The sequence below is a fragment of the Siccirubricoccus phaeus genome, assembly GCF_008360935.1.
GTDB lineage: Bacteria > Pseudomonadota > Alphaproteobacteria > Acetobacterales > Acetobacteraceae > Siccirubricoccus > Siccirubricoccus phaeus.
On the sequence record NZ_SRXO01000022.1, the window covers coordinates 1 to 55395 of the forward strand.

Below are 55395 nucleotides of genomic sequence, written 5' to 3' on the forward strand. Positions count from 1 at the left end.
GCAAGCTGAAGGACTTCAAGCGCATCGCCATGCGCAGCGAAAAGACCGACCAGAGCTTCGCCGCGATGATCTACCTCGCCACCACCGTGATCCACTCACGCTAAATCTCAACAGACCCTAGAGCGGGATCGGTCGAGCTACGCTCACCCGCCCCGCTCTAGCTCATTGTTCGGTCGCGTGATTCACGGTTTCGGTCGATTCGACCTCAACCGATCACGCTCCAGCGTCCTGCCTGCGACCTTCGCCGCAAATCCGGCCAGCTTCGCAGGATACCCAACTTCGCAGGATACTAGGCGTCCTCGGCCGCCAGCAGCTCATCGCGCAGCAAGGTGATCTTGTGGCGCAGCGCGGCCACCTCCTCCTTGTTGCCGCCGAAGGCGCGTTCCAGCCATTCCGGCTTGATGCCCCTCGCCACCTCGCGCAGCGCGCGGCCCTGCTCGGTCAGGTGGATGCGCACCTGGCGCTCATCCTCCGTGCAGCGGCAGCGGGTGATGATCCCGGCGGCCTGCAGCCGCTTCAGCAGCGGGGTCAGCGTGTTGCTTTCGAGGAAGAGCCGGTCGCCGATCTGCCCGACCGTCAGCCCGTCCTCCGTCCAGAGGACCAGCATGACGAGGAATTGCGGGTAGGTGAGACCAAGCTTGTCCAACAGCTTCTTGTTCGCCCTGCCCACCGCCTGGGCGGCGGAATGGATGGCGAAGCAGAGATACTGATCCAGCTCCAACGTGGCCTCGGTCATGGCGATCTCCCTGACGCCAGCGGCTGCGGTGAAGAATGGCGGGGAGCGGCAAGCGGTCGCCCGACCGAGACTATAAGTCGCAGGCGACGTGATCGTCCATGCCAAATCCGCATGACGAAGGTCAGAAAAATATCAAGGCGTCGGAGATTTGGGAAAGGAACCCTTCTCCGGCCGGCGCACCCCCCACCCCGGCCCCCGCCGCGAGGCGGGCGGAGGCCCGCGCCCATGGGGCGCGAGAGGGTGGGGGCGAAGGATGGGGCAGGCCTTCCCCGCCCCTTACTTCACCGGCAGATACTGGGAGACGAAATCGCAGGCCGGGGTGGAGCGGCCGTCATGCGCCGCGGTGCGGCGATAGAAGGGCTCCAGCTTGGCCGGGCAGAAATGGGTGACGAGGCTCTGCCGCGTCCGGGCCGCCTGGGTCACCGCCGCGGCGCCGTTGGCGAGATCGGCGTGCCAGATCAGCACATCGCCCTTCTTCGCCAGGAATTTGCCGCGGGTCTGGTTATAGGTCTTCGCGTCGGCGAGCAGGCTGTCGAGATAGGCCTGATGCTCCTCGGTGAAATTCTCCATCCACTTGCTGAAGCCGCCGAACAGGAAATCCGGCGCGCGGTGGCTGCCGATGAAGTACTCCGGCTCGCCCGTCCCGGCCTCGATATCCTCCAGCGCGGTCCAGCTCGCCGCCATGGCCAGCGGGTTGCCGTCCACCTTCACATAGGCGGTGTCCTTGTGCATCGCCTGCTGCAGGCCGCGGTGGAAGTTCAGGCTCTGGAAGGCCTTCGGCTTGTCCTCGAACAGGGCGGTGAGGAATTCCATCACCGCCGGGGCGGCGATCACCTGGCGCGCCGCCTCGGAACGGGCATAGGCGTCGAGCAATTTGCTGCGGCCATCGCGCCAGCGGCTGTCGGGCGGGATGTAGCGCATCATCCCGTCCGGCTCGAAGGTCTCGATCAGCAGCCCGGCCGGCGGGGTGTGCCACAGCTCATCCAGCTCGCCGCGCAGCCGGTCGATGAGCTTCGGCGCCACCGCCTTCTCGATGACGGTGTAGCCGTCCCGCGCGAATTGGAAGAGCCGGGTCGCCAGCGCGTCGCTCAGCGTGCCGGCGCGGTGCTTGGCGCCGACCTGGTCGATAAAGTCGGAGCGGTCGATCCAGAGGCCGCCGACGCGGCTGACGGTGGCGCGCACCGTCTCTTCCTTCTTCGTCGCGCCCGGCAGGGTGACGAAGATGTTGCTGTCCGCGAAGCGCAGCTTCAGGTTGGCCAGATCCTGCTGGCCGAAGAATTGCGGCATCTGGAAGCTGAAGGCGCATTCGCCATCGGCGATGTCCGCATCCTTCAGGTCCTGGCGGAACAGATCCGCCACGAAGCGGCCGATGACCTTGTCATTCACCAGGACATCGAAGGCAAGTTTTGACTCCGGGTGGTCGTCATTCAGCACCCAACCCTCCAGCAGCAATTCGTCGAGCCTGTCGATGCTCCCGCGAATGGGCATGTGTTCGTCTCCACTCTTGCGCCGGAACCGGACCCCGGGCGGGTAGCTTTCTACCCGAGGTTGTGATGGTGCGTCGCACAAAATACTCACGTCGGCGTGAGACGAGCAATATGAATCCCCGTCTCAGCTTGTAAAAGCAAGCGAAGGTGAGCGTGCTTGCACGCTTCGTTGCAGGTCTCGTCGATTTTTATCTACCCGCTGACGTAACCAGGACGGCACTCGGCAGCGATAAATATCACTCGGGTCGTGCACCGCCGGTACAGGCAGAAGTTGAGCCAATCGGCGATTCTAAACCAAAAATAATACGCCTCTTCAAAAACCATCCAGGCTGGAGGCCAGCCCCCAACGGCGCCGCGGCCGGGCATCGCCACGGCCGGGGGCAATGAAGACAGGCTTTTGCCCCCAGCCGGCATGTCTCCGGATGCCGAGGGCCTGGTCAGGCGGCGCAGCCCTCCTCCCGCAGCAGCGCCTCGACCAGCGCCGGGGAAATATCGCCGGCGGTGAAGGCCTCGCCCGGGCCGCGCAGCAGCACGAAGCGCAGCGCCCCGTCCCGCGCCTTCTTGTCCTTGCGCATCCGCGCCAGCAGCGCGGCGGCGGAGAATTCCCGGCCCAGATCGCGGATCCGCGCCGGCAGGCCACAGGCCTCGAGGTGGGAAATCACCCGCCCCGGCAATTCCTGGCTGCACTCGCCCAGCCGGGCGGAGAGCGCGGCGGCAAGGCCGAGCCCGACCGCCACCGCCTCGCCATGCAGCAGCGCCCCACCATAGCCGCTTTCGGCTTCCAGGGCGTGGCCGAAAGTGTGGCCGAGATTGAGCAGGGCGCGGCCGCCTTCCGGGCTCTCCTCCCGCTCATCCGCCGCCACCACGGCGGATTTCAGCCGGCAGCTCTCCAGCACGGCATGGGCCAGGGCGGCGGGGTCGCCGGCGACCAGCGCCTCCCCCTCCGCCTCGCACCAGCGCCACAGCGCCTCGCCGGAGAGCAGCCCGTGCTTCGCCACCTCGGCATAGCCCGCCCGCAGCTCCCGCACCGGCAGCGTCGCCAGCGTCCCGGTATCGGCCAGCACCATCCGCGGCTGGTGGAAGGCGCCGACCAGGTTCTTGCCCAGCGCCAGATTCACCCCCGTCTTGCCGCCGACGCTGCTGTCCACCTGCGCCAGCAGCGTCGTCGGCACCTGCACGAAAGGCAGGCCGCGCAGCGCGATGGCGGCGGCGAAGCCGGCGAGGTCGCCCACCACCCCGCCGCCCAGCGCCAGCACCGCCGTGCGGCGATCGACGCCGGCGCCCAGCATCTCCTCCAGGACCCGCTGCACCACGGGGAATTGCTTGCTCGCCTCGCCCGGCGGCACGGTGCATTCCACGGCGATGGCGAAGCCCGCCTCCGCCAGCCCACGGCGCAGCGTGGGCAGGTGCAGCGGGCCGACGGTCTCGTCCGTCACGATGGCCACGCGCTTCGCCGGCAGCACCGGCGCCAGCAGCGCCCCGGCCCGGGCCAGCAGCCCCTCGCCGATCGCCACCTCATAGCTGCGCTCGGCAAGCTGCACCGGCAGGCGGAGCGGCGGCTGCCAGGCGGCGATCGCCTCCTGCACCCGCCTTGTGGTGGCTTCCGGGCTTTCGTCGCTGCAGGGAATCACCAGATCGGCCTCGGCATACAGGGGGTGGCGGTTGCGCATCAGCCGGTCCAGCACCTCGGCGGGATCGGCGTTGAGGAACATCGGCCGGTGCTCCCGCCCCGCCACGCGGCGCAGCAGCACGGGCAGCGGGCAGCGCAGCCAGACGCTCAGCGCGCCGGAGCGGCGGATGGCGGCGCGGGTCCGCGCCTCGGCGAAGGCGCCACCGCCGGTGGCCAGCACGATGGGCCCGCCGGAGAGCAGCCGGGCGATCACCCGCTTCTCGCCGTCGCGGAAATGCGCCTCGCCGTAGCGGGCGAAGATCTCGGTGATGGGCAGGCCGGCGGCGGCCTCGATCTCGGCATCCGCGTCGCGGAAGGGCAGGCCGAGCTTCGCCGCCAGCCGCCGGCCGATGGCGGATTTCCCCGCCCCCGGCATGCCGACGAGCACGATGCTCCGCCCCTCCGGCATGGCGGGGGTGGGCTCGACCGGCGCCGGGGCCCAAGCGGGGGGGGCGGTCGATTCGATGGCGTTGGCGATGTTGCGCGACACGATGGCCAAGGGTAGCACAGCGCCGCCGCGGCGCGATGGGGCGGCTGACCGCAACGCGTCACCGAATTGCCGCTGAAGAGCCGCGAGGAGCCCTGCCGTAATGTTTCGCCGACCTGTCCTGTTGCTGGTCCTGCTGCTGCTTGGGCTGCTGGCGGTGGGGCTGGTGGCGATCGGCGCCTTCCCGCCCGGGATCTCTCCGGCGCCGGTGGAGCGGGTGCTGCCGAACGACCGGTTCCAGACGCGCTAAGGAGTATCGGGGGCTTTGCCCCCGAACCCCACCAGGGGCTCTGCCCCTGGACCCCGCCGGGGCCAGGACCTGGCCCCGGACGCCAGTCTGAGTTCTCCAACCCGACGGTTCGACCTGCCGACTCTGGGCCCCTCCCCGGCGGGGTGCAGGCCGCGACGGGCCTCCTGCTGGGGGCATGGGGGCGAAGCCCCCAACTCTGCTAGTCTGCCCCCAGATGGACCGCCACCTCGAAGCCTTCCTGGAGATGCTCGCCGCCGAGCGCGGCGCCGCGCGCAACACGCTCAGCGCCTATCGCACCGACCTCGAGGACGCCGCCGCCTTCGCTGCCCGCCGCCGCCACCCCCTGCAGGAAGCGACGCCGGAACTGCTCCGCGCCTGGCTCCGCCATCTTGCCGACCAGGGCTTCTCCCCCCGCACCGCCGCCCGCCGCCTCTCCGCCCTGCGGCAGTATTTCGGCTTCCTGGCCCGCGAAGGGCTGCGGCCGGACGACCCCACCGCCATCCTCGACAGCCCCCGCCTGCCCCCCGGCCTGCCCAAGCCCATCGCCGAGGCGGAGGTCGAAGCCCTGCTCGCCGGCGCCGCGAGGCTGGAAGGCCGCCGCGGCGCCCTGGCCGTCGCGGCGGTGGAGCTGCTCTACGCCTCCGGCCTCCGCGCCAGCGAGCTGGTGGCGCTGCCCGCCGCCGCGCTGCGCGAGGACGCCCCGCTCATCGCCATCCGCGGCAAGGGCGGGCGGGAGAGGCTGGTGCCGATCTCCACCCGTGCGCGGGAGGCGGCGCTGGCCGCCCGCGCCGAAGCGCCCGACGCCCCAGGCCGGCAGCGCTGGCTGTTCCCCTCCCGCGGCGCTTCCGGCCACCTCACCCGCCAGGCGCTCGGCCTGCTGCTGAAGGAGGCGGCGCTGGCCGGCGGGCTGGACCCCGCCCGGGTCTCCCCGCATGTGCTGCGGCATTCCTTCGCCAGCCATCTGCTGGCCCGCGGCGCTGATCTGCGCAGCCTGCAGCTCCTGCTCGGCCATGCCGACATCGCCACCACCCAGATCTACACCAAGGTGCTGGAGGAAAGGCTGCGCCAGGTGGTGCGGGAGCATCACCCGCTGGCGCAGGGCCAGAGCGCGATCGGTTGAGGTCGGATCGACCGGAACCGTGAATCACGCGACCGGACAAACAGCCAGGGCGGGTGTGTGAGCCTGGGCGAACGCACCGCGCCCTGGTGTCCTGCCCGCTGCGTTCGCTGGATTTCCGGCGAACGCCGCGGACAAGCAGGTCACCGAAAACAAAAGCCAGTGGCCCGAGAACGAAGTCCGCAGGACTTCGGAATCCGGACACTGGAGCAAACTCCGGTCAGGCGGCATCGCCTGATCGGATTTCTTGTTCCAGAAAATATAATGTCTAGAGCAGTTTATCTCCGATCTGACGGATCACGACGTGATCCGTCAGATCGGAGGCTGCTCTAACCCGCGCAGCGGCCGATAGCCGCGCCGGGCGCGTCCGGCCGAGGCGCGTCCCGAGAGCCTGTCCCGCGAAAGCGGCCCGCGGCGCGGTCCGGCGATCCTGGCGCCCCCCGGGCCTGCCGTTGCCATCGGCAGCGGCGGGCCCACGTCCTGGTGAGGACGCATGCCAGGACCCTGCCGGAACAGGCCCTGACACCGAGGAGACATCCAATGCCGAAGGCCCTCATCATCGGCGTCGGGGACGGGCTTTCCGCCTCCCTCGCCCGCAGGCTGGCCGGGGAAGGCTACGCCCTGGCGCTGGCCGCCCGGAACACCGCCAAGCTCGGCGCCCTGGCGGCCGAGACCGGCGCCAGCCTGCATGCCGCGGATGCCGCGGACCCGGCCGCCATCGCCGCCCTCTTCGCCGCCGCCGGGGAGGTGGAGGTGGTGGTCTACAACCCCAGCTACCGGGTGCGCGGCCCGATCGCCGAGCTGGACCCGGCGGAGGTGCAGAAGACCCTGCAGGTCACCGCCTTCGGCGCCTTCCTCGCGGTGCGGGAGGCAGCGCGGCAGATGCTGCCGCGCGGCCACGGCACCATCCTGCTGACCGGCGCCAGCGCCGGGGTAAAGGGCTTTGCGGAGAGCGCCCCCTTCGCCATGGGCAAATTCGCGCTGCGCGGCCTGGCGCAATCCGCGGCGCGGGAGCTGCATCCGAAGGGCATCCATGTCGCGCATATCGTCATCGATGGCGGCATCAGCAGCGCCCGCCGGCCGGAGCGCGGCGAGGCGACGCTGCTGGACCCCGACGCCATCGCCGAAGCCTACTGGCAATTGGTCCGCCAGCCGCGCAGCACCTGGAGCGCGGAGCTTGAGCTTCGCCCTTGGGTTGAACGCTTCTGAACAATGTTTGCGCAGGATGTAGAAAGGGCGGAACTGCTGGTCGAATGCCAGGAACGACCCTGCCGTCCTGCGACACAAAGGGTCGAGCAGGGATCGCGGGCAAAGCGCGAATAGGGCCGAATTTCCGGGCCTTGCACCGTGTCTTTCGCATGGACGAAACGACATGCGCCTTGATCCCTGCCTATTCTCAATAGTAAGTGTGCATACCATTCACGCATGCCGGAGCCGCTGAATGTGCGCCGTGCCGAAAGCCAATGACCCCGATAATGAGAGCGTGGATCGTGCCGCCTTGCGGTTGATGCTCAACTACGTGGAAGCCGAATGCCTACGGATCGGCGCGACGGAAGCCGCCCGTCACGCTGCCCTTGCCGCGGCGATGATGCCGCCGCCGGTACCCCCGGCGCCGCTGCCCCTGCCGCGGCGCAGCCGCATGCACTGAGACCCCCTTGAAGGGGTCCCTGGGCCCTGCGCAGCTTGCCATACAGGCTGCCCTGGCTCGCTCCGGAGATGTCTTCCGCCATGGTGCGGCGCGCCTCCAATCCCTGCCGGCGCAGCCAGCGCCGGCGCCGTTGCGGCAGGGCCGCGGCCCTGAGCTGCGCACCGGCCCCGTCTCCCGGTCCCGTGCCCGATGGCCGCCGGGACGTGATTTCGCAGGCCGGCCGGGCACGAGGCGCCCGGCCCGCTTATGCCCTCCGCCCGGCCGCGCTTTCGGTGGCTGGACCATGCGCCGTACCTGTCCTGGGCTTCCGCCCCGCGTCTGGCCTAGCGCTTTCCGCCCTTCGGTGACCTCCGGATGATCGCCATGGCGGAGGCCCCGCCACTCCGACGGATCGCCGGGCGACTTGGAAAATGCGACCAGACGAAGGGCCGGCGTCCTGCCCGCCAAGTTCGCTGGATTTCCAGCGAACGCAGCGGACAAGCAGGCCCCTGAAAACACAAGCCGGTGACCCGAGAACGAAGTCCGCAGGACTTCGGAGCGGGACACTAGAGCGGGTTCCCCGGGCACAGGCGGGGTGAAGCCGCTCCAGGCGGCCCGGCCGGGCAATTCCCGCGCGTCCCGTCACCGCTCGCCGTCGCCGCACGGGCCGCTTCCCGCAGCCTGCGCCTTCCTGCACCCCGGGCTTTCGACGCTCGCCCGCGGCCGTCTGTCAGGACCGCGCCTTCGGATCATGCGTGTGGTGCCGGTCCCGCTCCCCGCCGCCGCCGGAGACGCGGCTGCGGGTCGGGTTGGTCGGGCTGTTCGGCTGCGGCCCCTGGTCGTCGCGCGGGCGATGCGCTGCGCCATGGGTGCCGCCCTGGTGGCTGCTGCCCGGGCCGCCCTTGTCCCGTTCGGTATCGTGCTCGCCGCGCTGCTGCGTTGCCATGCTAGCGGTCCTGGCTGTAGCCCTGATGGGTGGTGTTCTGCCGCAGATTCCCCTGCCGCCCCTGCTGGGCGAGGTTGCGGTCGCGCGCGTCGCTCGGCAGCGCCTCGCTTTCCTGCGTCCCGTCGCGCACCTGGTCGTCCTGCGGACCGGGCCCCTTCGGGCTGCGATTGGCCGGCGGCACCGGCGGCAGATGGGCTTTGGACATGAAGCGTCTCCCCTGAAGCCTGGTCATCCGGCCCGGGCGGCGGCAATGCCCTCCGCCCCGGCCATGAGCCTGACCCAACGCCCGCCCGCCCGCCGTTGTTCCTTGCCTCAGCGCACCCACCAGCCCGGGGCCAGCACCCAATAGCCATCCGCCTGGCGCAGCAGATCCCGCTCCGGGCGGTGGGAGGCCTCGGCCAGCGCCAGGCTCGCCGCATCCCGCAGCACGTAGAGCGTGCCCGGCTCATAGGCGCCGCTCGCCAGTACCTCCGCCATGCGGGCGCGCAGCGCGGCGGCGGCGGCGCCATCCACCCGGGCCATGTAGATGCTGTCGGTCGGCAGCCGGGCCTCGGCGGCGAAGCGGGCGATGCTTTCCCAGCCCTCGCCCATATTCGCCGCCGGCACGGCGCGGACCCTGGCGTAGCGCGGCGCCGCCTCGGCCCAGAAGGGGTCGAACAGGCGCTGCGGCACGCCGGCGGGGGCGCCGGCCACCAGCCCGTGGCGCGCGGCGAGGCCCGGGGCCAGATCCGCCCATTGCAGCGCCAGCACCCCGGCCAGCACCCAGCCCAACCGCCGCCCGCCCCAGCGCCGCGCCGCCAGCGCCACCGCGGCGGCCAGCAGCGTATAGCCGGCTGGCCAGGCCATGCGCTCGGCATTCCGCAGGGCGGAGAGGCGGCGAACCAGCGCCTCCGGCAGGGGCAGCTCCAGCAAGGTGCCGCCGCCCAGAGTGACATGCTGGGTCACGGCGAAACCCAGCAGCGCCAGCAGCACGGCGACCAGCGGCCAGAGGCGGCGCGGCGGGGCTTCAGGCGCCCGGGCGAAGGCGTAGGCGCCGAGCAGCAGCAGCGCCAGCCCGCCGGCGCCGAGATAGAGGCTGCCGGCCTCCCAATGGTCCGGGCCGGGCAGGTCCGGTAGCAGGGCGGACCACATGCCGCCATCCAGCCAGGCCAGCAGATCGGCATTCCAGGTGCCGTAGCCGCCCATCTCGCTGCCCGGGCCGCTGTCCAGCCCGCCCTGCAGCAGGAAGAAGCCGGCGAGCCAGAGGGCGCCGGCGATGGCGGCCGGCACCAGCAGCGCCTCCACGACGCTGCGGGGGGCGAGGCGGCGCAGCGCATCCGCCACCCAGAGCGGCACGGCCATGGCGAGCAGGTAGGAATGCACCAGCGCCGTCACCCCCAGCAGCGCCGCCCAGGCCAGGGCGCGCCAGGCGCCGCGCCCGGGGGAGGTGGCGAGCCACAGCGCCAGCAGCAGCAGGAACTGCCCCGCGAGCGGGGTATGGCCCAGCATGCGGTTGAGGAGCATGGGCTGCAGCGCCAGCAGCCCGGCGCCCATGGCGCGGGCCAGCGGCGCCCGGGTGGCGCGGCCCAGCAGCGCCCAGGCAGCCAGGCCCTGCAGGGCGCCGCAGAGGAACAGCCAGGGGCCGACATATTGCGGCAGCACCACCAGCCCGCGCAGCGCCTTGCCCAGCAGGGCGAGCAGCGGAATGGCATCGGCGAAGAAGATCGCCGTGCCCAGCTCCACGCCGTAATCCGGGTTGGCGCCGGGGGGCCAGGCCCAGGGGGAATGGACGAAATAGGTCCAGCCGAGCCAGAGCTGCACCGGATCCGGGCCCATGGGTCCGGCCAGGAGCCAGCCCTGGTTCCAGGGGTTCAGCGGCGCGAGGTGGAACACCAGCAGCACCGGCAAGGTGCCAAGAAGTGCGGCCAGGGCCGCGGAGGCAAGAGTGGGACGATCCGGCATCGGCGGGCAGGAAGCCGGCCGGGAGCGCGATGCGCAATGGGGGAGGGGCTGACAGTCGCGTGGGATGGGGGCTTCGCCCCCTGGCCCCCCCAGCAGGGGGCGTTGCCCCCTGCACCCCCGCCGGGGGGAAGAGCTTCTCCCCGGACCCCGCCCAAAGTTTTGCGCCTCGGCCAACGGGTCCAAGACGCGTGGTTTCCGAAGACCCTTCGGCCTTGGCGAGGGGGGTCGGACGTACTGCGTCCAACGAGGAGGGCAGCGCCCTCCCTCAGCCCTACCGCTCCTCGATCGCCGCCCCGATCTCCGCCCGCAGCTCTTCCTCGAGCGTCGGCTCCTCCTCGCGGACGATCTCCTCGCCGCGCGCCTGGCGCTCCGCTTCCTCGACGGAGCGGGCGACGTTCACCTGGATGGGCAGCAGCACCTCCGGGTGCAGCTCGATATTCACCGTGGTGACGCCGAGCGTCTTGATCGGCTGCGGCAGCAGCACCTGGCTGCGCGCCACCGAAAGCCCCGCCTCCTTCGCCGCATCGGCGATGTCCCGCGGCGAGACGCTGCCGTACAGCCCGCCGCTCTCGCCCGCCTGGCGGATGAGCATGACGGAAAGCCCGGCGACGCGCTCGGCGATGCGCTCCGCCTCCTCGCGGCGCTTCAGGTTCTCGGCTTCCAGATGCGCCCGCTGCGCCTCGAAGGCCGCGATGTTCTCCTTCGTCGCGCGGATCGCCTTGCCGAGCGGGAGCAGGTAGTTGCGCGCATAGCCCGGGCGGACCTTCACCAGCTCGCCCATCTGGCCGAGCTTGTCGACGCGCTGCTTCAGGATGAGTTCGATCATTGGCTTTCGCCTTTCGTCAACTGTTGCGCGGCGCCGCGCGCCGCCGGAATTGGTCGTAGAGGCCGAGGCCGATCAGGCCGGGGCCCATCACCTGCAGGAACATCGCCAGCAGCAGATAGAAGGCGGCGAGCATCAACGGCCGGGACTGCCGCCCTTCCAGCCGCCGATGCACCCCCGCCACCCCCTGCAGGAAGAGCGGGATGAGCAGCAGCAGCAGGGCGGAAAGCGGCAGCACCGCCTCCGGCGCCGCCAGATAGGCGAGCGCCGCGACGGGCGGCAGCAGCGGGTACCAGCCCGGCAGCCGCACCGCGGACCAGGCGGGCATCCCGGCTACCGGCAGGCCGCAGCGCGCCAGCAGCCGCAGCGCCGCCGCGGCCTGGCCGAGCAGCGCGAGCGCCGCCCAGAAGCCCAACGCCCCCGCCTTCAGCCGCACCAGCGTGGTCACCAGCCCTTCCGAGGCCGGCACGCCGAGCCGGTCCAGCACCACCTCCACCACCGCGCGCAGCGTCGCGTCCACCCCGCCATCATCGGCGAGGAAGAGGGCGGTGAGCAGCAATACGGCCAGCGGCCAGAGGCCGAGCAGCGCGAGCGGCAGGCCAAGGGCGTAGCCACCCCGCCGCTGCCCCGCGAGAAGCAGCAGCGGCACCGGCGCCGCGGCGGTGGCCAGCAGGATGAACGCCGGGGCGAGGCCCGCCGTGACGCCCACCAGCAGCACCGCCAGCGCCCCGCCCAGCACGGCGGCCGTGACGCCGAAGCCGAAGCCCGCGGCGAACAGCGGCAGGCCGGCCAGCCAGAAGCTGAGCGTGCCGCCCGGCAGGCCGCGCAGCGCCCAGACCAGCAGGAAGGCGGCGGCGAATCCCGCCGCCCCCGCGGCCAGAAGCCGCGGGCTGCCGGTATTGCCTGCCTGTTGCTGCGGCCCGGTCGCCGTCACCGCGCGCATCCCCTGTGCTGCCTGGTGGCGCCGCCCTGCCTAGTCGTTGATGACGTAGGGCAGGAGGGCGAGGAAGCGGGCGCGCTTGATGGCATTCGCCAGCTCCCGCTGCTTCTTCGCGCTGACGGCCGTGATGCGGCTCGGCACGATCTTCCCGCGCTCCGACAGGAAGCGGGAGAGCAGGCGGACATCCTTGTAGTCGATCTTCGGCGCATTGGGGCCGGAGAAGGGGCAGGATTTCCGGCGCCGGTAGAAGGGCCGGCGGGCGCCGACGGCAGGGCGGCGGGCGGCCGGGTTCAGGTCGGCGGGCGGGGTCAGGTCGGACATGCTGGCTTACTCCGCTTCGCCCATGGAGGGTTCGATCTCGTCGCGCGGGCGGGCGCGGAATTCCTCGCGCTCATCGCCCCGGTCGCGGCGGCCGCTGCTGAACCGGCCCGGCGGGCGCGGGCCGCGGAAGCCGCGCTCGCGCTCCCGGTCGTCGCCGCGGCGGGCGAGGATGGCGGAGGGTGCCTCGTCGATCGCCTCGATGCGGAGCGTCATCTCGCGCAGCACGTCCTCGTTCAGGCCGAGCTGGCGTTCCGCTTCCTGCATCGCCGCCGGCGTGGCGTCGATGCCGAGGAGCATGTAATGCCCCTTGCGGTTCTTCTTGATCTTGTAGGCGAGGCCACGGAGGCCCCAGTACTCACGCTTCTTCACCTCCCCGCCCTGTTCGGCGAGGACCGCGGTGATCTGGTCGGCGATGGCGTCGACCTGCTGTTGCGTGACGTCGTTGCGTGCGATGAACACGCATTCGTAGAGCGGCATATGTGACCCCCTCTGGCTGTCTCAGCCCCCGGGACCGGGCGGGATGCCACGGGCACGAATTGGGGCATAGCCGCGCGCGATGCCTCCGCGGGCGGCAGGGAAGCGCGGCGTAAAGCACGGGCGGGGGGTGGGGTGCAAGGGAGCGGAATTTATTCCTTGACTATAAGGAACAAAATGGGTACATGGCGGCGCAGGAGGTACCGCGCATGGCCCTGGTCCCGATCTCCGAACGAAGCCTCCGGGAGGCGATGCGCGAGCCGCGCTACTGGCAGGCCGGGCATCCCGAACGCGAAGCCTTTGGCCGCTGGGTAAGCCAGGGGTGGCAGGCGCTGTACGGCAAGGATGGGCCTGGGACTTCGGGCGGCGTGGTTTTCGTTCGCGCTTACAGCCGCGTGCGGAACGGCAAGGTCGAGGAGGTTGGGGCGCATCTGCGTTCCGCGGCGGAGCGAGACGGCGCCGCCGGTGATGCCAAGGAGCCGTCCGTCGATGGGGACATAATCCCGGTCATGGGGAGGCGGGGAGCCGCATGGGGGATTGCCAGGGAGTATTTGGAGCGGCTGAGGCGGCAGGGTTCCGGTCTGCCCGGTTCGAGGCCAGCAGCACCTCCTGCGCCGCCGCGCGCTGGCGCCGCCATCGCACCGCGGCCGAACCATCAGGATTTGCTGCGGCAGTTGCGCGATGATGCGCGCTTCGAAAACACCACGAAGGGCAACACCACGATCTGGGGGTTGAACGGGGGACGGGCACGTTTGGAACGCGAATTCGACCGTTTTCAACCTGGCAACGTGCAGTCTGGAGCAAGTGGGAGTGGTCCGTATCGCGTGGGCGAACTCCCTGACGGCCTGCGCATCGTTGCTCGAGGCAGTCGCGACGGCCGGCCCACGCTCCAGGTGCAGCGTGTCTCCCCCAACGGCTCGATCCGCACCTTGGAAGAATTCCGCTTTGCCGAATAGGAGGTTGAGTATGTCGTCGACCAGCCAGGATCCAATTCTCATCGGACTTCCCGACGATCTGAAGGCGCCTCGCTTCGAGCCTGCCGGGGACGCCGCAGCCCAGATCGCGCTCAACGGACAAGCCGGCGAAATGGTGGAAGTCTACGATAACCCGTATGGGCAAAGGGATGTGCGGTTCGCCGCCAGGTGGCTCAAGGAGCGCGATTGGGCCGTCATCCTTCTGCCCCGCGATGTACTGAACGTCAGCGAAGACATCGACCGGATCGCCGGGGCGGTCACCGGTGCCGGCGTTGGCACGATGATCGGGCTTGGGCTGGACGCGGCATTGCCTGGCCCCTTCGCGGCATGGCGCCTCAAGCCGGATGGAACGACCCTCAACATCTTCTTCATGGCACATGTGGCGGCTGCCAGCCTGGTCTTCGCCCCGGACCGACGGCTGGCCATTCTGGACGATGGCGAGTGCCTCGTCCTTGCCGGACCCGCAGGATTCGTCCGCCGTGCGGTCGGCGAGGTGGGCGCAGCATGGCATTACTTCGAAACGGAACGACGCGCGGAAGAACGCTTCGGTCGTCCGGGCTGGCTGCTCGATGTCCTGGCGCACTACCAGCCCTTCGCCCTGGCGGCATGAGTGCGGTTCGGTCCTGACGCACCGGGAGCCGACGGATCGCGCCTGCCCGGCAGGTCTCACCTTCGAATGTCTGGGGGAGGCTGCTCCCGCCTACCGCCGCCGCAGCACCAGCGTCGTCCAGGGCCCGACATCCAGCCGGCGGTCCAGCACCAGCCCCTGGCGCCGATGCGCCGCCAGCACCATCCGCGCCTGGGTGCCGAGCAGCCCGGCGAGGATCGCCGTGCCCCCCGGCGCCAGGTGCAGCGCCAGCGGCCGGGCCATGGCGCAGAGCGGGCGGGCCAGGATATTGGCGAAGACCAGGTCGAATTGCCGGCCGCGCAGCAGGTGGTGGCGCCAGCCATCCGCCAGCGCCGCCCGGATCAGCCCGCCATAGCCGTTCAGCCGGGCATTCTCCCCGGCGATGCGGACCGACCAGGGCTCGATATCCGTCGCCAGCACCGGCCGCTTCAGCAGCTTCGCCGCGGCCAGCGCCAGGATGGCGGAGCCGGTGCCGAGATCCAGCACCCGAAGCGGCCGGCGATGCGCCACCGCATCCAGCGCCATCAGGCAGCCCTGGGTCGAGGCATGCTCGCCGCTGCCGAAGGCGAGGCCGGCATCGAGCCGCAGCACCACCCGCCCGGGCGTCCAGGGATTTTCCACATGGGTCGGGCGGATGACGAAGCGGCCGATGCCGAACTCCGCAAAACTCTCGACGGTGCGGGCCAGCCAGCCCTCCGCCTCGATCGGCCCGGCCTGGAGCGCCGGCGGTGCGATGCCCGTCACCAGCGCGGCCAGCGCCAGGGCGCCGGCCAGCTCATCCGCCTTTGCGCCCGCTTCCCGCACGCCCTCAATGCGCCAGGTGTCGGTCGCCTCGTCCCGGACATAGGCGACCGTCGCGCAGACGGTCTGCAAGGCGGCCTCGAAGGCCGGCACCGCTTCCTCCGGCAACCCGTCGATCGCCAGCAACTCCAGCGGCTCCGCCCGGCGGCGGGAGAGGTCGCCGGGCCACACCGGCAGCCTGGCCGGCCGATTCAGACCTTCGCGGCTGTCGCCGCTGCGGTCATCGGACGGCGCCATCACGCCTTCTCCACGAAGCGGTCGAGCACGCGCTTCGGCCCCGCCTTCTCGAACTCGATATCCAATTTGTCGTCCTCGACCGCGGTGACGCGGCCATAGCCGAATTTCTGGTGGAAGACCCGCTGCCCCACCGCGATGGCGTCCTGCCGCCCCGGGCGCTGCTGCACCTCCCAGGCCCCCGCCTCGATCACCCGCGGCCGGCGCGCCATCAGCCCGCCGGCGCCGGTGAACACCGAAGGCGCGTCGAGCATCCGGTTGCGCGCCATGCCGGCGCTGCCCTCGCGCTCGACATGCTCCAGCGGCAGCTCGTCCAGGAAGCGGGAGGGCACGGTGGCGGACCAATTGCCATAGACCCGGCGATTGGCGGCGGAGGAGATGACGGCCTGCTTGCGCGCCCGGGTGATGCCGACATAGGCGAGGCGCCGCTCCTCCTCCAGCCCCTTCTCCCCGCCCTCCTCCATGGCGCGCGCATGCGGGAACAGCCCTTCCTCCCAGCCGGGCAGGAAGACCATGTCGAATTCCAGCCCCTTCGCCGCGTGCAGCGTCATCAGGGAGAGGCGGTCGCCCGCGGCGTTCTCGTCATTCTCCATCACCAGCGCGACATGCTCGAGGAAGCCGGCGAGGCTCTCGAATTCGGTCAGCGCGCGGAGGAATTCCTTGAGGTTCTCCAGCCGCCCCGGCGCTTCGGGCGATTTGTCTTGCTTCCACATCCCGGTGTAGCCGCTTTCGTCCAGCAGGGTGGCGGCCACCACCACATGGCCCTCCTTCGGCAGGGCGGCGCGCCAGCGGTCGAAGCCCTGCAGCAGCTCCGCCAGCGCGGCGCGGGCCTTGCCCGTCATGCCGCCGCCCTGGACCAGCTTCGCGGCGGCCAAGGTCAGCGGAATGCGCTCGGCCCGCGCGACCTCATGCATCCGTCGCAGCGCGGTGTCGCCGATGCCGCGCTTCGGGAGGTTGACGATGCGCTCGAAGGCCAGGTCGTCCGCTGGCTGGGCGAGGACGCGCAGATAGGCCATGGCGTCGCGGATTTCCGCGCGCTCGTAGAATTTCAGCCCGCCGACGACGCGGTAGGGCACGCCGAGGGTGATCAGCCGCTCCTCGAAGGCGCGGGTCTGGAAGCCGGCGCGGACCAGGATGGCGATCTCGGCGAGCGGGTGGCCGCTGCGCTGCGCCGCCTCGATCCGCTCGCCCACCATGCGGGCCTCCTCCTCGCTGTCCCATAGCGAGACGACGCGCACCTTCTCCCCATCCGCGTCGTTGCGCCCGGCGCGCAGCGTCTTGCCCAGGCGGCCGGTATTGTGCGCGATCAGCCCGCTGGCCGCCGCCAGGATCGGCCGCGTGGAGCGATAGTTGGATTCCAGCCGCACCACCTTGGCGCTCGGAAAATCCTTCTCGAAGCGCAGGATGTTCTCGATCTCGGCGCCGCGCCAGGAATAGATCGACTGGTCGTCATCGCCGACGCAGCAGATGTTCCGGTGCTCCTGCGCCAGCAGCCGCAGCCAGAGATACTGGACCAGATTGGTGTCCTGGTACTCATCCACCAGGATGTAGCGGAAGCGGCGGTGCCATTCCGCCAGCACCTCCGGACGCGTCCTCAGGATCTCCGTCATGTGCAGCAGCAGATCGCCGAAATCGGCGCAGTTCAGGTCGCGCAGCCGCGTCTGGTAGCTGGCGTACAAGGCCCGCGCCTTGCCGCCGGCGTAATCCGTGTCCTCGGCCGGCGTCACCCGGTCCGGCGGCAGGCCGCGATCCTTCCAGCGCTGGATCTGCGCCATCAGCCCCGGCGCCGGCCAGCGCTTCAGGTCGATCCCCGCCGCCTCCATCACCTGCTTCAGCAGGCGCATCTGGTCGTCCGTGTCGAGGATGGTGAAGCTGCTGGTCAGCCCCACCAGCTCCGCATGCCGCCGCAGCATGCGGGTGCAGAGGGCGTGGAAGGTGCCGAGCCACAGCCCCTCCGCCGGGCGGCCGAGGATGGCCGCCACCCGCTCCCGCATCTCCCGCGCCGCCTTGTTGGTGAAGGTGACGGCGAGCACCTGGCCGGGCCAGGCGCGGCCGGTCATCAGCAGATGGGCGAAGCGGGTGGTCAGCACCCGCGTCTTGCCGGTGCCGGCGCCGGCCAGCACCAGCAGCGGGCCGTCCAGCGTCTCTACCGCCTCCCGCTGCTCGGGGTTGAGGCGGGTGAGGTAGTCGGGCGGAGAGCCAGGGGGGGAGGGTAGGGCAGGGGGCGCGGACACAGGCCCGATATAGAACGCGGCGCGAACGCCTCCAACCTGCCTTCCCGCGCCGTCATGGTCCGGCCGCCGCCGGTGGCGTTAAATGCTGCCAATCGCGCCGGAAGATGCGCATCGTGCTGCACCCCCGCCTGGCTCGTTCCGTCCAGGCACGGGGCTGCAAGAAATGCACAAGAATCCATGGAGGAAACACGATGGGCATCCATCGCCGAACCGTCCTGCAGGCCGGCGCCGCCACCGCTGCCGCCGGCCTCTCCCGCCGCCGCGCCCGGGCGCAGGCGGCGAACACCATCAGGATCGCCCTGCTGACCGACATGGCCGGCCAGTACAAGGACAACACCGGCCCGACCCAGCTCGCCTGCGTGCGGCAGGCCGCGGCCGAGTTCGCCAATCGCGGCTTCAACATCGAGGTGCTGGCTGGCGACAACCAGAACAGGCCCGATATCGGCTCGAACCTGGTGCGCGCCTGGATCGACCGCAGCGGGGTGGACGTGATCGTCGATGGCGGCGCCTCCTCCGTGGCGCTGGCGATCAACGACATCATCCGAGACCGCAACAAGGTCTACCTGAACTCCACCTCGGCGACCTCCGACCTGACCGGGAAGGCCTGCTCGCCGAACACGGTGCACTGGACCTATGACACCTGGATGCTGGCCAAGACCGTCGGCACAGCCATGGTGAAGGACGGCGGCGATAGCTGGTATTTCCTGACGGCCGACTACGCCTTCGGCCATGCGCTGGAGCGTGACACGGCGGCCTTCGTCAGGTCGGCCGGCGGCACGATCGTCGGGGGGGTGCGCACGCCCTTCCCGGATTTCCAGGATTTCTCCTCCTTCCTGGTGCAGGCGCGGGCCTCGCGCGCGAAGGTGATCGGCCTGGCCAATTCCGGCACGGACACGATCAACTGCATCAAGCAGGCAGCGGAGTTCGGCCTGACCCAGCGCGGCGTCCGGCTGGCGGCGTTGCTGATGGTCCTTCCCGTGGTGGCCGCACTCGGCTTGCCGACGGCGCAGGGGCTGGTCTGCTCGGAAACCTTCTACTGGGACCTCAACGACCGCACGCGCCGCTTCACGGCGAAGATGCGGCCGCAGGTCAGCGTGCCGCTCTGCATGACCCATGTCGGCGGGTACTCGAGCGTCCTGCACTACCTCAAGGTGATTGCCGATATGGGGGTGGCGCAGGCCAAGGCGAGCGGCGTCGAGGTGGTGAACCGCATGAAGGCGATGCCCTGCGACGATGACTGCTTCGGCCCGGGCAGCATCCGCGCGGATGGTCGGAAGATCCACCCCGCCTATCTCTTCCAGGTGAAGTCGCCGCAGGAGAGCAGCGGCGGCTGGGATTACTACAAGCTGCTGCAGACCACGCCGGCGGAGGAGGCCTTCCGGCCGCTCTCCGAAGGCGGCTGCCCGCTGGTCCGCGGCTAGATGTCTGGTCCCGGCATTTGGGGGAGCGGACAGGTGGGGCCCTGAAGGCGAAGGCCGGGGTCCGCAGGAGGTCGCGGGCCATCAGGGCGTGATCCGCGTGCCCCGCCGGCCGCCGCGGCTGGCGCCGCCATCCGCGGCCCGGATGCCGCCACCGGCCGGCCCTGAAGGCGCCGCCGCCGGGCCGCCCCCTTGCGCCCGCTGCCCGGCCGGTTAGGGTCCTCCCCTGGAATGAGCCACCGAGCTCGGACGGGAGGGAACATGACCGGCTTCCATCGCAGAACCATCCTCGGCGCCGGCGCGGGTACTGCCCTGGCCGGCCTGCCCGGCCGCCGCGCCCGCGCCCAGGCGGCCAACACCATCAAGCTCGGCCTGCTGACCGACATGTCCGGCCCCTATCGCGACATCAACGGGCCGGGTGCGCTGGCCTGCGCCAAGCTCGCCGTGCAGGAATTCAACGCCAACGGCTTCAACGTTGAGGTCATCGCCGCCGACCACCAGAACAAGCCGGATGTCGCGATGAACATCGCCCGCCAGTGGTTCGACCGGGACGGCGTGGACATGGTGTTCAACATCGCCGCCTCCTCCGTCGCCCTGGCCCTGGCGGAGCTGGTGAAGGAGAAGAACAAGATCGCGATCGCGACCTCCACCGCGACCTCCGACCTCACCGGCCGCGCCTGCACGCCGAACACCATCCACTGGGTGTTCGACACCTACATGTGCGCGAAATCCACCGGCAGTGCCACGGTGAAGGCGGGCGGCGACACCTGGTTCTTCATCACCGCGGACTACACCTTCGGCCATTCGCTGGAACGCGACACGGCGCGCTTCGTGCAGGAGGCCGGCGGCAAGGTGCTCGGCGCCGCCCGCACCCCCTTCCCCGCCACCTCGGACTTCTCTTCCTTCCTGCTGCAGGCGCAATCCTCCCGCGCCAAGGTCATCGGCCTGGCGAATGCCGGGACGGACACCATAAGCTGCATCAAGCAGGCGGCGGAATTCGGCCTGACGCGCCGCGGCATCAAGCTGGCGGCGCTGCTGATGTACATCTCGGACGTGCATTCGCTGGGGCTGCAGACGGCGCATGGGCTGGTCTGCACGGAATGCTTCTACTGGGACCTGAACGATCGCACCCGCGCCTTCGACCGGCGGGCCCGCCCGATGATGGGAAATGTGCCGGCCGGCATGGCGCAGGCGGGCGACTACTCCCTGGTGCTGCACTACCTGAAGACCGTGGCGCAGATGGGCGTGCCGGCAGCGAAGGCCAGCGGCGCCGAGACGGTGGCGCGGATGAAGGCGATGCCGACCGACGACGACGCCTTCGGTGCCGGGCTGATCCGCCAGGACGGGCGGAAGATCCACCCCGCCTACCTGTTCGAGGTGAAGAAGCCGGAGGAGAGCCGCGGGGCCTTCGACTACTACAAGCTGCTGGGGACGACCTCGGCCGAGGAGGCCTTCCGGCCGCTCTCGGAAGGCGGCTGCCCGCTGGTGAAGAGCTGAGAGGGGGGGTGGCCCCGCCCGTCCGGGGCGGGGCCGCCAACCCCATTGCGGGCGCGCCGCGGGCCGGCACCCGGGGCCCGGGTTCGGCGAGGCGCGCGGCCGTGCCGCGAAGGCGGCGCCGGCTAGAGCGTGATCGGTCGAGGTCGAATCGACCGAAACCGTGAATCACGCGACCGAACAATGAGCTAGAGCGGGGCGGGTGAGCGCAGCTCAACCGAGCCCGCTCTAGGGATCCGTCAGCGCCCCGGTGGGCCGGCGTTCAGCCGGGCGCGGCGGTCGACGGGCGGCTCATTGGCAGGTGCCGATGGAGCCGGGGGCGCAGATGCTGGTGCCGTCCGTCCAGCGGGCGCCGCCGAGCTGGGCGCGCAGCAGATCCGCGCCTTCCAGCCGCGCCGCGGTCAGATCGGCATGGCGCAGATCGGCGCCGAAGAATTTGGCGAGGCGCAGATCGGCGCCGCGCAGCTTCGCCCCTTCCAGCTTCGCCCGGGTGAAATCCGCCCGCACCAGCTCCGCCTCCGTCAGATCAGCGCCGCGGAGGGAGGCATGGCCGAAGCGGACATTGCTCGCCGTCACCCGCGCCAGGGCGGCGCGGTCCAGCTTCGCCCGGGCAAGCGAGGTTTCCCGCAGATCCGCCCCGGTCAGGTCGGCGCCGGCCAGATCGCGGCTGTCCAGCAGGCAGCGCTGCCAATCCACCCCCGGCCCGGGCGGGGCGGAACAATCGGCCGCCCAGGCCGCGCCTTGCGGCAACAGGGTGGCGCCAAGGGCGAGGAGCAGCTTCAGGGCCGGGAGTGACATGCGCACGGGCGCGGGTATAGAACGCGGCGCGAACGTATCCAACCCGGCCTGCTGCTGTTCTTCGCGCTCGGCCGGGTGCCGATGTTCCTCAGCCCCTTCCTGCTGCGGCCGATCTGCCGCCGGGTGCTGCGCGGGCGGGGCGCCGCCTGAGCGGGTGCGGCGCCGAACCCGGCCGCGCCGGCCCCGTTATGCCTCCCTGAGCACAGTGTGAGGGAGGGAGGTTTCCGATGAGCATTTTCGGCTCCATCATGTCCAAGATCTTCGGCCATGGCGCGGCGAGCGCAGCCCCCGCGCCGGCGGATGCGGCGCAGGCCAGCCCGGCCCCGGCCTCCTCCGCCGCGCCGGCGCCCAGCCAGCCGGCGGGGGGCGCGACGCCGCAGATGCCGCCGCAGCAGCAGGTCGATGTCGCCGCCATCCTGACGGAGCGCGCCGCCAAGGCGCCGCAGAAGCTGGACTGGAAGCACTCCATCGTCGATCTGATGAAGCTGCTCGACCTCGACAGCAGCCTGAAGGCACGGCAGGAGCTGGCGAAGGAGCTGAATTACAGCGGCGACATGAATGACAGCGCGGCGATGAACATCTGGCTGCACCGCCAGGTGATGGACAAGCTGGCGGCGAATGGCGGCAAGGTGCCGGAGGAATTGCGGAACTGATGGCCACCCCCCCCCCGGCCGCCGGGGACAGAGTCGGCCGGTTGAACCGGCAAACTCACACCGGGGTCCGGGGAGGCGTATCCTCCCCGGCGGGAGCGCAGAGGGCAGCGCCCTCTGCCAGGGGTTGGCGGCACTGCCGCCCACGGGCGGAGCCCCCGCTCAGACCAGCCCCAGCCCCTTCCAGGCGCCGAGCATCGCCCGCATCACCCCGGCGACCACCTTCTCCGCCTCCGCCGCCGCCACCGGCAGCCCCGCGGCGATCAGCGCACGGGCCACGGCGGCAGGTTCCGGCGCCGCCTTCCCGGCCTGCGCCAGGATCAGCGCAATCGCCCCCTCCTCCGCGCTCATGATCAGCGGCCCGCCCAGCCGCGGCACGGTGAGGCCGATGGCATAGCCCCCCTCCTGCAGCTCCCCGCCCCAGCGCTCCATCGCCAGCATGTTGAATTTCCGCGCCCGGGCCTGGGCGGTGCCGGAGGCGTTCTCCCGCCACACCGGCACCGCGGCATGGCCGCTGACCAGGAAGGTCGCCAGCTCCGCGGCTGCCAGCCCGCTGCCCTCGGCCAGCGGCATCAGCTCGTCGAGCCGCTGCGGCTTTTCCGCCAGCGCCGCCAGCACCTTCTCCGCCACCTCCGGCGGCAGCCTTGCCTTGCTGATGCCGGTGTCGATCTGCACCACGCCCTGGGGCAGCCTGCGGGCGAGCGCCAGGCGGATGCTGCCCAGCGCCTCCGGCGCCGCCGGCCGGTAGCCGCGGATGAAGACATCCTCGCGCAGCGGCTGGCGGGCGCCGAACAGATCCTGCACCAGCCCGGGATCGACCCCGGGCGGCAGCGCCGCCACCGCCTGGCGCTGCTCCGGCGTCATCCACAGCTCCGGGAAATTCCGCCAGAGCTTCACCTGGCCGACATAGTCCAGCTTGGCCCGCGCCATCTCGGCCGCGACGTCCAGCGGAAAGGCCGGGCGCCAGGGCTCCGGCATGAATTCATGCGCCAGGTAGCGCGCCCAGCCGAAGCTCGCCGCGCTGTCGCGGGCCGCCGCATCCTGCAGCACCATGCTGTGGCGCAGCGCCGTGGCGCCGGCGGCGAGGAGCGAGCGGGCGGCGGCGAAGGCGGTGGCGGCGCGGGCCTCGGAGGGGCCGGCGCCGTGCCGCGCCACCTCCTTCAGCAGCCGGGCGAGTGCCATGTCCCCCGCCCAGCCGGGCAGGGCGTTGTAGCCCAGCATCACCAGCCCGCCCGGCTTCACCCGGCTGCGTAGCACGGTGAGGATGCCCTCCCGCACCGCATCATCCACCCAGGTCCACATGCCGTGCAGGGTGATGACGTCGGCTTCCGGCAGCGCCGCCGCGGCGGCGGCCTCGTCCAGCCCGATGAGGTCGAGTTCCAGGAAGCGGGCATTCGTCAGGCCGGCCTCGGCGGCGATCTCCCGCGCCTCCGCGACATGGGCGGGGTTGTAGTCCAGCCCCACCACGTTCCAGCCGGGGTTGGCGGCGGCCAGGGCCAGCAGCGTGCCGCCCCGGCCGCAGCCCAGGTCGATGACCGTCAGCGCCTCCCGGTCCGGGGCCCAGTGCGCCCCGGCGATCGCCGCCGTCAGGGCCAGGTGCGCCGGCGACTGGCTGGCGGTGAAATTCGGGATGTAGGGCGCTTGCGTAGTGTACCCGCCAGGCCAGCCTGCCGCCATGGAAGCCCTTCTCTTTCCCCGGCCGCGGATTACTCCTCGATTACTCATAGCCTGTCCAGACGATCCGTAGGGGGCCGGAACGGGATGCCGCGGCGGGGTGGCGGGGCGCCGGCCGAGACGGCTTTTCCCAAAAGCCCCCGGTCCGGCTAAACCGCCGCCATGGCCCTTGCCCCTGACGCCTCCGCCCAGGCGCTGCTGCGCCGCCTTGCCCGGAGCTACCTGGCGCCGCATCGCGGCGGCATCCTGCTGGCGCTGCTCTTCACCCTGGCGCTGTCGGGGCTGACGGCGCTCTACCCCATCGTCATCCAGCAGGGTTTTGATCGATTCTCGGCCGGGGAAAGCGGCCTCGCCTGGATGATCCCGGTCGCCATCATCCTCGTCACCGGGCTGAAGGCCGTCGCCCAGTACGGCCAGGCGGTTTCGGTGCAGGCGGTGGTGCTGCGGGTGATCGAGGCGTTGCAGACCGACCTGTTCCGCGCCCTGACCCGGGCCGACCTGGCCGAGGTGGCGCGCGAGGCCCCGGCACGGCATGCCAGCCGCTTCACCGTGGATGCCGCGGCGATCCGCGAGGCGCTGACCAAATCCATCAATGGCGGGGCGGATGTGCTGACGGTGGTCGGCCTTGTCGGCTCCATGGTGTGGCTGGACTGGCAGATGTCCCTCATCGCCGCCGCCATGTACCCGATCGCGGTGCTGCCCATCCTCAGGCTCGGCAAGCGCATCCGCCGCGCCTCGGGCGGGATGCAGGACCGGATGGGGGAGAATGCGGCGCGGCTGACGGAAAGCTTCGGCGCCGCCCGGGTGGTGCGCGCCTTCCGGCTGGAGGCGGCGGAGGAGGCGCGGGCGGAGCGCGGCTTCGCCCAATTGCGCGCCGCCTTGCTCTCCATCGCCCGGACGCGGGCCAGCCTGGACCCAATGCTGGAGGCGCTGGGCGGCGTCGCCGTCGCCGCCGTGCTCGCCTTCGTCGGCTGGCGGGTCGCCCAGGGGCAGGGGACGATCGGGGAGTTCACCGGCTTCGTCGCCGCGCTGCTCATCGCCTCCCGCCCCGTGCGGGCGCTGGGCTCGCTGAACGCCGCCTTGCAGGAGGGGCTGGCGGGGCTTTCCCGCGTCTTCGCGGTGATGGACACGCCGCGCCGCATCGCCGATGCGCCGGGCGCCGTGACGCTGCCGCCGGGGCAGGGGCGGGTGGAGTTCCGCGAGGTGGGCTTCCACTATGAAGGCACCGCGGATGCGGCGCTGGAGGGGCTTTCCTTCGCCGCGGCGCCGGGCGAGACGGTGGCGCTGGTCGGCCCTTCCGGCGCCGGCAAATCCACCGCCCTGGCGCTGGTGCCGCGGCTCTATGACGCGACCGCCGGCGCGGTGCTGATGGACGGCGCCGATGTCCGCGCCGTGACCCTGGCCAGCCTGCGCGACGCCATCGCCTATGTCGGGCAGGAGGCGGTGATCTTCGACGACACCGCCTTCGCCAACATCGCCTGCGGCCGGCCGGGCGCGACGCCGGCGGAGGTGGAGGCGGCCGCCCGCGCCGCCGCGGCGCATGAGTTCATCGCCGCCCTGCCCCAGGGCTATGCGACGCCGCTCGGCCCCGGCGGCGGGCGGCTCTCCGGCGGGCAGAAGCAGCGCCTGGCCCTGGCCCGCGCCCTGCTGCGGGACCCGCGCGTGCTGCTGCTGGACGAGGCGACCAGCGCGTTGGACGCCGAGAACGAGGCGCTGGTGCAGCAGGCCCTGGCCCGGCTGCGCCAGGGCCGCACCACGCTGGTCATCGCCCACCGGCTGGCGACGGTCAGGGAGGCCGACCGCATCGTGGTGATGGAGCGCGGAAGGGCGGTGGAGCAGGGCACCCATGCCGAGCTGATGGCACGGGACGGGCTCTATGCCCGCCTGGTCCGCACCCAGGCCTTCGGCGCCGAGCCGGCGGCGGCGGCGTGAGCGCGCCTTCTGCCGCTCCCGCCGCCGGGGCCGCGCCGTTGCGGCATCGCTGGCTGGAGCTTTCCCTGCTCAGCCTGGCGCGCACCGGCATGGGGGTGCAGTTCCAGTCGGTGGGGGCGCTGGGGCCGCTGCTGCTGGGCGTGCTGGCGGCGGATTACGCGGAGCTGGGCAGCCTGATCGGCGCCTATTCCCTGGTCGGCGTGCTGGTGGCGCTGCCGGCGGGGTGGCTCATCGCCCGCGTCGGGGACCGGCGCGCGCTGCTCGGCGCCCTGGCGCTGATGGCGGCGGGCGGGCTGGCGCTGGCCCTGGCGCCGGGCTTCGGCGTGGCGATGGCCGGGCGGCTGGTGGCCGGCGGGGGGGCGAGCGTGCTCGCCATCATCTGCGCCAAGCGGGTGCTGGACCGGTTCCAGGGCAGGGAGGTGGCGCCGGCCATGGGCGTGATGCTCGCCGCCTGGCCGGCGGGGATCGGGCTGGCGCTGCTGCTGCTGCCGCTGTTCGGCGAGGCCTGGCGGCTGGGGCTGCTGGCGGCGGCGCTGCTGCCGGCCCTGGCCCTGCCGGCGCTGTGGTGGGCGGTGCCGGGGGCGCCGCGCGCCGCCGAAGCGGCAGGGCAGGGGGCGCCGCGGATGGCGCCACTGCAGCGCGGGGAATGGCCGGGGCTGCTGGCGGTGGGCGTCGCCTGGGCCAGCTACAATGCCTGCTTCGCCGTGGCGCTGGGCTTCGGGCCGGCGCTGCTGGTGGCGCGCGGCGCGGCGCCGGCGGAGGCGGGGGCGGTCGCCTCCCTCATCGGCTTCGCCATCCTGCCGCTGCTGCCGCTGGGCGGGGCGCTGGGGGAGAGGTTCGGGCGGCCGCTGCTGGTCTGCGCGGCCTGCATCCTGGCCTGCATCGCGGCGCTGCTGGCCTGGGTGGCGGGGGCGCCGGCGCTGCTGTGCCTCGCGGCCTATGGGCTGATCTCGGCACCGCCGGCGGCGCTGATCATGGCGCAGCTCGGCCGGGTGCTGCCGCCGTCCAGCCGGCCCTTCGGGGTGGGGGTGTACTACACGCTGTTCTATGCGGGCATGGCGCTGATGCCGCCGCTGGCGGGGTGGCTGCGCGACGCGACGGGCGCGCCGGAGGCGCCGATCCTGGCGGCGGCGGGGTTCATGGCGGTTGCGTTGCTGGCGCTGGTGCCGCTGGGGCGGAGATAGTGTCGGGGGAGGGCTTTGCCCTCCCCCGAACCCCACCCACCAAAGGCCGAAGGGCCTTTGGAAACCATGAATTTCAGACCCGACGGTCCCACGGCAAAACTCGAGGGGTCCAGGGCCTTCGGCCCTCGACACCCGTTTTGACGCAAATCAGCGACACCAGCCCCGCGCCGGCCATCCTTGGCCCCACCCAAGGAGTAACGCCGCCGTGATGAAAGCCGCCGTCGCCCGCGCCTTCGGCCAGCCTCTCGCCATCGAGCAATTGCCCATCCCCGAGCCCGGCCCGGACCAGATCCTGGTGCGCCTGGCCGCCACCGGCGTCTGCCACACCGATCTCCACGCGGTGAAGGGCGACTGGCCGGTGAAGCCCGCCCTGCCCTTCATCCCCGGCCATGAGGGCGTCGGCACCGTCGCCGCCACCGGCAGCCGGGTGACGCGGGTGAAGGAGGGGGACCGCGTCGGCATCCCCTGGCTGCACACCGCCTGCGGCTGGTGCCCGCATTGCCGCACGGGGTGGGAGACGCTCTGCGGCGCGCAGCAGAACACCGGCTATTCGGTGAATGGCAGCTTCGCCGAATACGCCCTGGCCGACCCCGCCTATGTCGGCCGCCTGCCGGCGAGGCTGGAATGGGGCCCCGCCGCCCCCGTCCTCTGCGCCGGCGTCACCGTCTACAAGGGGCTGAAGGAGACGGAGGTGAAGCCCGGCGAGTGGGTTGCCATCTCCGGCATCGGCGGCCTCGGCCACATGGCGGTGCAGTATGCCAAGGCCATGGGCATGCATGTCGCCGCCATCGACGTGCACCCGGAGAAGCTGCTGCTCGCCAGCAGCCTCGGCGCCGAGATCACGGTGGATGCGCGGGACGCGGACCCGGCGGCGGAGCTGCAGCGGCGGATCGGCGGCGCCCACGGCGCGCTGGTGACGGCCGTTTCCCCCGCCGCCTTCGAGCAGGCCTTCGGCGTGCTGCGGCCGCACGGCACCATGGCGCTGGTCGGGCTCCCGCCGGGCCGCTTCGCCCTGCCGATCTTCGACACGGTGCTGAAGCGCATCACCGTCCGCGGCTCCATCGTCGGCACCAGGCAGGATCTGGAGGAGGCGCTGGATTTCGCCGGGGAAGGGGTGGTGATGCCGCATTTCGCCTGGGACCGGCTGGAGAACGTCAACGCGGTCTTCGCCGAGATGGAGGCGGGGCGGATCGACGGCCGCGTGGTGCTGAAGCTGGATTGAGGCCCGCTGCCGCCCCCGCCGTGCGGCCGCCGGCGGCGCCGGCCCGTGCATGGGGTGGCGGCCCGCTGCCGCCGGCGCCATCTCCGCCGGGCGGCGGCCCCAGGACGGCGCTGCCCGGCCGGGAGAGCAGGAGCATGGCGTGGGCGTGGCTGGCGGTGGCCGGCGGGCTGGAAATCCTCTGGGCGGTGTTGCTGAAATACACCGAGGGCTTCACCCGGCTCTGGCCCAGCCTGGCGACGCTCTCGGCCATGGGGGTGAGCTTCTACTGCATGTCCCGTGCCCTGCAATTGCTGCCGATGGGCACGGTCTATGCCGTGTGGGTGGGGATCGGCGCTTTCGGGACGGCGGTGTGGGGCATGGCGGTGGAGGGGGAGCCGGCGAGCGCGCTGCGCATCCTCTGCCTGGTACTGATCCTGGCCGGCGTCGCCGGGCTGAAGGCCGCCGGCTGAGCCGCGCCACGGCGCCGCAAGGCCCCATGCGGAACCGGACTGCCTGTTGCCTCGGCGCAGCCTTGCCGCGACGGGGGATGTGAGGCCTTGGTCGCCCGGCTGAGCCGCGCCCCGCCGCCGCACGGCTCCCATGCGGAACCCGGACCGCCCGCTGCCCCGGCGCGGCTTTGCCGCGCCGGGCTGTGCGACGCCTCCGGCAACCGGCCAATCGGAACCCCAGGAAGCCGCGCAGCGGCTTCCTGGGATTCTAGTGCAACGCCTTCCAGATCGCGATCAGCGCGGAGGTGGCGAGGACGAGCTTGTACAGCGCCTCCACCCACGGCAGCAGCCGGGCGGAAAGCGGCCGAGGCTCCGGCTTGGGGTCTTGCGCCGTGGTCATGCCAGGAATATACCCCGCGCAGGCCAGGCTATAAAGGAAAATATTCTTACATAACGCCCCGGCCCCGGAAGGAACCATCCCCCCCGCAATTGACGCTTTGCCGTGGGGGGCCATAGAAACCCACAGCACGGCGCGCCCGTCCTGTCCCGGCGCGCCCCATGGCCGGAGTGCAAGATTCCATGTCCATCATGCAGGATTCGCGCGAGGCGACCATGATCGGTCGCCGCACGGATGGCACGCCCATCCGCCGGCCCCTCTCGCCGCATCTGCAGGTGTACGACATGATGCAGATGACCAGCGCCCTTTCCATCAGCGGGCGCATCACCGGCGTCGTCTGGTCGATCGGCCTGCTGATCCTGGTCTGGTGGCTGGTGGCCGCCGCCGCCGGCCCCTCCGCCTTCGCCACGGTGCAGTGGTTCCTCTCCTCCTGGATCGGCATGCTCGGCCTGTTCGGCCTCTCCGCCGCCGCCTGGTTCCATACCCTGAACGGCATCCGCCATTTGGCCTGGGATGCCGGCCATGGCTACGACATCCCGACCACCTATCGCAGCGGCCGGGCGGTGCTGATCGGCACCGGGGTCGCGACCCTGCTCACCTGGCTCATCGCCATCATCGCCTGGGGCTGAGGGGAAGAGAGACATGGCCACCAACACCACCCTCCGCTCCCCGCTCGGCCGCGTCCGCGGCCTCGGCTCCGCCAAGGGGGGGACGCATCATTGGTGGATGCAGCGCGTTACCTCCATGGCGCTGCTGCCGCTGATGCTGTGGTTCACCCTCTCCGCCGCCCTGCTGGCCGGGGAGGGCTATGGCAGCGCCATCGCCTGGATCGGCCAGCCGGTGAATGCCGTGCTGCTGCTGGCGACCATCGGCATCGCTTTCCACCACACCGCGGCAGGGTTGCAGGTGGTGGTGGAGGATTATGTGAATTCGGAATGGGCCAAGCTGGGTGCCATCCTGACGATCCGCGCCATCTGCTGGTTGCTGGCGCTGGCCGCCGCGCTGGCGGTGCTGCGGATCGCGATCTGAGCGCCGCGACGGGATAGGAAGACCGGACCATGAACGCGATCTCTCAGCCTTCCCGCGGTGCCTACCGCATCGTGGACCATACCTACGACGTGGTGGTGGTCGGCGCCGGCGGCGCCGGGCTGCGCGCCACCTTCGGCATGGGCGCGGCGGGGCTGAAAACCGCCTGCATCACCAAGGTCTTCCCGACGCGGTCGCACACCGTGGCCGCCCAGGGCGGCGTCGGCGCCGCGCTCGGCAATATGGGCGAGGATGACTGGCGCTGGCACATGTACGACACCGTGAAGGGGTCGGACTGGCTCGGCGACCAGGACGCCATCGAATACATGTGCCGCGAGGCCATCCCGGCGATCATCGAGCTGGAGCATTACGGCGTGCCGTTCTCCCGCACCGAGGACGGCAAGATCTACCAGCGCCCCTTCGGCGGCCACATGAAGGAATACGGCAAGGAGCCGGCGATGCGGGCCTGCGCCGCGGCGGACCGCACCGGCCATGCCATCCTGCACACGCTCTACCAGCAGTCGCTGAAGCATAATTGCGAATTCTTCGTCGAGTATTTCGCCCTCGACCTCATCATGGAGGAAGGCGCCTGCCGCGGCGTCATCGCCTGGAACCTGGAGGATGGCTCCATCCACCGCTTCCGGGCGCAGCAGACGGTGCTGGCGACGGGCGGCTATGGCCGCGCCTATTTCTCCTGCACCTCCGCCCATACCTGCACCGGCGATGGCGGCGGCATGGTGCTGCGCGCCGGCCTGCCGCTGCAGGACAATGAGTTCGTCCAGTTCCACCCGACCGGCATCTACGGCTCCGGCTGCCTGGTGACGGAAGGGGCGCGCGGCGAGGGCGGCTACCTGACCAATTCCGAGGGCGAGCGCTTCATGGAGCGCTACGCGCCGACGGCGAAGGATCTGGCCTCGCGCGACGTCGTCTCCCGCGCCATGTCGATGGAAATCCGGGAAGGCCGCGGCGTCGGTCCGCTGAAGGACCACATCCACCTGCACCTGGAGCACCTGGGCGCCGAGATCCTGCATGAGCGGCTGCCGGGCATCTCCGAGACGGCGAAGATCTTCGCCGGCGTGGATGTGACGAAGGAGCCGATCCCGATGCTCCCGACCGTCCACTACAACATGGGCGGCATCCCGACGAACATCCATTGCGAGGTGCTGAACCCGACGGCGCAGGACCAGGATCGCGTGGTGCCCGGCCTGATGGCGGTGGGCGAGGCGGCCTGCGTCTCCGTCCACGGCGCCAACCGGCTCGGCACCAATTCGCTGCTGGACCTCGTCGTGTTCGGCCGCGCCGCGGCGCATCGCGCGGCGGAGATCGTGAAGCCCGGCGCCAGCCAGGCGCCGCTGCCGGCCGGCGCGGGGGAGAAGGCACTCGACCGCCTCGACCGCGTGCGCAACGCCAAGGGCGGCACCTCGGTCGCCGACCTCCGCATCAACATGCAGCGCACCATGCAGACCCATGCCGCGGTCTTCCGCACCTCCGAGCTGCTGAAGGAGGGGGTGGAGAAGATGCACAAGGTGCAGGCCGGCTACAGCGACATCCGCATCGCCGACCGCAGCCTGATCTGGAACAGCGACCTGATGGAGGCGCTGGAGCTGGACAACCTCCTCGGCAACGCCATGACGACCATCGTCGGCGCCGAGGCCCGCAAGGAAAGCCGCGGCGCCCATGCGCAGGAGGATTATCCGGAGCGCGACGACGCGAACTGGATGAAGCACACCCTGGCCTGGGTCGACGAGAAAGGCACGGTGAAGCTCGACTACCGCGACGTGAAGATGCGCACCCTGACCAATGAGGTGCAGGTCTTCCCGCCCAAGGCCCGCGTCTACTAGCGCATCGATCCCGGGGCAGGGCGGCGCCGCGCGCGTCGCCCCGCCGTCGCCGCCCCCCGATCTTCGAAGGAAAGCTTTCGCCTGATGGCCACGTTCACCCTGCCGAAGAATTCCACCATCACCACCGGCCAGACCTACAAGGCGGAGCCGGGGGCGAAGAACGTCAAATCCTTCAAGATCTATCGCTGGGATCCGGATAGCGGCGCCAACCCCCGCACCGATACCTATGAGATCGACCTCGACAAATGCGGGCCGATGGTCCTCGACGCCCTCATCAAGATCAAGAACGAGGTCGACACCACCCTGACCTTCCGCCGGAGCTGCCGCGAGGGCATCTGCGGCTCCTGCGCCATGAATATCGACGGGCTGAACACCCTTGCCTGCCTGAAGCCCATCGAGGACGTGACCGGCGACGTGAAGATCAGCCCGCTGCCGCATATGCCGGTGGTGAAGGATCTGGTGCCGGATCTCTCGCAGCTCTACGCCCAGCTCCGCAGCGTGGAGCCCTGGCTGAAGAGCGACACCCCGCCGCCGCCGGATGGCGAGCGGCTGCAGAGCAAGGAGGAGCGGGCGCAGCTCGACGGCCTCTGGGAATGCATCCTCTGCTTCTGCTGCTCCACCGCCTGCCCGTCCTATTGGTGGAATGGCGACCGCTATCTGGGCCCGGCGGTGCTGCTGCAGGCCTATCGCTGGATCGCGGACAGCCGCGACGAGGCGACGGGCGAGCGGCTGGACAATCTGGAAGACCCGTTCCGGCTGTACCGCTGCCACACCATCATGAACTGCGCCCGGACCTGCCCGAAGGGGCTGAACCCGGCGGCCGCCATCGGCAAGATCAAGCAGATGATGGTGGAGCGGCAGGGCTGACCCCCGATCCCCACGAAACCGCTCGGCGGTTCCGTGGGGCGCCGAACTCTCCCTCGACGCCTGCCGCGGCAAAGCCGTGGCAGGACAACGGGCGGCACCCGCAGGGGCGTTCCGCCCTCGCCCTGTTCTCGGAGCCTGCCGCCAGGAGGGCCTGTGGCGCGTCCCGGCGGCTCCCCCCTGGCCAGAACGGAAAGCCCCGCCGACCCGCTGCCGGACGCTCCTGCGGCAGGCTCTCAGCCGAGAATCCGCACCAGGGCCGCGATGATCGCCGCCCAGAACCCCAGCGCCAGGCCGGCAATCACCAGCCCGGCGACCGGCCAGGGCAGCCGGTCCGGCCAGCCGCCCAGGCCCAGCGCTGCGGCCTCTCCCCCCGGCTTCGCCAGGGCGCTGCTGCGGGATTGGGAAGGACGGAACATGGGACGGCTCCTCATCGGGCGCGGCCTTGGCGGGCGCGCCGGGGGACCGCTCCGGAGCCAGGCACCCTTGCGGCGCCGCCTGGACCCGGTTTACCCCCCGGCAATGAAGAAGGGCTTAATCACGGCTTCGTTGCATGACGGCAGCGTGAGGCCGGGCCGCCCCATGCCATATGGTGCGCTCCCGGCCCGAACGCGCTAACACCCCGAAGCGATTTCGGGCGGAGGATCTTCCCTTCATGTGCGGCATCGTTGGCCTGTTCCACCCGCATGACCCGGGCTTGCCGCCCCGCGCCCTGGTGCAGCGCATGGCCGATGCCGTCCGCCACCGCGGGCCGGATGGCGAGGGCTTCCATCTGGAGCCGCACCTGGCCTTCGGCCATCGCCGCCTGGCCATCGTGGACCTCGCCGGCGGCCATCAGCCGATGACCTCCGAGGATGGCGAGGTCACGCTTTGTTTCAACGGCGAGATCTACAACCACCTCGCCCTGCGGCCGGAGCTGGAAGCCGCCGGCCACCGCTTCCGCACCCGCTCGGATACCGAGGCCATCCTGCTCGGCTGGCGGCAATGGGGGCCGGGGGTGCTGGACCGCATCTCCGGCATGTTCGCCTTCGCCCTCTGGGATCGCGGACGGGGGGAGCTGCTGCTGGCCCGCGACCGGCTGGGGGAGAAGCCGCTGCTCTATGCCTGGCTGCCGGACGGGACGCTGGCCTTCGGCTCGGAGATCGCCGCCCTGCTGGCCCACCCCGCCCTGCCGCGGCGGCTGGATCCGGTGGCGGTCGAGGATTACCTCGCCTTCGGCTATGTCCCGGACCCGGATTGCATCTGGCAGGGCATCCGCAAGCTGCCCGCCGGCCATGCCCTGCTGCTGCGGCGGGGGGAGGCGGCGCGGCCCGCCCCGCGCCGCTACTGGCAGGCGCCGCGCCAGGCCGCCCCGGCGCCGGCCGATGCCCCGGCCGAACTCGCCCGGCGGCTGGAGGAGGCGGTGCGGGCCCAGCTCATGGCCGATGTGCCGCTCGGCGCCTTCCTCTCCGGCGGGGTCGATTCCAGCGCCATCGTCGCTTATGCGGCGCGGGCGAAGGCCGGGCCGCTCGCCACCTTCACCATCGGCTTCCCCGGCGGCGCGGATGAGCGGCCGCAGGCGGCCGAGACCGCCGCCCGCTTCGGCACCGCCCACCATGCCGAGGCCGGCACCACGGACTACCTCGCCACCGCCTGGGAGCAGTCGCGGCTGTTCGGCGAGCCCTTCGGCGACCATTCCGCCGTGCCCACGCTGGCGGTCTGCACCCTCGCCCGCCAGCATGTGACGGTCGCGCTCTCCGGCGATGGCGGCGACGAGGTCTTCGCCGGCTATCGCCGCTACCGCTTCCACCACATGGCGGAGGCGGTGCGCCGGCTGCTGCCCGCCGGCCCCCGCCGCCGGCTCTTCGGTACCCTGGCCCGCATCTACCCGAAGCTGGACCGCGCCCCGCGCTGGCTGCGCGCCAGGACCACCTTCACCGAACTCAGCCTGGACGCCGCCCTCGGCTATTACCGCACGGTCTGCAAGGTGGCGGAGGAGCGGCGCCGCGGCCTCTTCTCCCCTGCCCAGCGCGTGGCGGTGGACGGCCACGACCCCGCTGCCCGCATCGCCGCGCTGATGGCGGAATGCGACCCGGATGACGGGCTGCTGCAGGCGCAATACGCCGATCTCCACAGCTACCTGCCGGGCGACATCCTGGTGAAGACGGACCGCATGGCGATGGCCGTCTCGCTGGAGGTGCGGCCGCCTCTGCTCGACCCCTCGCTGGTCGCCTGGGGTCTCGCTTTGCCGGCCGGGCTGAAGCTGCGGGGCCAAATGGGCAAGCATGTGCTGCGCCAGGCCCTGGCGCCGGTGCTGCCGGAGGAACTGCTGTTCGGCCCGAAGCGTGGCTTCGCCGCCGCCATCGGCGGCGAATTCCGCCGCCGCGGGACGGAGGTGAAGGCGAGGCTGCTCAGCGCCCCGATGCTGGACAGCGGGCTGTTCGACCCGGCCGCCCTGGCCCTGCTGGCGGAGGAGCATGCCTCCGGCCGCTTCGACCATACCCAGCCGCTGTGGCAATTGCTGGTCGTGGAGGGTTTCCTCGCCGGCGCCGCCGAGGCGCCGCCGGGTGCCGGCCGGCCGCCCGCCCTGGTCGGGGCCTGAGATGCCGCGCCCCGCCCCCTCGCCCACCCCTTGGCGCCGCGGGCGCTGAGCCCTTGGCCAGCATCCTCGCCCGCACGGCGCTCGGCGCCGGCTGGATCTTCGCCTGGCGGCTGGCCAGCCGGCTGCTCGGCCTCCTCAGCACGCTGGTGCTGGCGCGGCTGCTGGTGCCGGCGGATTTCGGCCTGGTGGCGCTGGCCTATGCCTGCGGCGCCACGCTGGATGCCTGCCTGAATGCCGGGCTGGACCAGCAGATCATCCGGGCGCCGGCGCCCTCCCGCCCGCTCTATGACACGGTCTTCACCCTGAACCTGCTGCGCGGCCTCGCCATCGGCGCCGTGCTGGCCGCCGGCGCCGGGCCGCTGGCCGGCTTCTTCGGCGATGCCCGGCTGCAGCCGGTGCTCTGGGCGCTGGCGCTGCTGCCGGTGCTCGGCGGCTTCGCCAATCCCGGGGCGGTGGAATTCCAGCGCGACCTGGATTTCCGCGCCGATTTCCTGATGATGATCCTGCCGCGGCTGCTGGGGGTGGCGACGGCCATCGGCATCGGCCTGGCCTTCCGCACCCATTGGGCGCTGGTCGGCAGCCTGCTGGTCGGCCGGCTGGCGATGGTGGCGATGACCTATGTCATGCACCCCTATCGCCCGCGCCTCGGCCTTGCCGCCTGGCGGGGGCTGGTCGGGGTTTCGGCCTGGACCTGGGCGGTCATCGTCACGCTGATGGTGCGGGACCGGGCGGATGGCTTCTTCATCGGCCGCATGTTGGGGCCGGCGGCGGTGGGCGCCTACAATATCGGGGCGGAGATCGCGACCCTGCCGGCCTCGGAACTCGTCGCCCCCATCGCCCGGGCCAGCATGCCGAGCTTCGCCGTGGCGGGGCGGGAGGGCGGGGCGGCGGCGATGGCCGAATCCTACCAGCGCATCATGGCCCTGGCGGCGCTGCTGGTGCTGCCGGCCGGCTGCGGCATCGCCTTCGTCGGCGCGCCGGTGCTGTACCTGGCGGCGGGGCCGGCCTGGCAGGCGGCGGTGCCGGTCACCGCCATGTTCGGCCTCATCGGCATCGCGCATCTCTTCGGCAATATCGGCCACGCTTTGCTGTCCTCCCAGTCCCGCATGCGGCAGGTCTGCGCCATCTTCGCCGCCGGCACGCTGCTGCGGCTGGCGCTGATGGCGGCGCTGATCCCCGCCTTCGGCCTGGCCGGCGCGGCGGTGGCGGCCTGCCTCGGCTTCCTGGCGGAAGCGGTGCTGATGCTGCGGGCCTCGGCGGCGATGCTGGGGCTTTCCCGCGCCGCCATCCTGCGCGGCTTCTGGCGGCCGGCGCTGGCGGCGGGGCTGATGGCGCTGGCGCTTTGGGGGGCGGGCTTCGGCCAGCTTGCCATGCCCGGCAGCGTGGCGGCGGCGCTGGCCTGGCTGGTGGAGGGTGTCGGGCTTGGCGTCGCGGTGTTCGGCGGGGTGACGGCGCTGCTGTGGTTCGGCCTGGGAAGGCCGGACGGGGCGGAGACGGATCTGCTGCGGCTGCTCGGCCGGGCGGCGGCGGGGCTGCGGGGGCGGCTGCGGCGCGGACGGCCGGCGGCGGCGTAGGAAGATCGGGGGCTTTGCCCCCCGAAGGACCCGACGGTTGAACCTGCCCACCCAGGGCTCCGACGGAACGCGGATCGCCCCCGCAGGCCGAACCGTCGGGCCTGAAACTCACACCGGGGTCCGGGGACCGGTCCGGTCCCCGGCGGGAGTGCAGAGCGCAGCGCCCTCTGCCGCGGGGTTGGCGGCAGTGCCGCCAACGGGCGGAGCCCCCAATCCCTCACCCCCCACGCCGCACCAGCAGCCTCGCCTCCGCCTCCTCCGGCGCCATGTCCAGCGCCGCCTCCGCCGCCTCGCGCCCGAAGCCGGCCCGGGCCAGGGCGGCCAGCGCCTTCAGCCGCGGCTCTGCCTCCCCCCGCGCGAAGGGCCCGATCCGCCGCCTGCGGCATTGCGCCAGCGCCGCGTCCAGCTCCGCCGCCGCATCCGGCAGGGCGGCTGCCGCCACCGCCTGCGCCACGCCCTTGCCGGCCAGGTGCGCGGCGATGGCGCGGCGTGACCGGCCGCTGCGGGCCAGCCGGCGCGCCCGCGCCTCGGCGAAGGCCGCATCGTCCACCGCCCCGGCGCTGGCCAGGCGCCGCGCCACCGCCCCGGCCAGGGCACGCGAAGCCGCTGCCGCCGGGGCGATGGCCTCCGGGTCCTGCCCCTCCGCCGCCGCCCGCTGCGCCCAGCGATCCACCCGGCGCTGCAGCACCCGGCGCAGCCCGGCCTCCGTCGCCGCGAAGCGCGCGAGATGGGCCAGCGCCGCCTCCCGCAGCGCTGCCTCGTCCGGGGCCGGGCCGGCCGGCTTCGGTGCTCTCTCCCGCATCGCCCCATCCTGCCATGGCGGGGGCTGGTCGGGCAGCCGCGGAACGGGCACAAGCGAAGCCCCGACGGAGGAGACGCACCGCATGGCACGCTACCCGACCAATGGCCTCACCCTGGCCCAGGCCAATGCCATCATCGCCGGCGCCCTGGCCAAGGGCCGCGAATTGGGGCTGCTGCCGCTGACCGTGGTGGTGCTGGATGCCGGCGGGCAGATGAAGGCGATGCAGCGCGAGGATGGCAGCTCCCTGCTGCGGCTGGAGATTGCCCAGGGCAAGGCCTTCGGCTGCCTCTCCCTCGGCGTGGGCGGGCGGGAGCTGGCGCGGCGGGCGACGGCCATGCAGGGCTTCACCAACGCGCTGTCCGACCTGACGGCGGCCAAGGGCTATGGCGCCGTGCCGGTGCAGGGCGGGGTGCTGGTGACGGATGCGGCGGGGGTGATCCTCGGCGCCGTCGGCATCAGCGGCGATGTCTCCGCCCAGGATGAGGTGGCGGCGCTGGCCGGCATCGCCGCCGCCGGGCTGCTGGCGGATACCGGCGAACCGGCCTGATCTCGCTTCCGCCCCCGCCCGCCCGGGGAAGGGTTGGGGTGGGGGTGGTCCGCCCGCGGGGCGGCCGCCGCCGGAAACCCCTCCGAGGCCCCCGCCGTTCCGCCGATTGACGCAAGCCAAGGCGGCGTGGACAAACTGCCGCCACACAACACCGTCCCTGGCGCGGCCCCGAAGCCGATGCCGGGGCACCGGAGCGCGATCGGCTCGCCTTCGCTCGCCGACCCTGCTCCGGCCTTTGTCTTGTCGCGTGATTCACGGGTTCAACCTCGACCGATCACGCTCTACGACCATCGCGCAGGTCGCGCCGGCGGCCGCGCCCAAAGGGGGGAGGCCCAGCATGCCCGACGACACCCTGATCGGCATCAAGCCGGAGATCGCCGCCAAGGCGCATGTGAACGCCGCGAAGCGGGAGGCGATGGCCGCCGAGGCGGCAGCCGACCCGGAAGGCTTCTGGCGCAAGGAGGCGGGCCGCATCGCCTGGATCACCCCGCCGACGAAAATCAGGAACGTCGATTTCACCGGCGACGTCACCATCCGCTGGTATGAGGATGGGGTGCTGAACGCCTCCGTCTCCTGCCTCGACCGGCATCTGGCGACAAAGGGCGACCAGGTCGCGATCCTCTGGGAGGGCGACGACCCGAAGAGCGACACCAAGGTCACCTACAAGGACCTGCACGCCCGGGTCTGCCGCCTGGCGAATGCCATGCGCAAGCTCGGGGTGAAGAAGGGCGACCGGGTCTGCATCTATTTGCCGATGATCGTCGAGGCGGCGGTCGCCATGCTGGCCTGCGCCCGGGTCGGCGCCATCCATTCCATCGTCTTCGGCGGCTTCTCGCCGGACAGCCTCGCCTCCCGCATCCAGGACAGTGAATGCTCGCTGCTGATCACCGCGGATGAGGGGCGGCGCGGCGGTCGCAGCGTCGCGCTGAAGACCAATGCGGATGAGGCGCTGAAGACCTGCCCCTCCATCCAGCACGTCATTGTGGTGAAGAACACCGGCGGCAAGGTGGCGATGCAGGCGGGCCGCGACCTCTGGTACGAGGCGATCACCGCCGGGGAGCCCGCCGAATGCCCGCCGGAGCCGATGGGCGCCGAGGATCCGCTCTTCATCCTCTACACCAGCGGCAGCACGGGCAAGCCGAAGGGCGTGCTGCACACCACCGGCGGCTACATGGTCTGGGCCAGCTTCACCCATGAGCTGGTCTTCGACTACCGCCCGGGCGAGATCTACTGGTGCACCGCGGATGTCGGCTGGGTGACCGGCCACACCTACATCGTCTACGGCCCGCTGGCGAACGGCGCGACCACGCTGATGTTCGAGGGCGTGCCGAACTACCCGAGCGTGAGCCGCTTCTGGGAGGTGGTGGACAAGCACCAGGTCAACATCTTCTACACCGCCCCGACGGCCATCCGTGCGCTGATGCGGGAGGGCGAGGCGCCAGTGCGGAAGGCCAGCCGCAAATCCCTGCGCATCCTGGGGTCCGTCGGCGAGCCGATCAATCCGGAGGCCTGGCTCTGGTACTACCGCATGGTGGGCGATGAGCGCTGCCCGATCGTCGACACCTGGTGGCAGACGGAGACGGGCGGCATCCTGATCTCGCCGCTGCCGGGCGCGGTGGCGCAGAAGCCGGGTTCCGCGACGCTGCCGCTGCCGGGGGTGAAGCCGGCGCTGGTGGATGGCGAGGGGAAAATCCTGGAGGGCGCGACCGAGGGGAACCTCGTGCTGCTGGACAGTTGGCCGGGCCAGATGCGGACGATCTACGGCGACCATGCGCGCTTCGGCCAGACCTATTTCTCCACCTTCAAGGGCATGTACTTCACCGGCGACGGCGCGCGGCGGGATGCGGACGGGTATTATTGGATCACCGGCCGCGTCGATGACGTCATCAACGTGTCCGGCCACCGCATGGGCACCGCCGAGATCGAGAGCGCGCTGGTGGCGCACCCGAAGGTGGCGGAGGCGGCGGTGGTCGGCATGCCGCATGAGCTGAAGGGCCAGGGCATCTACTGCTACGTCACGCTGAAGACCGGCGAGGAACCCACCGAGGCGCTGCGGAAGGAGCTGGTGGCCTGGGTGCGGAAGGAGATCGGGCCGATCGCCTCGCCCGATGCCATCCAATGGGCGCCCGGCCTGCCGAAGACGCGCAGCGGCAAGATCATGCGCCGCATCCTGAGGAAGATCGCGGCGAACGAGACGGAGAGCCTGGGCGATACCTCCACGCTGGCCGATCCGGCGGTGGTGGATGACCTGGTGGCGAACCGCGTGGCCTAGAGCTTGAATCTGCCGGATGATGCTTCGGTCACTCTGCTCCGGCCTGACGATCCGAAGGGGACGGGCAGCCGATCTGGCCTCGGTGACAGCCATGCAGCGGGCGGCGATCCTCGCGCTCGCCGCGGCAGATTACGGCATGGACGGCGCCGAAGCCTGGGCGCGCTGGCAAGCGGCGGATGCGCAAAGCCTGCTCATCCACGCGGGGGCAGTATTCGTCGCGGAGGACCAGGCTGGCGCCATCGTCGCCGTAGGAAGCTGGCGTCCCGACGCCGAAGCCACCGAAGTCGGGTGGATACGTGCCGTCTTCGTCTCCCCCGATCTTGCGCGCCGCGGCATCGGCAGAAGGGTCATGGCCGCGGTGGAGGAGAACGCCGCGATAGCGGGCCGGTCGGTGCTGCGCCTGGTGTCGAGCGGGAACGCAAGACCCTTCTACGAGGCAATCGGCTACAAGGCCGTCGCAGCCCGGCTTTGGGCGATCGAGCCAGGGCTGCTGCTGCCCTGCACCTTGATGGAAAAGCCAGCGCCGGTCATCCGCTGAGCATGGGGCACCATCCGTCTGGCGTGAACCGCTGGCGGGTTCGCGGCGAGAACCGGCCGGGGAAAGGGCGACATCGACGGCGGCACATGCGACGGCGCCTGTCGCGGCATGCCGCCCGCGCGGCCTTTGCACCTCTCAACTCGCCCCCCGCTTGCTAATCACCTCCGGGGGCCGCGGAGGGACAGGGGTGGAGCAGCCACAGGACAGGGACAGGCGCAGCGGCAGCTTCACCGCCGCCGGCATGCGGCGCGGCGCCCGCGCGGCGCTCGGCCTCACCCTCGGCCTCATCCCCTTCGGCCTCGTCATCGGCATGACGGCGGATGCCAGGGGCCTCTCCCTCCTCGAAACCCTGCTGATGAGCGCCCTGGTCTTCGCCGGCAGCAGCCAGGTCGTAGCCCTCGGCCTGTGGCAGGAGCCGGCGCCGATCCTCGCCGCCGCCCTCACCTGCCTCGTCATCAACCTCCGCTTGGCGCCGATGGGCGTCGCCCTCGGCCCGGTGCTGGACAGGCTGCACGGCTTCCGGCTCTGGGGCTCGCTCGCCCTGCTGGTGGACAACGCCTTCGCCATGATGGTGACGGAGATGCGCGCCGGGCGCCGCGATGCCGGCTTCATGGTCGGCGCCGCCCTGGCGATGTGGGTGAATTGGGTGCTGGCCAGCGGCCTTGGCCATGTCTTCGCCAGCACCATCCGCCTGCCGCCCGGGCATCCGGTGTTCTTCGCCGCCTCCGCCGCGCTGATGTCCGTGCTGGTGCCCATCTGGCGCGGCCGCTCGGACCTTCTCCCCTGGATCCTGGCCGGGCTGCTGGCGCTGCTGGCGCATGGCGGGCTCGGCCTCGGCGCGCCCTGGCCGGTGCTGATCGGCGCCCTGGGCGGTGCAGCCGCCGGCGCGGCAAGGGATCTGCGGGCAGCGCGATGAGCCTTCGCCTCGATGTGCTGGCCGCCATCCTGGCGATGGCGGTGGCCACCTATCTGTGCCGCGCCGGCGGCTATGCGGTGCTGCGCGTGGTCCGCCCGCCGCCCTTCGTCCAGGCCATGCTGGCGCATCTGCCGGGCGCCATCTTCGTCGCCTTCCTGGCGCCCGTCCTCGCCGATGGCGGCTGGCCCGCCTGGGGCGCCGGCGCCGCGGCGCTGCTGGTGCAGGCGCGGTTCCGCATCACCGTCCTCGCCATCCTGGCGGGCGTCGCCACGCTCTGGCTGCTGCGCCTCGCCGCGGGGTAGGGCGCGGCGGCAACATGCTGCGCCGCCGCCGCCCTCCCCGCCGCCCCGTCGCGCCCCCGGGCGGCGGCGCCCTCTACCAACGCGGCCTGGCTGCCGACCGGCCCCAGGCCCGGCGGGCGGCGGCACCGGGCCGTCCCGCAAGCACCGGCGACGGCGCGCCCGCGCCCTATGCCAACAGCCGGTTCACTGACCGGCAGGAGACCGTGCAGGCAGCTTCGAGGGGCGCCCGGGACCGCCGGCGATCAGCGCCGCTGGACTCATTCCGCTGCTTTCTCCTCCGCCGGCGGCCGGCCCGTCCGCCAGAGATGCGGCGCCATGACCTGGCGGGCGAGGTCGATGCCCATCTCCTCGAAACGGCGCTTGATCCGCCGCATCAGCTCGCGCTGCACCGGCCAGCGCTGGCTCGGCTCGGTCCGCACCCGGCCGCGGATCTGCACGCCGAGCTGGCCCAGGCTGTCCACGCCCCAGAGGTCGAAATCGTCGCGGATCGCCGTCTGCCACCGCGCCTCGCCGCGCATGCCGGTGACGATCTCCTTGATCGCCGTGCCGGCGACATCCGTATCCGTGTCGTAATCCACCAGGATGTCGATCATCGCGAAGGCGAAGTCCCGCGTGCTGTTGGTGACGGTGGTGACGGCGGAGAAGGGCACGATGTGGATGGCGCCATCCCCGTCCCGCAGCTTGATGGAGCGGATGGAGAGGTGCTCCACCACCCCGCCCTTGCCGCCGACATTCACCACGTCGCCGACCGCGACGGCATCCTCCAGCAGCAGGAAGACGCCGGTGATGACGTCCCTGACCAGGGTCTGGGAGCCGAAGCCGATGGCCAGGCCGACCACGCCGGCGCCGGCCAGCAGCGGCGCGACATTGACCCCCACCTGGGACAGCGCGTTCAGCACGACGAAGACCAGGATCACCACGCCGACCACGGTGCGCAGCATGGGCAGCAGGGTGCGGACGCGCGCGCTGCGCACCGCCTGCACGTCCCGCGCCCGCACCAGCCGGCGCTGGATGGCGCTGTTCGCCATTTCCCACACCACCAGCGCCAGCGCCAGCGTGCCGCCGATGTTCAGCAGCGTCGCCAGCAGCCGGTGGCCGAGCGTGCCCTCCGCGAACCAGGCGAGGCTGCCGAGGCCCCAGACCTCCAGCACCAGCACCAGGGCGATGGCGCCGAGCAGCAGCGAGGCGACGAGGCGGAGCGGCGGCACATAGGTCGCCGCCCGGGTGGGCAGGCCGGGCCAGCGCTTCGCCAGCTCGGGCGAAGGGTGCAGCAGCTTGCCGGTCAGCCGGCCGACGCCCTCGTCCAGCGCCTTGGCCAGGCCGATGACGAGCAGCGTCAGCAGCGTGCCGATCAGCAGCCGCTCGAAGCCGTTCTCCAGCGCCAGCGCCCAGACCATCCAGGAGGCGACGAGCCAGAGGATGACCAGCACATGCCACACCTCGGCGAGCTGGTTGCGCAGGCCGCGCAGCGCGAGGCGGGAGCCGGAAGGCTCCTCCCCCGGCTCGATCGGCGCGGCGCGCAGCACGGCGGAAATCGGCTCCCGCTGCTGCAGCACGAGGCGGACGAGCATGAGGGAGATGACGAGGAGGGTGAGGTTGAGGATGGCGTCATAGGCCGACCAGGGCAGGCCGAAGAACAGCCCCGCCTCCGCCAGCGCGTAGCCGCCGACGCCGACCAGCATCAGCCGCCGGATCCACCGCAGCGCGGCGACCGCCAGCGCATCCGAGCACGGGATGAGCCGGAGATGGTTGGAGGCCGGGGAGAAGAGCATGCAGGCGAGCGCGAAGGCGCCGCGCGCCAGGATGTAGACATGCGCCAGCAGCAGCCCGACCAGCTTGGTGGTGGGCAGCGGGTTCACCAGGCCGAACAGCCCGTAGACCGCCATGGCGAAGGCGGCGATCGGCAGCAGGTCCAGGATCAGCCGGCCGATCAGCAGCGGCAGGCGGCGGAGGAAGCGCCAGCGGGCGTCGATGGCCGGCGCCAGCGCATCCAGCCGCGCCCGGGGGCGGGCGACGGCGCGGTTGACCGCCGCTTCCGCCACCAGGCCGAGGCCGAGCAGCAGGACGAGCTTCCAGGCGGCGTCCAGCAGCCTTCGCTGGGTCACCGGGTCCTGCGCCAGGGCGCCGATGGCGGCGAGCAGGCTGGGCAGGTCCGCCACCGTCCGCGCTGCCCGCAGCAGCGAATCCGAGAGGCCGGAGAGCCGGGTGGAGAGGGCGAGGAGAAGCTGGGCCCCGATGGTGTTCGGGGCCATGATCGAATCCTCGGCCGGCGGCGTGGCCGCGGGGGCCGGCGTCGCCGGAGCGGGTGTGGGTGCGGGAGCCGCGGGGGCGGCCGCAGGCGCCGGCGCGGCCGCGCCCTGGGGGGCGGCGCCGCGGGCGGGCGCGCCGCCAGGGGCGCCGCCGGCAGGGGCCCCAGGAGCGGTGCCGGCAGCGGCGCTTTGGGGCGGCGCGGCCTCGGCCTCCGCCGCCGGGGCGGCGGGGCGGCCAGGGGCCGCGGGCGCGGCCGCCTGAGGGCCACCCTGAGGGGCAGCCTGAGGGGCAGCCGGCTGGGCGCCGGGCCGGGCAGCTCCCGGCGCCGGCGCCTGAACGCCGCCGCCCGGCGGCACCGCTTCCGCCTCCGCCCCTTCGCCAACCGCCGTGCCGCCGCGCGTCACCGGGGTCGGGGCCGGCGCCGGTGCCGCCGTGCCCTCCCCCACCGCCCCGGCCTGGGCGCGGCTGGCCGCCGCCAGGGCTTCCAGGGTGCGGAGGAATTCCGCCCGCCTCCCTTCGTCCTCCAGCAGCGAGGTCAGGCGGTCGATATCCTCGGCCGTCAGGGTACCGGCCGGCCGGGCCGGCTGCGCCGCGGCCGGCAGCGCCCCGCAGAGCAGCGGCAGCAGGGTGAGGAGAAGGCGAAGCAGGGTCATGGCCGCGGCAGCAACCCGATCGGCCCGTCCCGGTCAAGTCTCGGCTGGGTTCCAGCAACTTCCTGTGATCCGGCCGGCCCTCCCGCCCGCCGCCCCTGCCGGCACGAACCGCGGCATGCCGGCGGCGTTCCGAACCGGCGGCCGATCCCCGGCCGGGAGGCCGCCCGCCCCGCCATGCCAGACCCCGCCCGCCCGCCACGCCGCGCCCTTACCGCCGGCCCCGCGGGGCCGACGCTGCCGCTGCTGCAGGGCGTCATCCTCACCGTCGCGGTGCTGTATTTCGCGCGGGAGCTGCTGATCCCCCTCGCCCTCGCGGTGCTGCTGGCCTTCGTGCTGGCGCCGCTGGTCCGGGCGCTGCGGCGCGTAGCGGTGCCGCGCATCGCCGCCGTCGTCCTGGTGGTGCTGGCCACCGTCGCGCTCCTCACCGGCCTCGCCACGCTGATCGGCGGCCAGGCGAGCAGCCTGGCGGAGAACCTGCCCCGCTACCAGGCGACGGTCGGGGAGAAGCTGGCCGGCCTCGGCGGCTGGGTCGGCAAGCTGCAGGCGCTGCTGGCGGAGCTCGGCCGCCACGCCGCGCCGCCCGCCCCGCTCTCCGGCCGCGGGGCGGAGCGGCCCATCCCGGTGGAGCTGCACAGCCCCGACCCCACCCCCTTCGACATGCTGCAGCGCCTGGCGGAGCCGCTGCTCGGCCCGCTGGCGACCGCCGGCATCGTCGTCATCCTGCTGATCTTCATCCTGCTCTACCGGGAGGATCTGCGGGACCGGCTGATCCGCCTGGCCGGGGCGCGGGACCTGCACCGCGCCATGGCGGCGATGGACGACGCGGCCTGGCGCCTCTCCCGCTTCTTCCTGGCCCAGACCGGGCTGAATGCCGGCTTCGGCGTCGCTATGGGCCTGGCGCTCTGGGGCATCGGCATCCCCAACCCGCTGCTCTGGGGCGTGGTGGCGGCGGCGATGCGCTTCATCCCCTTCATCGGCACCTTCATTGCCGTGGCCGGGCCGCTGGCGCTGGCGCTGGCGGTGGATCCGGGCTGGGGGATGCTCATCACCGTCGCCATCCTCTTCGGGGTGGGCGAGGCCATGATGGGCCAGGTGTTCGAGCCGCTGGTCTTCGGCCATTCCACCGGCCTTTCCCCCATCGCCGTCATCGCCGCGGCCAGTTTCTGGACCTGGCTCTGGGGGCCGGTGGGGCTGCTGCTCTCCGTGCCGCTGACCGTCTGCCTGGTGGTGCTGGGGCGGCATGTGGAAAGGCTGCAATTCCTCGAGGTGATGCTGGGCGACGATCCGCCTCTCGACCCGGAGGAGACCTTCTACCAGCGGGCCCTGGCCGGCGATGCGGATGCGCTGGCGGAGCAGGCGGAGCGCTGCCTGCGAGAGCGGCCGCTGGCCGCCTATCTGGACGAGGTGGCGCTGCCCGCCCTGGTGCTGGCGCAGGAGGATGCGGCGCATGGCGCCCTGGCGCCGGACCGCCGGGCGGCGCTGGACCGCAGCCTCGGCCTGCTGGCGGAGGATCTGGCGGAGGAGGAGGACGAGGCGGATGCGCCGCCCCTGCCGGAGGCCTGGCAGGCGCCGGGGGCGGTGCTCTGCCTGCCCGGGCGCGGCCCCTTCGATGCCGAGGCGGCGATGCTGCTGGCCCTGGTGCTGACGCGGCGCGGCTTCGGCGTGCGGCTGGGCGGGGAGGCGGCGGAGGGTGCGCCGCCGCGCCTGGTCTGCCTCTGCCTGATGGAGGGTGGGGGCAGCGCGGCGGCGGCGCGCTACCTGCTGCGCCGGGCGCGGCGGCGGCTGCCGGGGGTGCCCTACCTGGTGCTGGCCTGGTCGCGGGAGGGGGAGGGCGCGCTGGCCGCGGCGCTGCGGGCGGAAAGCGGGCCGCCGCCGCTGCTGGCGCATCGGCTGGGGGCGGTGCTGGCGCAGGTGGTGGGGCTGGCCGGGCTGGCGCCCGCGGCGGGGGCGGTATCCCACGCCCCGGCGGAGGAACCGCCCGGGCTGGCGCCGGCGCCGGCGTGAACGGGCCGCGCCCCAGGGCACTGGCTTCGGAAGGCGCAAAATCGCCGGGGAAGATTGGGGGCTCCGCCCCCAAACCCCCGCCGGGGAGGGGACCCCTCCCCGGACCCCGGTGTGAGTCTTCGACCCGTGGGTTGCATTCGCCAACCTGTGCCTAGGCTTTGATCGTTGCGGGACCAGACGCGGGCGAGAGCGCCAGCTTGCCCGGTGCCGCTCCCCCCGAAGGGCGACGAGCCGCCAAGTCTTTCGCGTGAAAGCCGGCCTGCCCTTCGGCAGGCGCGGAAAATCCGACAAGACAAAGACCGGCATCGCCCCCACTTCTCGGCCGGGAGCGGTTCGCGGCAAGCGGAGGGTGCAAATGCGGGAATTCGATGCCATCATCATCGGCAGTGGCCAGGCGGGACCCTCGCTGGCGGTGCGCCTGGCGCAGACCGGCCGCCGCGTGGCGCTGGTGGAGCGGGAGGCGCTGGGCGGCACCTGCGTGAACACCGGCTGCACCCCCACCAAGACCATGGTGGCCAGCGCCGCCGCCGCGCAGATCGCCCGCCGCGCCGCGGAATACGGCGTGGTGCTGCCAGGGGGCGGCGATCCAGGCGGGGTGCGGGTGGATTTCGCCCGGGTGATGGCGCGGAAGGACGCGGTGGTGGCGGAATCCCGCCAGGGCCTCACCGCCTGGCTGCAGGGCACCGGGGGCCTCGAGGTCATCATGGGCCATGCCCGCTTCACCGCCCCGCATACGGTGGAGGTGGCAGGGGAGAAACTCGCCGCCCCCTGGATCATGCTGAATGTCGGCGGCCGGCCGGCCCTGCCGCCGGTGCCGGGGCTGGAGGGCGTGCCCGTCCTCACCAGCACCAGCATCCAGGCGCTGCGGACGCTGCCGGCGCATCTGCTGGTGCTGGGCGGCAGCTATATCGGCCTGGAATTCGCCCAGATGTTCCGCCGCTTCGGCTCGCGCGTCACGGTGCTGGAGGCCGCGCCGCATCTGCTGCCGCGGGAGGATGCCGACATCTCCGCCGCGATCGCCGACTTCCTCCGCGCCGAGGGGGTGGAGATCCTGACCGGCGCCACCGGCCTCGCCGCGGCGCCGGCGCCGGAGGGCGTGCGGCTGAGCCATGCCGGCGGCGAGCATCTCGGCAGCCACCTGCTGGTGGCGACCGGCCGGCGGCCCAATACCGACGAGCTGGGGCTGGACGCCGCCGGCGTGGCGCTGGATGCCCGCGGCTATGTCGTCGTGGATGACGGGCTGGCGACCAATGTCCCCGGCATCTGGGCGCTGGGCGATTGCAACGGCCGCGGCGCCTTCACCCACACCGCCTGGGACGATTACGAGATCCTCGCCGCCAACCTGCTGGACGGAGCGAAGCGCAGCCTGAAGGACCGGGTGATGGCCTATGCCCTGTTCACCGACCCGCCGCTCGGCCGCGTCGGGCTGACGGAGGCGGCGGCGCGGGCGGAAGGGCACCGCGTGCGCGTCGGCCTGCGGCCGATGCGCCGGGTGGCGCGGGCGCGGGAGAAGGGCGAGACGGCCGGGCTGATGAAGATCGTGGTCGATGCCGCGAGCGACGCCATCCTCGGCGCCGCCATATTGGGCCCGGGCGGGGACGAGGCGATCCATACGGTGGTGGCGCTGATGAAGGCCCGCGCCCCGGCGACGCTGCTGCGGGAGATGATGCCGATCCACCCGACGGTGGCGGAGCTGCTGCCCACCCTGGTGACGGAATTGGGCCCGGCGGACGCGCCGGACCCGGTGGACGAGGCGGTGGATGAAAGCTTCCCGGCGAGCGACCCGCCTTCGCATACGCCGGAATCGCGGATCGGGCGGCCGGGGCGGTAGGGGGCTCCGCCCCCGGACCCCGGCAGGGGCGCTGCCGAGGCCAGGACCTGGCCCCGGACCCCGGTGCGAGTTCTGCACCGGACGGTTCAACCTGCCGACTCATGGCGGGGTCCGGGGGGAAGCTCTTCCCCCCGGCGGAGGTGCAGGAGGCAGCGCCTCCTGCCGGGGTCCAGGGGCGGAGCCCCTGGCTACAACCGCTGCAACGGCACCCGCACCGCCAGGTAGCTTCCCAGCGCCAGCAGCGCGGCGGCGCCCAGGAAGGCCGCGCGGAAGCCCCAGCCCAGCGCCTCCCGCAGCGCCGTCCGCGCCCCGGGGTCCAGCGTCTCCAGCAGCCCCGGGCCTTCCCGCACCAGCCGGGTGAACAGCGCCGCCAGCGCGCCATCCGTCAGCGCCAGGGTCCCGAACAGCAGCGTCCCCAGCAGCGCCGTCGCGATGGCCGCGCCGAAGGTGCGGAAGAATTGCACGGAAGCCGCGGCCGCCCCCAGCCGGTGGTTGCCCCCGGCCATCTGCACCGTGATCTGCGTCACCGGGTAGGAACAGCCGATCCCCGCCGAGGCCAGGCCGAACAGCGCCGCCAGCCCCCAATCCCCCAGCACCGGCGCCAGTGCCGCGATCAGCCCCAGCACCGCCGCCGCCACGCCCAGCCCACCGAAGGCGAAGGGCATGCCGATCCCCGTCCTTGTCATCAGCCAGCCGGCGGAAAGCCCCCCCGCCGCCCCGCCGGCGGAAAGCGGCAGCAGCAGCGCCCCCACCTCGGTCGGCGGCAGGCCGCGCACGCTTTGCAGATAGACAGGCAGGAAGGTCAGCAGCGCCACCAGCGCGCCATGGGCGCAGGCCGTCAGCGTATTGGCGCGCCACACCGTGGCATCGGCCAGCAGCGGCAGGTGCAGCAGGGCGTCGGGCGCCTTGCCCTCCCACCGCAGCAGGGCGGCGAGGGCCACCGCGGCGCCCGCCAGCAGCAGCAGGGCGAAGGGCAGCGCCCCCCAATTCGCCTTCTGCACCTGGCCCAGCGCCAGCAGCCCCGGCGCGACGAAGGCGGCGAAGAGCAGCACCCCCGGCCAGTCGAAGCGGAAGCCGCCGCCATGATGCCCCGGCCGGCGAGGGATGCGCCGGGCCAGCGGCACCGTCGCCGCCATCACCGGCAGCAGCGCCCAGAACACCGAACGCCAGCCGAGATGCTGCGTCAGCCACCCGCCGGCGATCGGGCCGAGGCAGGAGGCGGTGGTGAAGGCGGCGACGATATAGGCCTGGAACCGCCCCCTTTCCCTGGGGGGCACCGCTTCCCCGATCAGCGCCATGGCCATGGTGGCGAGGCCGCCGCCGCCGAAGCCATGCACCAGCCGCCCCACCACCAGCACGCCGAAGGAGGGCGCCACGGCGCAGAGCGTGGATCCCGCCGCATTCACCGCCAGCGCCGCCAGCAGCAGGGGCTGCCGGCCGAACACGTCGCCCAGCCGGCCGAAGACCGGCGCCGCCACGGTGGCGGCGATGAGATAGGCGACGACGACCCAGGAGAGGCTTTCCACCGCGCCGAGATCGGCAGCGATGGCCGGCAGCGCCGTCGCCACGATGGTCTGGTCGATGGCCGAGAGGATGATGGCCGGCGCCACCCCGGGGAAGCTGCGGAAGAAGGCGGTGCGCAGTTCTGCCGGTGAAAATTGGAGCGGCTGGTTTGGACCTTCGCGGCCCGGGCCGCTGCGGTCATCGGGCGAAGCGGAAGTGGAGTGCGGCTGGTTCGGACCTTCGCGGCCCGGGCCGCTGCGGTCATCGGGCGAAGCGGAAGTGGAGTGCGGCCGATTCAGACCTCCGCGGCTTGCGCCGCTGCGGTCATCGGGCGCCGGGGGGATGGGGGCGTTCACCGGCTAGATCACGCTGTTCCGGCCCATCTCCAGGAATTTCTCCCGCCGCCGGGCGCGCAGCGTGGCGCCGTCCAGCGCCAGCAGCGGCTCCAGGCAGTCCCACACCCGGTTGCCGACGGCCGCCAGCGCTGTCTCCGGGTCGCGGTGGGCGCCGCCCAGCGGCTCCGGCACCACCGCATCCACCAGGTTGAGGCGGCGGAGATCCTCGGCGGTCAGCTTCAGCGCCTCGGCCGCGGTCGGCGCCTGGGCGGCGTCGCGCCAGAGGATGGAGGCACAGCCCTCGGGCGAGATGACGGAATAGATGCTGTGCTCCAGCATCAGCACCCGGTCCGCCGCGGCCAGCGCGATGGCGCCGCCGGAGCCGCCCTCGCCGATGATGGTCGCGACGAAGGGCACCGGCGCTTCCAGGCAGGCCTCGATGGAGCGCGCGATGGCTTCCGCCTGGCCGCGCGCCTCGGCCTCGATGCCCGGGAAGGCGCCGGCGGTGTCCACGAAGCTCAGGATGGGCAGGCCGAAGCGGCCGGCCAGCTCGATGATCCGCCGCGCCTTGCGGTAGCCTTCGGGCTTCGCCATGCCGAAATTGTGCAGGACGCGGGTTTCCGTGTCGCTGCCCTTCTCCGTCCCCAGCACGGCGACGGCGCGGCCGCGGAACCGCCCGAGGCCGCCCACCACCGCCGCGTCGTCGGCGAAGGCGCGGTCGCCGGCGAGCGGGGTCCACTCCTCGATATGGGCGCGGATGTAGTCCAGGCATTTCGGCCGGTCCGGATGGCGGGCGACCAGGGTCTTCTGCCAGGGGGTGAGCCTGGCATAGGTGGATTTCAGCAGGGCCTGCGCCTTGTCGCGCAGCTTCGCCACCTCCTCCGCCACGTCGATGCCGCCGGCATCGGTGGTGCGGCGCAGCTCCTCGATCTTGCCTTCCAGCTCGGCGATAGGTTTTTCGAAATCGAGGAAGTGGCGCATCGATCATCCCTGGCGCCCCGCCGCAGGCCCGTCCCGCACGCGGCAAGGCACTGACACCAAAGGCGAATGGCCGGGGACCGCGGGCCGGAGGCGATCCGGCCGGGACCCGGTTGGAGGCCGGGGTTAGCGGAAAAGGCGAGGCGGCGGAAGCGCGGCCGGGCGGGGGGCGGGCTGGCCGGCCGGCCACGGCTTAGCGATTCGTACATAAAAGCGAGAAACACAACCACTGATTGCTAGATGGTCAACGCCCCCTGGCGCGAGGCTGGGCCATGCGCCCCACCGCCCTGCCTATCCTCCGCCGCCCGCCGCAGCGCCGCCGCCCCGGCTTCTGGGTGCGACTGGCCTTAACCGCGGATTCAGATCTCCGCGCCACAGTGCTGCGCATGATCGCAACCAATTCCCTGGCGGCCTTCACTCCGGGCGTCTCCGGCGCAGGGCCGGTGACGGGCCCCGGCCCGGTGGAGCAGGTGCGGGGCGTGACGCCCAGCGCCGCTATCGGCGGCACCGCCAGCCAGCCGCAGCAGCGCACGCTGGAAGCCGTGCCGCCACCGCCCGGCAAGCCGATGCCCCGGGGCTCCCTGCTCGATCTGCGGGTCTGACGCCGGGCCGGGGGGTTCGGCGCCGGGTTGCGGGCCGGGAAGGATGGATCGCCGGCCGGAACGCGTGGCTTGCTTGCTCGGGCAGGCAAAGGTCCGGGACGGGATGCGTGCAAGGGGTGACGGCGTTGGGCGGAGGGAGCTGCGGCGGGCGGCGGGGCCGGTGAGCCTCCCAGCCGTGCAGGCTGCGCGCCGGGCTCGAGCCAGGCAGGCGGCGCCGCGGTCGGAGGGTCGGGGCCAGGCCGGCCGGGATGGGGTCAGGGACGCGCCGGCGAAGGTCCGCCCCGGCCGCCACGCTTGAACGGAGCGGCAGCGGCGTCCTGGCAGTGCCAGGCCCACCAGCGCCACGCCCACCATGGCCGCCGCGCGACGTATGGCAGCAATCGCGTCCTGCATCCACACCGGCCTTGCACCGGGCCCTGGCGCCGCCGATCTTGCTGCCATGCCCGAATTCCACCGCAGCATCCCGGACGGCGACGACAAGGAACGCCTCGTCTGTCAGGACTGCGGCTTCGTCGCCTACGAGAACCCGAAGATCATCGTCGGCAGCGTCGTCTCCGAAGGCGGCCGCGTGCTGCTCTGCCGCCGCGCCATCGAGCCGCGCCGCGGCTTCTGGACCCTGCCCGCCGGCTTCATGGAAATGGCCGAGACCGCCGAGGAAGGCGCCCGCCGCGAAGCCTGGGAGGAAGCCAAGGCCCGCATCGCCATCGAGGGGCTGCTGGCGGTCTTCTCCATCGCCCGCATCGGCCAGGTGCAGCTCATCTACCGCGCCGGCTTCGCCGAGCCGGGCTTCGCCGCCGGGCCGGAAAGCCAGGAAGTGGCGCTGTTCGGCTGGGAGGAAATCCCCTGGGGGGAGATCGCCTTCCCCTCCGTCCATTGGGCGCTGCGCGCCTGGCAGGCGGCGGCCGGCCAGCCGCTGGGCCTACCCGCCGGCAACCCGGCCGAGGATGCGCGCGGCACCATCCGTCCGGAGCCAGGGCTATGAGCCGCGCCCGTTCTTCGCTTTCCCGCTTTTCGCACCCTCGCCTTGCGCTCCCGGGCCTCGCTGCCCTGCTGCTGGGCCTGGCCCTAGCCGCCCCCGCTCTGGCGGAGCCGCCGCGCCGCGCCGGCAAGCCCGCCGCGCTGGAACTGGTGAAGCTGCCCCCGGCGCCGCTGCCGCGGCGCGATGCCGGGATGGCGGGCAGCTTCCCTGCCCCGGTGCCGAACCGCGAATTGGAAGCCCCGTCCAGCAAGGTGGTGGAGCGGCCGAGGCTCGACCCCAGCATCATCCACCGCCCGCTGCCGAGCCGCGGCGCGGCCGCCGAGGGCAGCGTCAGCCGGCTGGAGGAGAAGCTGTTCGAGCCGGCGCCCGGGGCGCGGCTTCGGCTGCCCTTCAGCTACTGATCTTCCCACGACGCCGCTGCGCGACGCCGCGCGGGCCCTGGGTTTCGCCCCAGGCAGGGCCAGGCGCCGCTGCGGGACTCGGGCAGGCTCGGCGCCCGCAAGAGGGCGCCGCTTCGGCGCGGCAAAGCCGCGCCGGGCAAGGGGCGGCGGAGGGCAAGGCATGAGGGCGCACTGCGCCGTGGGGCGACAACGGGTTATCCCGGTCGGCGCTTCGCGCCGCCAGGCGCGGCCACGCCATGGCAATGGATGAAGCGTCGGCGGAACCTCCGGCGGCAGGCACCCGCCGGACATAGCGGCTATGTCGGGGCCATGCCTTGCGAAACCGGGCAAAACCGACCACCTTGGTACGGTATTCCGCGGCAGCACTCAGGACGCGCTCATGTTCATCGAAACCGAAGGCACCCCGAACCCCGCCACCCTGAAATTTCTGCCGGGGCGGGAGGTGATGCCCCAGGGTGGAACCCTCGGCGGCACTGCCGATTTCCGCAGCGCCGAGGCCGCCGCCCGCAGCCCGCTGGCCAGCCGCATCTTCGCCCTGCCCGGGGTGGCCCGGGTCTTCCTCGGCGCCGATTTCATCACCGTGACCCAGGATGACGAGGCGGAATGGGCCAGCCTGCGGCCGCAGGTGCTGGGCGCCATCATGGACCACTACATGTCCGGCCTGCCGGTCATCGAGGGCAGCGACGCCGAGGACGGGGATGATTACGACCCCGAGGATGCCGAGATCGTCGACCAGATCAAGGAGCTGCTGGATACGCGGGTGCGCCCGGCCGTCGCCGGCGATGGCGGCGACATCGTCTTCCGCGGCTTCCGCGACGGCATCGTGAAGCTGCACCTGCAGGGCGCCTGCTCCGGCTGCCCCTCCTCCCGCGCCACCCTCAAGCATGGTGTCGAGAACATGCTGCGGCACTACGTGCCGGAAGTGGTGGCGGTGGAGCAGGTGGAGGAGGTCTGAGCGGCCCTCCGGGCCGAATGGCCCCGTTACCGCTTTTGCAGCGGCCGGGCCTGAGCCGGGGCGGGATGCATCGCGCCCCCGCCTTGGCGCGTGATGCGCCCGCCTTCGCTCACGCACCTCGTTCCAGCTCCTTGCTGGGTTGCGCGATCCACGGCTTCGGGTGGTCCAGCCGAAACCGGTCACGCTCCAGCGCCAATGTCGCGCGCGTCGGCGAACCCGCCGCAAGCGGTCGCGCTTCGAGGTCGCGGGACGGGCGGCCGGCGGCCCGCCCTCATTTCATCCCGTGATGGTGGGCATCCCCTGGCCCGATTGGCCCGCCTTCCGGCCCGGCGGTAAGCCAGCGGCGAAGGAGACCCCTTGCCATGTCCCAGACCCTCGACCCCGCGGCGCTCGACCAGCTTTTCCGCCAGGCCCGCACCTATAATGGCTGGCAGGACCGGCCGGTGCCGGACACCAGGCTGCAGGAGCTGTACGACCTGCTGAAATACGGCCCGACCAGCGCCAATTCCTCGCCCGCCCGCTTCGTCTTCATCCGCACGGCGGAGGGCAAGGCGAAGCTGAAGCCGGCGCTCTCCGAGGGTAACCTCGCCAAGACCATGGCCGCGCCGGTGACGGTCATCGTCGCGCATGACCCGGCCTTCTTCGAGGAACTGCCGAAGCTCTTCCCGCATGTCGATGCCCGGGCCTGGTTCGCCGACAACCCGGCGCTGGCCGAGGTGACGGCCTTCCGCAACGGCACGCTGCAGGGCGCCTAT

General features: G+C 72.1%; 51 protein-coding genes (1 of these 51 only partly in view). 31 read left to right on the top strand and 20 right to left on the bottom strand.

Annotation, left to right across the window (positions count from 1 at the left end):
* Positions 1 to 289 precede the first annotated feature (289 nt).
* From E5N76_RS23480 to aroB, 3 genes are all read right to left on the bottom strand, one after another.
* On the bottom strand, positions 290 to 736 hold the full coding sequence (locus E5N76_RS23480) for a MarR family winged helix-turn-helix transcriptional regulator (protein ID WP_149539757.1): 447 nt from the start codon (positions 734 to 736) through the stop codon (positions 290 to 292).
* A 276-nt stretch (positions 737 to 1012) separates the two neighbouring features.
* Positions 1013 to 2224, bottom strand: coding sequence for a phytanoyl-CoA dioxygenase family protein (locus tag E5N76_RS23485; RefSeq protein WP_149539758.1), 1212 nt, complete (start codon positions 2222 to 2224; stop codon positions 1013 to 1015).
* Between the two features lie 436 nt (positions 2225 to 2660).
* Entirely contained in the window at positions 2661 to 4382 is a 1722-nt protein-coding gene (aroB, locus tag E5N76_RS23490; protein ID WP_408021724.1) for a 3-dehydroquinate synthase, read from the bottom strand.
* Between the two features lie 100 nt (positions 4383 to 4482).
* Here aroB and E5N76_RS29785 point away from each other — a divergent pair, with 100 nt between their 5' ends.
* The 4 genes from E5N76_RS29785 (at position 4483) to E5N76_RS23505 (ending at position 7394) form a co-directional block, all read left to right on the top strand.
* On the top strand, positions 4483 to 4629 hold the full coding sequence (locus E5N76_RS29785) for a hypothetical protein (protein ID WP_187830347.1): 147 nt from the start codon (positions 4483 to 4485) through the stop codon (positions 4627 to 4629).
* Positions 4630 to 4843: 214 nt separating this feature from the next.
* Positions 4844 to 5749 (top strand): tyrosine recombinase, encoded by a 906-nt coding sequence (locus tag E5N76_RS23495; protein WP_149539759.1) that lies wholly within the window; start codon positions 4844 to 4846, stop codon positions 5747 to 5749.
* 537 nt (positions 5750 to 6286) lie between these two features.
* Positions 6287 to 6955 (top strand): SDR family NAD(P)-dependent oxidoreductase, encoded by a 669-nt coding sequence (locus tag E5N76_RS23500; protein WP_149539760.1) that lies wholly within the window; start codon positions 6287 to 6289, stop codon positions 6953 to 6955.
* A 241-nt stretch (positions 6956 to 7196) separates the two neighbouring features.
* Positions 7197 to 7394: a hypothetical protein gene (locus E5N76_RS23505; RefSeq protein WP_149539761.1), complete on the top strand. Its 198-nt coding sequence runs from the start codon at positions 7197 to 7199 to the stop codon at positions 7392 to 7394.
* 709 nt (positions 7395 to 8103) lie between these two features.
* Here the strand turns inward: E5N76_RS23505 and E5N76_RS23510 are convergent.
* The 7 genes from E5N76_RS23510 to rpsF form a co-directional block, all read right to left on the bottom strand.
* Positions 8104 to 8319, bottom strand: coding sequence for a hypothetical protein (locus E5N76_RS23510; RefSeq protein ID WP_149539762.1), 216 nt, complete (start codon positions 8317 to 8319; stop codon positions 8104 to 8106).
* A 1-nt stretch (position 8320) separates the two neighbouring features.
* Entirely contained in the window at positions 8321 to 8524 is a 204-nt protein-coding gene (locus tag E5N76_RS23515; RefSeq protein WP_149539763.1) for a hypothetical protein, read from the bottom strand.
* A gap of 107 nt (positions 8525 to 8631) precedes the next feature.
* Entirely contained in the window at positions 8632 to 10260 is a 1629-nt protein-coding gene (locus tag E5N76_RS23520; protein WP_149539764.1) for a DUF6311 domain-containing protein, read from the bottom strand.
* Positions 10261 to 10531: 271 nt separating this feature from the next.
* Positions 10532 to 11086 (bottom strand): 50S ribosomal protein L9, encoded by a 555-nt coding sequence (gene rplI, locus E5N76_RS23525; protein ID WP_149539765.1) that lies wholly within the window; start codon positions 11084 to 11086, stop codon positions 10532 to 10534.
* A 16-nt stretch (positions 11087 to 11102) separates the two neighbouring features.
* Positions 11103 to 12026 carry a hypothetical protein gene (locus E5N76_RS23530; RefSeq protein WP_149539766.1) on the bottom strand — a complete coding sequence of 308 codons (924 nt, stop codon included), beginning with the start codon at positions 12024 to 12026 and terminating at the stop codon, positions 11103 to 11105.
* 30 nt (positions 12027 to 12056) lie between these two features.
* A complete protein-coding gene (gene rpsR / locus E5N76_RS23535; protein WP_149539767.1) occupies positions 12057 to 12344 on the bottom strand; it encodes a 30S ribosomal protein S18 in 288 nt (95 codons plus the stop codon).
* A 6-nt stretch (positions 12345 to 12350) separates the two neighbouring features.
* On the bottom strand, positions 12351 to 12821 hold the full coding sequence (rpsF, locus tag E5N76_RS23540) for a 30S ribosomal protein S6 (protein WP_149539768.1): 471 nt from the start codon (positions 12819 to 12821) through the stop codon (positions 12351 to 12353).
* Positions 12822 to 13027: 206 nt separating this feature from the next.
* Between rpsF and E5N76_RS23545 the strand changes: the two genes are divergently transcribed.
* Together E5N76_RS23545 and E5N76_RS23550 are read left to right on the top strand one after the other, a co-directional pair.
* The gene (locus tag E5N76_RS23545) at positions 13028 to 13774 is read left to right on the top strand and encodes a hypothetical protein (protein ID WP_207792090.1); all 747 of its coding nucleotides are present in this window, start codon (positions 13028 to 13030) and stop codon (positions 13772 to 13774) included.
* 10 nt (positions 13775 to 13784) lie between these two features.
* Entirely contained in the window at positions 13785 to 14402 is a 618-nt protein-coding gene (locus tag E5N76_RS23550) for a hypothetical protein (RefSeq protein ID WP_149539770.1), read from the top strand.
* A gap of 90 nt (positions 14403 to 14492) precedes the next feature.
* Here E5N76_RS23550 and E5N76_RS23555 read toward each other — a convergent pair whose 3' ends face one another.
* Together E5N76_RS23555 and E5N76_RS23560 are read right to left on the bottom strand one after the other, a co-directional pair.
* Positions 14493 to 15392, bottom strand: a complete 900-nt coding sequence (locus tag E5N76_RS23555) for a 50S ribosomal protein L11 methyltransferase (RefSeq protein WP_235907852.1) — start codon at positions 15390 to 15392, stop codon at positions 14493 to 14495.
* A gap of 65 nt (positions 15393 to 15457) precedes the next feature.
* The gene (locus tag E5N76_RS23560) at positions 15458 to 17689 is read right to left on the bottom strand and encodes an ATP-dependent helicase (protein ID WP_149539772.1); all 2232 of its coding nucleotides are present in this window, start codon (positions 17687 to 17689) and stop codon (positions 15458 to 15460) included.
* A 191-nt stretch (positions 17690 to 17880) separates the two neighbouring features.
* Between E5N76_RS23560 and E5N76_RS23565 the strand changes: the two genes are divergently transcribed.
* Positions 17881 to 19110 carry an ABC transporter substrate-binding protein gene (locus E5N76_RS23565; RefSeq protein ID WP_149539773.1) on the top strand — a complete coding sequence of 410 codons (1230 nt, stop codon included), beginning with the start codon at positions 17881 to 17883 and terminating at the stop codon, positions 19108 to 19110.
* A gap of 258 nt (positions 19111 to 19368) precedes the next feature.
* Positions 19369 to 20604, top strand: coding sequence for an ABC transporter substrate-binding protein (locus E5N76_RS23570; protein ID WP_149539774.1), 1236 nt, complete (start codon positions 19369 to 19371; stop codon positions 20602 to 20604).
* Between the two features lie 288 nt (positions 20605 to 20892).
* Here the strand turns inward: E5N76_RS23570 and E5N76_RS23575 are convergent, their stop codons facing one another.
* Complete coding sequence (locus E5N76_RS23575) at positions 20893 to 21399, bottom strand: pentapeptide repeat-containing protein (RefSeq protein ID WP_149539775.1); 507 nt, start codon at positions 21397 to 21399, stop codon at positions 20893 to 20895.
* A gap of 227 nt (positions 21400 to 21626) precedes the next feature.
* Here E5N76_RS23575 and E5N76_RS23580 point away from each other — a divergent pair, with 227 nt between their 5' ends.
* Entirely contained in the window at positions 21627 to 22052 is a 426-nt protein-coding gene (locus E5N76_RS23580; RefSeq protein WP_149539776.1) for a DUF3597 domain-containing protein, read from the top strand.
* Positions 22053 to 22211: 159 nt separating this feature from the next.
* On the opposite strand, the gene E5N76_RS23585 is transcribed toward E5N76_RS23580, so the two are convergent.
* Entirely contained in the window at positions 22212 to 23726 is a 1515-nt protein-coding gene (locus E5N76_RS23585) for a methyltransferase regulatory domain-containing protein (RefSeq protein WP_187830348.1), read from the bottom strand.
* Positions 23727 to 23885: 159 nt separating this feature from the next.
* On the opposite strand from E5N76_RS23585, the gene E5N76_RS23590 reads away from it, so the two are divergent.
* The 4 genes from E5N76_RS23590 to E5N76_RS23605 all read left to right on the top strand — a co-directional run bounded on the left by E5N76_RS23590 (position 23886) and on the right by E5N76_RS23605 (position 28510).
* The gene (locus E5N76_RS23590) at positions 23886 to 25655 is read left to right on the top strand and encodes an ABC transporter ATP-binding protein (RefSeq protein WP_149539778.1); all 1770 of its coding nucleotides are present in this window, start codon (positions 23886 to 23888) and stop codon (positions 25653 to 25655) included.
* Entirely contained in the window at positions 25652 to 26839 is a 1188-nt protein-coding gene (locus E5N76_RS23595; protein WP_149539779.1) for an MFS transporter, read from the top strand. Before E5N76_RS23590 ends, E5N76_RS23595 begins: the two co-directional genes overlap by 4 nt.
* Before the next feature lie 208 nt (positions 26840 to 27047).
* A complete protein-coding gene (locus E5N76_RS23600; RefSeq protein ID WP_149539780.1) occupies positions 27048 to 28061 on the top strand; it encodes a zinc-dependent alcohol dehydrogenase in 1014 nt (337 codons plus the stop codon).
* 134 nt (positions 28062 to 28195) lie between these two features.
* A complete protein-coding gene (locus E5N76_RS23605; protein ID WP_149539781.1) occupies positions 28196 to 28510 on the top strand; it encodes a DMT family transporter in 315 nt (104 codons plus the stop codon).
* 247 nt (positions 28511 to 28757) lie between these two features.
* On the opposite strand, the gene E5N76_RS31135 is transcribed toward E5N76_RS23605, so the two are convergent.
* Positions 28758 to 28889, bottom strand: coding sequence for a hypothetical protein (locus E5N76_RS31135; protein WP_268921325.1), 132 nt, complete (start codon positions 28887 to 28889; stop codon positions 28758 to 28760).
* Between the two features lie 179 nt (positions 28890 to 29068).
* Between E5N76_RS31135 and sdhC the strand changes: the two genes are divergently transcribed.
* From sdhC to E5N76_RS23625, 4 genes are all read left to right on the top strand, one after another.
* Positions 29069 to 29515: a succinate dehydrogenase, cytochrome b556 subunit gene (gene sdhC, locus E5N76_RS23610; protein ID WP_149539782.1), complete on the top strand. Its 447-nt coding sequence runs from the start codon at positions 29069 to 29071 to the stop codon at positions 29513 to 29515.
* A gap of 13 nt (positions 29516 to 29528) precedes the next feature.
* Positions 29529 to 29915 carry a succinate dehydrogenase, hydrophobic membrane anchor protein gene (gene sdhD / locus E5N76_RS23615; RefSeq protein WP_149539783.1) on the top strand — a complete coding sequence of 129 codons (387 nt, stop codon included), beginning with the start codon at positions 29529 to 29531 and terminating at the stop codon, positions 29913 to 29915.
* A gap of 29 nt (positions 29916 to 29944) precedes the next feature.
* A complete protein-coding gene (gene sdhA, locus E5N76_RS23620) occupies positions 29945 to 31753 on the top strand; it encodes a succinate dehydrogenase flavoprotein subunit (RefSeq protein ID WP_149539784.1) in 1809 nt (602 codons plus the stop codon).
* An 84-nt stretch (positions 31754 to 31837) separates the two neighbouring features.
* Positions 31838 to 32620 (top strand): succinate dehydrogenase iron-sulfur subunit, encoded by a 783-nt coding sequence (locus tag E5N76_RS23625; protein WP_149539785.1) that lies wholly within the window; start codon positions 31838 to 31840, stop codon positions 32618 to 32620.
* 233 nt (positions 32621 to 32853) lie between these two features.
* Here E5N76_RS23625 and E5N76_RS23630 read toward each other — a convergent pair whose 3' ends face one another.
* Positions 32854 to 33036, bottom strand: coding sequence for a hypothetical protein (locus E5N76_RS23630; protein WP_149539786.1), 183 nt, complete (start codon positions 33034 to 33036; stop codon positions 32854 to 32856).
* 236 nt (positions 33037 to 33272) lie between these two features.
* Between E5N76_RS23630 and asnB the strand changes: the two genes are divergently transcribed.
* Entirely contained in the window at positions 33273 to 35198 is a 1926-nt protein-coding gene (gene asnB / locus E5N76_RS23635) for an asparagine synthase (glutamine-hydrolyzing) (protein WP_149539787.1), read from the top strand.
* Between the two features lie 53 nt (positions 35199 to 35251).
* On the top strand, positions 35252 to 36772 hold the full coding sequence (locus E5N76_RS23640; protein ID WP_187830349.1) for an oligosaccharide flippase family protein: 1521 nt from the start codon (positions 35252 to 35254) through the stop codon (positions 36770 to 36772).
* 217 nt (positions 36773 to 36989) lie between these two features.
* Here the strand turns inward: E5N76_RS23640 and E5N76_RS23645 are convergent, their stop codons facing one another.
* Positions 36990 to 37574: a RecX family transcriptional regulator gene (locus tag E5N76_RS23645; RefSeq protein ID WP_149539789.1), complete on the bottom strand. Its 585-nt coding sequence runs from the start codon at positions 37572 to 37574 to the stop codon at positions 36990 to 36992.
* Positions 37575 to 37656: 82 nt separating this feature from the next.
* Between E5N76_RS23645 and E5N76_RS23650 the strand changes: the two genes are divergently transcribed.
* From E5N76_RS23650 to E5N76_RS23670, 5 genes are all read left to right on the top strand, one after another.
* Complete coding sequence (locus E5N76_RS23650; RefSeq protein WP_149539790.1) at positions 37657 to 38121, top strand: GlcG/HbpS family heme-binding protein; 465 nt, start codon at positions 37657 to 37659, stop codon at positions 38119 to 38121.
* A 337-nt stretch (positions 38122 to 38458) separates the two neighbouring features.
* On the top strand, positions 38459 to 40393 hold the full coding sequence (acs, locus tag E5N76_RS23655) for an acetate--CoA ligase (protein ID WP_149539791.1): 1935 nt from the start codon (positions 38459 to 38461) through the stop codon (positions 40391 to 40393).
* A 16-nt stretch (positions 40394 to 40409) separates the two neighbouring features.
* Positions 40410 to 40931 (top strand): GNAT family N-acetyltransferase, encoded by a 522-nt coding sequence (locus E5N76_RS23660; RefSeq protein WP_149539792.1) that lies wholly within the window; start codon positions 40410 to 40412, stop codon positions 40929 to 40931.
* Between the two features lie 187 nt (positions 40932 to 41118).
* The gene (locus E5N76_RS23665) at positions 41119 to 41847 is read left to right on the top strand and encodes an AzlC family ABC transporter permease (protein WP_235907847.1); all 729 of its coding nucleotides are present in this window, start codon (positions 41119 to 41121) and stop codon (positions 41845 to 41847) included.
* Entirely contained in the window at positions 41844 to 42149 is a 306-nt protein-coding gene (locus E5N76_RS23670) for an AzlD family protein (RefSeq protein ID WP_149539793.1), read from the top strand. Before E5N76_RS23665 ends, E5N76_RS23670 begins: the two co-directional genes overlap by 4 nt.
* Positions 42150 to 42406: 257 nt before the next feature.
* On the opposite strand, the gene E5N76_RS23675 is transcribed toward E5N76_RS23670, so the two are convergent.
* Complete coding sequence (locus E5N76_RS23675; RefSeq protein WP_187830350.1) at positions 42407 to 45052, bottom strand: mechanosensitive ion channel domain-containing protein; 2646 nt, start codon at positions 45050 to 45052, stop codon at positions 42407 to 42409.
* A 174-nt stretch (positions 45053 to 45226) separates the two neighbouring features.
* Here E5N76_RS23675 and E5N76_RS23685 point away from each other — a divergent pair, with 174 nt between their 5' ends.
* Both E5N76_RS23685 and E5N76_RS23690 read left to right on the top strand, forming a co-directional pair.
* Positions 45227 to 47056, top strand: a complete 1830-nt coding sequence (locus tag E5N76_RS23685) for an AI-2E family transporter (protein ID WP_149539796.1) — start codon at positions 45227 to 45229, stop codon at positions 47054 to 47056.
* A 355-nt stretch (positions 47057 to 47411) separates the two neighbouring features.
* Positions 47412 to 48887: an FAD-containing oxidoreductase gene (locus E5N76_RS23690; protein WP_149539797.1), complete on the top strand. Its 1476-nt coding sequence runs from the start codon at positions 47412 to 47414 to the stop codon at positions 48885 to 48887.
* Between the two features lie 188 nt (positions 48888 to 49075).
* On the opposite strand, the gene E5N76_RS23695 is transcribed toward E5N76_RS23690, so the two are convergent.
* Both E5N76_RS23695 and E5N76_RS23700 read right to left on the bottom strand, forming a co-directional pair.
* The gene (locus tag E5N76_RS23695; RefSeq protein WP_187830351.1) at positions 49076 to 50497 is read right to left on the bottom strand and encodes an MFS transporter; all 1422 of its coding nucleotides are present in this window, start codon (positions 50495 to 50497) and stop codon (positions 49076 to 49078) included.
* A gap of 252 nt (positions 50498 to 50749) precedes the next feature.
* Positions 50750 to 51706, bottom strand: a complete 957-nt coding sequence (locus E5N76_RS23700) for an acetyl-CoA carboxylase carboxyltransferase subunit alpha (RefSeq protein ID WP_149539799.1) — start codon at positions 51704 to 51706, stop codon at positions 50750 to 50752.
* Positions 51707 to 52089: 383 nt separating this feature from the next.
* On the opposite strand from E5N76_RS23700, the gene E5N76_RS23705 reads away from it, so the two are divergent.
* The 5 genes from E5N76_RS23705 to E5N76_RS23725 all read left to right on the top strand — a co-directional run.
* Positions 52090 to 52305, top strand: coding sequence for a hypothetical protein (locus E5N76_RS23705; protein WP_149539800.1), 216 nt, complete (start codon positions 52090 to 52092; stop codon positions 52303 to 52305).
* A 439-nt stretch (positions 52306 to 52744) separates the two neighbouring features.
* On the top strand, positions 52745 to 53287 hold the full coding sequence (locus tag E5N76_RS23710) for an NUDIX hydrolase (RefSeq protein ID WP_149539801.1): 543 nt from the start codon (positions 52745 to 52747) through the stop codon (positions 53285 to 53287).
* On the top strand, positions 53284 to 53685 hold the full coding sequence (locus E5N76_RS23715; RefSeq protein WP_149539802.1) for a hypothetical protein: 402 nt from the start codon (positions 53284 to 53286) through the stop codon (positions 53683 to 53685). The genes E5N76_RS23710 and E5N76_RS23715 overlap by 4 nt, the downstream gene beginning before the upstream one ends.
* A gap of 379 nt (positions 53686 to 54064) precedes the next feature.
* On the top strand, positions 54065 to 54640 hold the full coding sequence (locus E5N76_RS23720) for a NifU family protein (RefSeq protein WP_149539803.1): 576 nt from the start codon (positions 54065 to 54067) through the stop codon (positions 54638 to 54640).
* A 362-nt stretch (positions 54641 to 55002) separates the two neighbouring features.
* Positions 55003 to 55395: the 5' portion of a malonic semialdehyde reductase gene (locus E5N76_RS23725; protein WP_149539804.1), read on the top strand. It continues 198 nt past the right edge of the window; 393 of the gene's 591 nt are visible here — the first part of the coding sequence; it begins with the start codon at positions 55003 to 55005; its stop codon lies off the right edge, out of view.

Bases quoted from the DNA above. Each gene is read 5' to 3' on its own strand.
- E5N76_RS23715 (WP_149539802.1), top strand. From the start codon at position 53,284: ATGAGCCGCGCCCGTTCTTCGCTTTCCCGCTTTTCGCACCCTCGCCTT.
- E5N76_RS23550 (WP_149539770.1), top strand. From the start codon at position 13,785: ATGTCGTCGACCAGCCAGGATCCAATTCTCATCGGACTTCCCGACGAT.
- E5N76_RS23570 (WP_149539774.1), top strand. From the start codon at position 19,369: ATGACCGGCTTCCATCGCAGAACCATCCTCGGCGCCGGCGCGGGTACT.
- E5N76_RS23530 (WP_149539766.1), bottom strand. From the start codon at position 12,026: ATGCGCGCGGTGACGGCGACCGGGCCGCAGCAACAGGCAGGCAATACC.
- E5N76_RS23600 (WP_149539780.1), top strand. From the start codon at position 27,048: ATGAAAGCCGCCGTCGCCCGCGCCTTCGGCCAGCCTCTCGCCATCGAG.
- E5N76_RS23510 (WP_149539762.1), bottom strand. From the start codon at position 8,319: ATGGCAACGCAGCAGCGCGGCGAGCACGATACCGAACGGGACAAGGGC.
- acs (WP_149539791.1), top strand. From the start codon at position 38,459: ATGCCCGACGACACCCTGATCGGCATCAAGCCGGAGATCGCCGCCAAG.
- E5N76_RS23685 (WP_149539796.1), top strand. From the start codon at position 45,227: ATGCCAGACCCCGCCCGCCCGCCACGCCGCGCCCTTACCGCCGGCCCC.
- E5N76_RS23520 (WP_149539764.1), bottom strand. From the start codon at position 10,260: ATGCCGGATCGTCCCACTCTTGCCTCCGCGGCCCTGGCCGCACTTCTT.
- E5N76_RS23710 (WP_149539801.1), top strand. From the start codon at position 52,745: ATGCCCGAATTCCACCGCAGCATCCCGGACGGCGACGACAAGGAACGC.
- rpsF (WP_149539768.1), bottom strand. From the start codon at position 12,821: ATGCCGCTCTACGAATGCGTGTTCATCGCACGCAACGACGTCACGCAA.
- rplI (WP_149539765.1), bottom strand. From the start codon at position 11,086: ATGATCGAACTCATCCTGAAGCAGCGCGTCGACAAGCTCGGCCAGATG.
- E5N76_RS23495 (WP_149539759.1), top strand. From the start codon at position 4,844: ATGGACCGCCACCTCGAAGCCTTCCTGGAGATGCTCGCCGCCGAGCGC.
- E5N76_RS23670 (WP_149539793.1), top strand. From the start codon at position 41,844: ATGAGCCTTCGCCTCGATGTGCTGGCCGCCATCCTGGCGATGGCGGTG.
- E5N76_RS23580 (WP_149539776.1), top strand. From the start codon at position 21,627: ATGAGCATTTTCGGCTCCATCATGTCCAAGATCTTCGGCCATGGCGCG.
- E5N76_RS23650 (WP_149539790.1), top strand. From the start codon at position 37,657: ATGGCACGCTACCCGACCAATGGCCTCACCCTGGCCCAGGCCAATGCC.
- E5N76_RS23675 (WP_187830350.1), bottom strand. From the start codon at position 45,052: ATGACCCTGCTTCGCCTTCTCCTCACCCTGCTGCCGCTGCTCTGCGGG.
- E5N76_RS23515 (WP_149539763.1), bottom strand. From the start codon at position 8,524: ATGTCCAAAGCCCATCTGCCGCCGGTGCCGCCGGCCAATCGCAGCCCG.
- E5N76_RS23585 (WP_187830348.1), bottom strand. From the start codon at position 23,726: ATGGCGGCAGGCTGGCCTGGCGGGTACACTACGCAAGCGCCCTACATC.
- E5N76_RS31135 (WP_268921325.1), bottom strand. From the start codon at position 28,889: ATGACCACGGCGCAAGACCCCAAGCCGGAGCCTCGGCCGCTTTCCGCC.
- E5N76_RS23645 (WP_149539789.1), bottom strand. From the start codon at position 37,574: ATGCGGGAGAGAGCACCGAAGCCGGCCGGCCCGGCCCCGGACGAGGCA.
- E5N76_RS23485 (WP_149539758.1), bottom strand. From the start codon at position 2,224: ATGCCCATTCGCGGGAGCATCGACAGGCTCGACGAATTGCTGCTGGAG.
- sdhD (WP_149539783.1), top strand. From the start codon at position 29,529: ATGGCCACCAACACCACCCTCCGCTCCCCGCTCGGCCGCGTCCGCGGC.
- sdhC (WP_149539782.1), top strand. From the start codon at position 29,069: ATGTCCATCATGCAGGATTCGCGCGAGGCGACCATGATCGGTCGCCGC.
- E5N76_RS23700 (WP_149539799.1), bottom strand. From the start codon at position 51,706: ATGCGCCACTTCCTCGATTTCGAAAAACCTATCGCCGAGCTGGAAGGC.
- E5N76_RS23690 (WP_149539797.1), top strand. From the start codon at position 47,412: ATGCGGGAATTCGATGCCATCATCATCGGCAGTGGCCAGGCGGGACCC.
- E5N76_RS23480 (WP_149539757.1), bottom strand. From the start codon at position 736: ATGACCGAGGCCACGTTGGAGCTGGATCAGTATCTCTGCTTCGCCATC.
- asnB (WP_149539787.1), top strand. From the start codon at position 33,273: ATGTGCGGCATCGTTGGCCTGTTCCACCCGCATGACCCGGGCTTGCCG.
- E5N76_RS23660 (WP_149539792.1), top strand. From the start codon at position 40,410: ATGATGCTTCGGTCACTCTGCTCCGGCCTGACGATCCGAAGGGGACGG.
- E5N76_RS23605 (WP_149539781.1), top strand. From the start codon at position 28,196: ATGGCGTGGGCGTGGCTGGCGGTGGCCGGCGGGCTGGAAATCCTCTGG.
- E5N76_RS23545 (WP_207792090.1), top strand. From the start codon at position 13,028: ATGGCCCTGGTCCCGATCTCCGAACGAAGCCTCCGGGAGGCGATGCGC.
- E5N76_RS23500 (WP_149539760.1), top strand. From the start codon at position 6,287: ATGCCGAAGGCCCTCATCATCGGCGTCGGGGACGGGCTTTCCGCCTCC.
- E5N76_RS23565 (WP_149539773.1), top strand. From the start codon at position 17,881: ATGGGCATCCATCGCCGAACCGTCCTGCAGGCCGGCGCCGCCACCGCT.
- E5N76_RS23575 (WP_149539775.1), bottom strand. From the start codon at position 21,399: ATGTCACTCCCGGCCCTGAAGCTGCTCCTCGCCCTTGGCGCCACCCTG.
- E5N76_RS29785 (WP_187830347.1), top strand. From the start codon at position 4,483: ATGTTTCGCCGACCTGTCCTGTTGCTGGTCCTGCTGCTGCTTGGGCTG.
- E5N76_RS23625 (WP_149539785.1), top strand. From the start codon at position 31,838: ATGGCCACGTTCACCCTGCCGAAGAATTCCACCATCACCACCGGCCAG.
- E5N76_RS23590 (WP_149539778.1), top strand. From the start codon at position 23,886: ATGGCCCTTGCCCCTGACGCCTCCGCCCAGGCGCTGCTGCGCCGCCTT.
- rpsR (WP_149539767.1), bottom strand. From the start codon at position 12,344: ATGTCCGACCTGACCCCGCCCGCCGACCTGAACCCGGCCGCCCGCCGC.
- E5N76_RS23705 (WP_149539800.1), top strand. From the start codon at position 52,090: ATGATCGCAACCAATTCCCTGGCGGCCTTCACTCCGGGCGTCTCCGGC.
- E5N76_RS23720 (WP_149539803.1), top strand. From the start codon at position 54,065: ATGTTCATCGAAACCGAAGGCACCCCGAACCCCGCCACCCTGAAATTT.
- E5N76_RS23630 (WP_149539786.1), bottom strand. From the start codon at position 33,036: ATGTTCCGTCCTTCCCAATCCCGCAGCAGCGCCCTGGCGAAGCCGGGG.
- sdhA (WP_149539784.1), top strand. From the start codon at position 29,945: ATGAACGCGATCTCTCAGCCTTCCCGCGGTGCCTACCGCATCGTGGAC.